Source organism: Micromonospora zhanjiangensis, assembly GCF_042650605.1.
In the GTDB taxonomy this organism is placed as follows: Bacteria; Actinomycetota; Actinomycetes; order Mycobacteriales; family Micromonosporaceae; genus Micromonospora_J; species Micromonospora_J zhanjiangensis.
This window is the reverse complement of record NZ_JBHSBN010000021.1, coordinates 56,021-113,059: the sequence shown is the minus strand read 5'-3', so window position 1 is coordinate 113,059 and position 57,039 is coordinate 56,021. Positions and strand designations below refer to the sequence as shown.

The window sequence follows — 57,039 nt, the reverse complement described above, 5'->3', positions numbered from 1 at the left end:
GACGTCGGCCCGCACGCGCTGTCCATGCTGATCCCGGTGCTCGGCGCGGTGACCGAGGTCGCCGCGATGGACGCGCCCCGGGACACCGTGCATCTGCTGCTGCGGCACGCCGGCGGGCCGACCAGCACGGTGGCACTGACCCTGGACGCGCCGGCCGAGGCGACGACCTTCGAGGTGGTCTTCCACGGCGAGGACGGCTTCGACCCGGTGCCCCGCAGCTCGGGTACGGCCGTCGAGGCGCTCGTCGTCGCGCTGGACCAACTGGTCGAGGAGGTGGCCTCCGGCACCCGGGACGGCATCTGCGACGTGCGGTTCGGCCGGGACGTGGTGGCCGTGCTCGACGCCGCCGAGACGGCCCGCGCCGAGGGCCGGACCGTGCCGGTGTCGGCCCGGTAAATCGGTTGGCCCGCCCGGTGGACGGCGTTACCGTGGCCACCATGATCACGCATGCCCTGATCGAGGCGGTCGGTACGCCGGCCGCCCGGGGCCCGCAGCGCGCGCCCCGGCCGTGGACCCGGCGTACCGCCCTGGCCGCCCAGGACGTGCCCGCCGCCCGATAGGTCTTCCTTCCTCGCGCGCCGCACTCTCCGCCCGCGCCGCCAGGGCCCGACGAGTCCAGATCCGCTCGGACAGGCCCCGCTCCGTCGTGCCCGTGAGCCGTCGGCCCCGCGCGCCCCGCGCCGGTCGACCGCCGTTTCCCGGGTACGCCCGCGACGCGCCGAGCCTGTCCGTACCGCCGCCCACCCGACCGGGTCGGGCGGCAGACGGGACACCGGCCGTGGCACACCGAAACCACTCGCACCACCCTGCCCACCGAAAAAACGACGCGACCCGGCGCACCGAGCGGGACCGGTCCCGCCGGGTGCTGTCGCAGAACCTGATCGTCGACCGGCGCGCGGTCGACCGGATCGTCGGCGTGGCCCGCCCCGGGCCGGACGACCTGATCGTCGAGGTCGGCGCCGGCCGGGGACAGCTCACCCGGGCGCTGGCCGCGACGGCCGGCCGGGTGCTGGCGTACGAGATCGACCCGCACCTGGCGGCGGACCTCGCCGCGGCCTGTGCCCGGCTCGGCAACGTCGACTGCCGGCCGGCGGACTTCCTCGGCGCGGTACCGCCCGCGGAGCCGTTCGCGCTGGTCGGCAACATCCCCTGGGCGCTGACCGCGCGGGTGGTCGACCGCTGCCTGGCGGCGCCCACGCTGACCTCGGCGACGCTGCTCACCCAACTGGAGTACGCCCGCAAGCGGTCCGGCGACTACGGCCGATGGACCCGGCTGACCGTGCTGAGCTGGCCGGAGATCCACTGGCGGCTCTCCGGGCGGGTGCCCCGGACGGCGTTCCGGCCAGTGCCCGGGGTGGACGCGGGCATCCTGCGACTGGACCGTCGGGGTGTCCCGCTGCTGCCGGCCGGGTCGCTGCCCGGCTACCGGTCCCTGGTCGAACTCGGCTTCACCGGCCTCGGCGGCTCGCTGCACGCCTCGCTGCGCCGGCGGTACCCGCGCCGCCGGTTGGACGCCGCCTTCCGGGCCACCCGGCTCGACCTGGACACCCCGGTCGGCCTCGTCTGGCCGGAGCAGTGGCTCGCCCTGTTCCGGTTGGTCGGCCCGCCGACGTGACGCGGGCAGCTCGGTCGGTCCCGGATCCGGTCGGTCGGCTCGCCGCCGGTCGGGCGGGCCGTTCCGCCGGCTGCGGACCGCGGGCGTCCTGCGGTCCGAACCGGCCCGGCAATCCGGCGGTCGCCTACGCCAGTTCGCTGAGCGACTCACCGATCTGGGTCGGCGAGCCGAACTGGTCGGCGGGCAGCGAGCGCAGCAGTTGGATGACCGCGGTGCCCGCCCCGTTCTCCTGGGCCTGCCGGATCAGATCCTCCTTGGAGACCGGATAGTCGAGCCCGCTGAGATACTCCTGAAGCTGCGTCACGTTGACGGCCATGCCGCGCCGGATACCCGCGACCGGGGCCGGTACACCCCGACCGGGACCGCGGGTCGCCCCCCGACCGGGCGGGTGCCCGGCCGGGCGGGTGCCCGGCCGGGCCCGGTTTGCCCGGCGGCCCGCCGGGTAGCCGCGGGCATGCTGGTGCACCGGCTGGACGGGGGACCGGGTGACTTCGACCCGCTGCTGAGGCGGATCGGCGCGGCTCGGGTGGTGATGCTGGGCGAGGCCAGCCACGGCACGTACGACTACTACCGGCTGCGCGAGCAGCTGACCCGGCGGCTGGTCACCGAGTTGGGCTTCTCGTTCGTGGCGGTGGAGGGGGACTGGCCGGACTGCGACCGGGTGCACCGGTCGGTGACCGCGACCGCCGGGGCGGACCCCGAGCCGCGGGTGGCGTTGGAGTCCTTCCGGCGCTGGCCGACCTGGATGTGGGCGAACGCCGAGGTGGCTCGGTTCTGCCGCTGGTTGCGGGCCTGGAACGTGGACCGGCCGGAGCCGGAGCGGGTCGGCTTCCACGGGCTGGACGTCTACAGCCTGTGGGAGTCGCTGGAGGCGATCTTCGGTTACCTGGGCACCGAACACCCGGACGAACTGGCCGCGGCCCGGGAGGCGTACCGGTGTTTCGAGCCGTACGGCAGGCGGGTCGAGGAGTACGCCTCGGCCAGCCGGTTCGTCTCGGCCCGGTGCGAGGAGGAGGTGATCCGGCTGCTGACCCGGATCCGCGCGGGGGTCGGACGGGACGGCCCGAGTGCCTTCGCCGCCTGGCAGAACGCCGAGGTGGTGGCCCAGGGGGAGCGCTACTACCGGGCGATGGTCGGCGGCGGGCCGCAGTCCTGGAACGTGCGGGATACCCACATGGCGGACACCCTGGACCGGTTGCTGGACCATTACGGCCCGGCCGCCAAGGCGGTGGTCTGGGCGCACAACACGCACGTCGGGGATGCCCGGGCGACCGACATGGCCGACGCCGGAATGGTCAACATCGGGCAGCTCGCCCGCGAACGGCGGGGCGCCGACGACGTCGTGCTGGTCGGGTTCGGCAGCCATCACGGCACGGTCATCGCGGCGCCGCGCTGGGGCGCGCCGGCCGAGGTGATGACCGTGCCACCGGCCCGACCCGGTTCGCTGGAACACCGGCTGCACGAACTGCTGCCCGAGCGGGCCATGCTGGTGTTCGACCCGACCGTACCGACGGCACCGCCGGCACCGGGCGAGCCGGCCGTACCAGCCGAGCCGGGCGGACCGGGCGTCGGGGTGCCGGACTGGTTGGCCGGGCCGGTCGACCACCGGGCCGTCGGGGTGGTCTACGACCCGTCGTTCGAGGAGTGGGGCAACTACGTGCCGACCCGGACGGCGGACCGGTACGACGCGTTCGTCTGGTGCGACCGGACCAGTGCCCTGCACCCGCTCGCCGCGAAGTCGGTCACCGGCGAGTTGGAGACCTACCCGGCCGGCATGTGACCGGCCGCTGGAACGGGCCGGCGTGCGAGCGGCCGGAACGGCTGGCCCGTGCGAGCGGCCGGGACCGGCCGGCGGCCACCGACAACGAGGTCGGTGGCCGCCGGTTCGTCCGTGCCGCGGGGCGGTCCGCCTCAGCAGGCCGCGTCGTTGCCGGCCACGTTGACGGCGGTCCAGGCGGCCTGGACGGCCTTGTACTCGGTGCCGCAGGAGCCGTACAGGTCGGCGGCGGCGCGCAGGCTGTAGGCGCGGGCGGTGTTGCCCGGGTTGCTGGTGTTCACGTACGAGGTGTTGGAGGTGAAGTAGACGTCCAGCGCCCGGAACCAGATCTTCTCGGCCTTGGCCCGGCCGATGCCGGTGACCGCCTTGGCGGAGCCGCAGATCGGCGAGGTGCCGTAGGCGGTGGCGCCGGTGCCCTCGGCCAGGTTGAAGAAGAAGTGGTTCGCCACACCGGACGAGTAGTGCACGTTCTTGCTCTTGGTGCTGGTGGACCAGCAGCTGTCCGAGGAGCCGTCCAGCGAGGGGTTGTACATGTAGCGCAGCGGGGTCCCGTTGCCGTTGATGTTGATCTTCTCGCCGATCTGGTAGTCACCCGGGTCGGCGGAGGTGTTGGCGTAGAACTCGACCATCGATCCGAAGATGTCGCTGGTGGCCTCGTTCAGGCCGCCGGGCTCGCCGGAGTAGGTGAGGCCGCCGGACACCACGTTCTCGGTGACGCCGTGGCTCATCTCGTGGCCGGCCACGTCCAGCGCGACCAGCGGCCGGGAGTTGCCGGAGCCGTCGCCGTAGGTCATCTGGGCGCCGTCCCAGAAGGCGTTGACGTAGTTGTTGCCGTAGTGGACCCGGCTCGGCACGCCCTTTCCGGTGCCGAAGATGCCGTTGCGGCCGTGCACGTTCTTGTAGTAGTCGAACGTCTTCGCCGCGCCGAAGTGCGCGTCGACGGCCGCCGACGCCCGGTCGGAGTTGCTGCCGGTGCCCCAGACGTTGTCCGCGTCGGTGAACGTGGTGCAGCTCGACGTGCCGTTCTTCATGTCGCAGGTCTTGCCGCTACCGCGGACCGGGTCGACCAGGGAGTACGACGAGCCGCTCCCGGTGGTGTCGATGCCGACCGTGCCGGAGTAGATGCTCTTGCCGCTGCCGGTCACGGTCTCGATCTCGTCGAACGAGCCGATCACCGCGCCGCTGGCCGCGTCGCTGACGACGTGCAGCCGGGACGGGGTCTGTCCGTCCGGCGCCCAGCCCCTGACGACGGTCTCCCAGGCCAGCCGGCCCTGGCCGGAGCTGGCGTCGACGAACAGCTCGGGGCTGTCGGTCGACGTGATCGTGCCGGTGAAGTGCGCCTTCGCGGTCCTGGTCGCAGCGTTCCGGTCGACCGCCGGCGTGGTGGCCAGGGTCAGCGGGCTGGCCAGCCCGAGGGAGGTGCCGGCGTAGCTGCCGTCGGCGGCGGTGTGGATGACGAAGTCACCGCCGTACACCCGCAGGCCGTGGTAGGTGCGGGTGTAACGGACGTGCGACGCGCCGGAGGTGTCCCGGGTGGAGCGGTAGACCGCGTACGACTCGCCGTCGGCGGCCCGTACCGCGTCCGGGTGGGCGGTCAGCGCCGAGTTGGCGCGGGCGACCGGGTCCGGCGCGGGCGTGGGGGGTGCCGCCTGGGCGGACTGTGCGACGTAGGACAGGACGCCGCCGGCGAGCAGCGCAGCACTGACCGCCGCGAGGGATTTCTTCACGTGCCCTCCTGGGGACTACGGGTGGCGGGGGTAGCCACACATGTAGATATAGCGATGGGTAAGGGAAAAAGAAAGACGTGAAGTTTCCCGCGGCAACCGGTATGACGGACCGGCGGCCACCGACGGAAGGATCGGTGGCCGCCGGGTTCAGCGAGGCGTGGTCAGGACACGTCGATCGCCGTGTCGTCGATCACGAACGAGGTCTGCAGCGAGGAGTCCTCCGCACCGAGGAACTTCACCGAGACCGTCTGGCCGGCGTACGCGGCCAGGGAGAAGGACTTCTGGCTGTAGCCGGCGGCCTTGTTCAGGTTCGAGTAGGTCGCCAGCGTGGCCAGCACCGTGCCGCCCGAGTTGAGCACCTGCACCTTGAGCGTGTCGTACGCGGTGCTGCTGGTCGACTCGGCCGAGTCGATGTGCAGCCAGAACGAGAACGTGTAGGCGGCACAGCCGGCCGGCAGGCTCACCGACTGGGCGATGCTCTCGCTGGCGCTGTAGCCGTAGCCGTTCAGGTAGGACACCCGGCTGCCCGAGTGCGCGGGCTGGCCGCTGAACGAGCCGATCGTGCCCGTGCTGCCGGTCCACGGCGAGGTGCCGGACTCGAAGCCGGGGTTGCCGAGCTTCTGACCCGGGCTGGTGCAGCCGCCGCCCGTACCGGTGACGGTCAGGGTGTAGCTGGCGGTGTGCGTGGCCGAGGCGCCGGTGCCGGTGACCGTCACGGTGTACGTACCGGTCGGGGTGGACGCCGCGGTGGTGATGGTGAGCGTGGCCGAGCCGCCCGCGGTCACCGAGGTGGGGTTGAAGGTGGCGGTGGCGCCGGCCGGCAGGCCGCCGGCCGAGAGGGTCACGGTCTGCGCGGTGCCGCTGGTGACGGCGGTGGCCACGGTCGTGGAGACCGAGCCGCCCTGGCTGGTCGAGCCCGAGGTCGGCGAGGCCGAGACCGAGAAGTCGTTGCCGGTCGAGCCGCAGGGCGCGTCGTTGCCGGCCACGTTGACGGCGGTCCAGGCGGCCTGGACGGCCTTGTACTCGGTGCCGCAGGAGCCGTACAGGTCGGCGGCGGCGCGCAGGCTGTAGGCGCGGGCGGTGTTGCCCGGGTTGCTGGTGTTCACGTACGAGGTGTTGGAGGTGAAGTAGACGTCCAGCGCCCGGAACCAGATCTTCTCGGCCTTGGCCCGGCCGATGCCGGTGACCGCCGGAGCCGAGCCGCAGACCGGCGAGGTGCCGTACGCGGTGGCGCCGGTGCCCTCGGCCAGGTTGAAGAAGAAGTGGTTCGCCACACCGGACGAGTAGTGCACGTCCTTGTTCTTCGTGCTGGTGGACCAGCAGCTGTCCGAGGAGCCATCCAGCGAGGGGTTGTACATGTAGCGCAGCGGGGTCCCGTTGCCGTTGATGTTGATCTTCTCGCCGACCTGGTAGTCGCCCGGGTCCGACGGGGCGTTGGCGTAGAACTCCACCATGTTGCCGAAGATGTCGCTGGTGGCCTCGTTCAGGCCGCCGGACTCACCGGAGTAGGTCAGGTCGCCCGGCACCACGTTCTCGGTGACGCCGTGGCTCATCTCGTGCCCCGCGACGTCCAGCGAGACCAACGGCCGGGAGTTGCCCGAACCGTCGCCGTACGTCATCTGGGCACCGTCCCAGTAGGCGTTGACGTAGTTTTTGCCGTAGTGCACCCGGCTCGGCACGCCGGTGCCGTTGCCGAAGATGCCGTTGCGGCCGTGCACGTTCTTGTAGTAGTCGAAGGTCATGGCCGCGCCGAAGTGCGCGTCCACGCCGGCCGACGCCCGGTCGGAGTTGCTGCCGTTGCCCCAGACGTTGTCCGCGTCGGTGAAGGTGGTGCAGGTCGACGTGCCGTTGTTCAGGTCGCAGGTGCGGCCGTTGCCCCGGACCGGGTCGACCATGGAGTACGACGAGCCGGACCCGGTGGTGTCGATGCTGACCGTGCCGGTGTAGATGCCGTTACCGGTGCCGGTCACGGTCTCGATCTCGTCGAACGACCCGATGACCGCGCCGGTGGTCGCGTCGCTGACGACGTGCAGCCGGGACGGGGTCTGCCCGTCCGGCGCCCAGCCCCGGACGACGGTCTCCCAGGCCAGCCGGCCCTGGCCGGAGCTGGCCTCGACGAACAGCTCGGGGCTGTCGGTCGAGGTGATCTTGCCGGCGAAGCGCTGCTGCGCCGTCTTCGTCGCCGCGGCGGCGCCGATCCGGGCCGCGGTACCCAGGGTCAACGGGCTGGCCAGGCCGACCGAGGTGCCGGCGTAGCCACCGTTGGCGGCGGTGTGGATGACGAAGTCACCGCCGCGGACCCGCAGGCCGTGGTAGGTGCGGGTGTAGCGCACGTGCGAGGCGCCGGACGCGTCCACCTTGGAGCTGTAGACCGCGTACGACTCGCCGTCGGCGGCCTGCACCGCACCGGGATGGGCGTTCAGCGCCGAGGTGGCGCGGGCGACCGGATCCGGGGCCGGTGCGGGGGGTGCCGCCTGGGCGGACTGTGCGACGCAGGTCAGAACGCCGCTTGTGAGCAGCGCAGCACTGACCGCCGCGAGGGATCTTTTCACGTGCCCTCCTGAGGACAAGGTGTGGCGGGGGTAGCCACCTATGTAGATATAGCGATAGTTCAACCAAAAGATAAGTCGTGAAGTTTTCTCGTCGGCGTGGCATTCTGACCTTTCCTATGCCTGGTCACGGCAGCTACGCGAAACCGGACGTCCGGCGCTTTTCCGCCCGCCGGCCCACCGCCCGGAAAGCCCGTCGCGGACCGGCGGGACCCGGGGTGGAAGACGCCCGACGGGAACCGGCCGGTCCCGGGCGGGGTCGAAGTGGCATGACGAATGCTCAGCCGGGCCGGTGGGTCCCGGCGGCCGGTCTGACGCTGCTGCTCCTGCTCACCGCGACCGGGTGCGCGGCGGACCGCCCCGGGCCGGCCGCCGGCGGTGGCTCGTCGACCGTCGCGCCGACCTCGGCGCCGGCGACCACGCCGGTCACCCCCGACGCCCCGGCCACGCCCACGGCGGCGCCGACCTCCCGGCCGGCGGGCAACCCGAAGCCGGCGCCGGTCGCCGTACCGGTGGTGGTGACCCGGTCCGGCGGCTTCGCCGGCACCCGGGACACGGTGACCGTCGACCCGGACGGGCGATGGACCCGGACCGACCGGACCGCCGAACAACGGCGCGGCCGGCTGACCGACGGCCAGCAGACCCGGCTGCGCGCGTTGCTGGCCGACCCCGCCCTGGCCGGCGAGTCCGGCCCGGCGCCCAACCCGCGCTGCGCGGACGCGTACGCCTACACGGTCACCGCGGGCCGGCACCAGGTGAGCTACCAGGACTGCCCGGCCGGCGCCGCGCCGAAGGTCGGTGCCGCCATCGCGGCCCTGCTGCTCGACGCGACCGGCTGACCCCGCCACCGGCACGCGCCGCGCGCGGCGCCCGGGATGTTCCGACCGCGCCCGGCAACCTCCCCGATCGGGTACGCCATACCGGTGGGCCCGGGCACCGCCCGGGTGACCGGCCACGGCGGAGGGAGCACGGATCGCCGAGCTACGGCAGCGGATCCAGGACGTCGTGGACGAACTGGTGGAGTCGGGAGCCGAACGCGGGCTCCAGGTGGCGGTGTACCGGTTGGACGGGGTTCCAACCCGGCAGGCCGGCCGCATGACATGTCGAAGGGTGGACGGGGTCGGCGGCTGGTCAGGAGCGCTAGCGGCCGTCGGCTCGTCGGGCGGCACGTCGCCTGCTCGCGTGCCGGCGTCGGTCCCGCCACCAGACGACCCGGTCGGACGAATCCTGCGGCAGCGACAATTGAGCCACGCCCAGGATCGTGACGCTGAGCACGAGAGCGCCGGTGACCCCCGCGACCACCTGCCACGGGGCTCCGGCGTCGGCCAAGGCGATCGCCACGGAAGCCACGGTCAGTACCCCGCCGCCCATCACGCCTGCCCGGCCGGCGGCCGTCGTGGCTGGGCGACGACTCGCTCGTCGGTCGTTGTCGTTCATCGTCGTCCCACGATCTGTCGGGGGAGCGGTTGCGGAAATCCCGCCGGCGCGCTCCCGGACCGTCGCCGGTGCCGACGGCACCGGACAGAGAAGATCGAATCACCGGACTCCGCACCTGGTGAACACCGGAAAGAGCCATTGGAACGCCAGGTGTCCGCGATGCAATGACCAGGGCCCCGCGAGGTTGACGGATTTGTCGAGACTTGGCTACGTACCGGTCGTGACGAGAGCGGAAAGTTGACCGGTTCGCGGGCCTTGCGGCCGTCTACACGTGCGTGGCGGACGGCTGACCCGGCGCGGAATGTGGCGTGAACGGCGCGGTGTCCAAAAGGTTGGGCGGATGGTCCTTTTTGTACTCGCGGAGATTTGTCGGCACCGGCAGGTTGCCCGTTTTCTCTTGCCGCCGTACGGAAAGATGTTCCGGCATGAGAGGTGTTGCCGACGCCCTGCGTGAATTGATAGAGAGCTGGCACGGGCGCAAATACGCGTCCGTCGCCACCCTCGCCGCCGAGATCAAGAAGCAGACGGGCCAGGACGTCCGCAATCGCCTCTACCGTGAACTTCACGGCCGCCCGTCCTGGCAGTGCGTCGAGTGGATCGTCGAGTACTGCGCACCCGTGGACGCTCCGCACGAGTGGCGGCGGCAACGGTTCGAGGAGCTTGCCGGCCGGTGGAGCGTCGAGCGGGCGGAGATGCCGCCGGGTTACGCCGGACGGGTCGTCCTGGACGGTGAGGAACTCCGACCACCGGTGTTGTCTTCGATGGACGCGGACGATCTACTCACCCAGGTGAGGCTGCTCAAACGCGAGCGGGAGGACGCCGAGAAGGCAATCGCCCAGCAGGAAACTCAGGTACAACTGCTCCGCGACGAGGTCGCCTCGCTCCGGGCCGAGGCGGAGCAGATCAGCCAGGAGTCCGTCAACCAGTTGCGACGCTTCTCGGACAACGCCGACACCCTGCTCGAACAGCTCCGACTGGTGCAGGGACAGCTGGACGACAGCGCGCGAGCCAGTGCGAACCTGGTCCAGGAGAACCAGCGCTACCAGGAACAGGCCGAGGCGCTGCGCCGGGAGCGGGACCAGGCACGGGAGGAGGCCGACCGTCGGTACCGGGCCTTGGCGGAACTCCGGACTTCGGAGGAGGCGGCCCGTTATCGGCTCAACCGGACCATCGACGAGCTGGAGAACCGGGTCTCCGGACTCCGACGTGAGCTCGACCGGGCCCGGCGTGGCGTCCGGGATGAGGCCCAGGCCCCGACGGTGTCGGACGACGACGCGCCGCCGCCCTTGAGCCGGAGCCCTCTGAGTCTGGGGCGGGACGGTGTGCTCGGGCGGAAAAGGCGGTAACCGGGGCTCGACACCCACCATGGGTTCGGTGTCGAGCCCCGCAGACGAATCGTGGCTCAGCCGGTCGCGCCGGCCTGCTCGCTGGGCGCGTCGGCGAGGAACATCGGGCGCCAGTCCGCCATCTCGTGGTAGCGGCGCAGCTCGGCCAGGCCCGCGACCGACCCGCACCAGGCCGCGTACGGCGGGTGCTGCTCGTCGAAGCCGCTCTGCACGAAAGTGAGCCGGGTCTTCCCGCCGGACTCGGCCAGCTCCCAGGTCTGCGTGCCGACCGGGCCCCAGTCGACCGCGAGCTTCCGGTCGGGCTCCAGCTCGACCACCTTGGCCGCGTAGCCGGCCTCGAAGCCGCCCATCGCGTACCGGCCGCCGACCCAGGGCTCGATGCCGATCGGGTAGCCGAACCACCGGCTGGCCTGCTCGGAGTCGGTCAACGAGGTGAACACCCGGTCGACCGGCGCGGCGATGAGGAACTCGCCACGCAGGTCGGCCGAGGTGAAGTCGACCCGCGGGACGAGCGGGTGGCCCTCGACGTGCGCGACCAGGTTGGCCAACGACAGACACCAGTACGTCTGCAGTACGCCCCGGATGGTGCTGCCGCTCATCGCCTCGGCCATGTCGAAGTGGCTCTGCGTCACCGCGATCACCGTCGACTCCGGACCCTCCTCGGTCAGGCTGATCTCGCTGGTCGTCTCCACCCCGTCGAGCAGCCAGGTGAACCGCAGGGTGTCCGCGTCGGCGTGCAGCAGGCGCTGGTGCGGCACGTCGCCCTCGGGCGTGTGGCGGCCCCAGAACTCGTACCGGTGGGGCAGCTCGACCTCGGCGTGCTCGGCGAACCACTCGCGCAGCTCGCCGGGGTCGGTCAGCGCGTGCCGTACCTGCTTGATCGGCACCTCGGCCCGGACCCGGACCACCAGTGGCTCAGTCATCGTCGTCTTCTCCCTTGGGATAGCAGGCCACGGCGAGCTTGAAGGCGTCCCCCTCGGCGCCCCCGTAGCGGGTGAACAGGTCCTGCAGCGTGCGCTGCAGGTCGGTCAGGAACTGCTGGCGGTGCTCGGCCGGCACCCGGATCTCGCCGGACACGCCGATCGACGGCAGCTCCGGTCGGCTCCGGTCGAGCGCGGCGACGTCGGCCTGTACCTCCTCCATCAGGTCGAGCAGGTAGCCCAGGCTCAGCTCGTCCCGGGCCCGGCGCAGGCCACCGATCCGGCCGACCAGCCGGGGTGACAGCCAGTAGGACCGGGCGCTGGCCTGGTAGATCCCCTCGCTGATGCCGCGCACCCGGCGCTCGGAGACCCGCTCCACCAGGCCGGCGTCGACCAGGCGTTTCACGTGGTAGTAGACCCGCTGCGGGGTCTGGTCGAGCCGGGCGCCGACCTCGGTGCAGGTGCGGGGCTCGGCGAGTTGCCGCAACACCTCGACGCGTTGCGGCTTGAGCAGGGCTTCGGCCTGCTCGATCTGCTCCAGGTACAGGACGTCTCTCATGACAAAAACAATCCTGTACGTAAAAACTCTCTTTGTCAATGGTGGGCATAAGCTTGGCGACCGGTCCGGCAACCACCCGGTACGGCCGGCGACCACGCGGTACGGAGGGAGCGGGTGACCGTGTCCGAATCGGCAGCACGACGGGACGACCTGCGGGCCGACTGTGCCCGCTGCTTCGGCCTGTGCTGCGTCGCGCCGGCCTTCACCGCCTCGGCCGACTTCGCCCTCGACAAGCCGGCCGGGCAGGCCTGCCCCAACCTCCGGTCGGACTTCGGCTGCGGCATCCACGACCACCTGCGGGAGCGCGGCTTCCCCGGGTGCACCGTCTTCGACTGCTTCGGCGCCGGCCAGAAGATCGCCCAGATCACCTACCGGGGCCGGGACTGGCGAACCGCGCCGGAGACCGCCGAGCCGATGTTCCGGGCGTTCGCGGTGATGCGGCAGCTCCACGAACTGCTCTGGTATCTGACCGAGGCGCTCGACCTGCGGGCGGCCGGCCCGCTGCACGCCGACCTGCGCCGGGTCCGGGACGGGATCGAACGACTCACCCTGGGCGGCCCGACCGAGGTGGCGGCGGTGGACGTCCCGGCCCACCAACGCGAGGCCAACGAACTGCTGCTGCGCGCCAGCGACCTGGTACGCGGCCGGGGCGGCCCGGACCGGCGGGGTGCCGACCTGATCGGCGCCGACCTGCGGCGTACCGACCTGCGGTCGGCCAGCCTGCGCGGGGCGTACCTGATCGGGGCGGACCTGCGCGGGGCCGACCTGCGCGGCGCGGACCTGACCGGCGCGGACCTGCGCGGGGCCGACCTGCGCGGCGCGGACCTGCGCGGCAGCCTGTTCCTGACCCAGGCCCAGCTCGACGCGGCCCGCGGCGACCTGACCACCCGGCTGCCCCGGACGCTGCGCCGCCCCACGCATTGGCAGCTCGCGGTCCGTCCGACCCCCCGGTCGACCGGCGGGGGAGCGGCCCGCCGGCCGAACCGCCCGGCGGAGCACCGGCGGGCACCGCGTCCCTGATCCGGGTGCGCGGCGTCACCCACCCGGACGGACCGCGCCGGCGCTTCGACCCGGCCGACAGGGTCCACAGTGGTCTGTTTCGGTGCGGCCCGCGCAGCCGTTGCCGAATCCTGGCCCGGCCCTGACGTTCCTCGAACACTCGCGGGCGACAACCGTCGTATGAGTTTTCGCAACCCTCCAGGACCCGTCCGGATCGCCGGAGCGCGCCGGCCGGCCGCGATGCTCGCGCTGCTGGTCGGGCTGACCGCGCCCGCCGCGTGCACCACGGATCCGGCCGGCGGCCGGTCCGCCCCCACACCGTCCGTCGGCACCTCGGAACACACCCTCAGCGTGGATGGGCGGGACCGCACCTACCGGCTGTACCGGCCCGCCTCGGCGGACCCCGTGCGACCGGTACCGCTCGTGGTGGTGCTGCACGGCGCGGCCGGCACCGGCGAGCAGGCCGAGGAGGCGTACGGCTGGACCGGCGCGGCGGACCGGGACGGCTTCCTGGTGGCCTTCCCGAACGGGCTCAACCGGGCCTGGGCCGTCGGTCCGGACTGCTGCGGCGCGCCCGCCCGGGACGGCGTCGACGACGTGCACTTCGTCACCGAACTCGTCGCCGGCCTCGGCCGGAACCTGCCGGTCGACCCGACCCGCCGCTACGTCACCGGCATCTCCAACGGCGGGCTGCTGGCGTACCGGCTGGTCTGCGACACCACCCTGTTCGCCGCGATCGGCGCGGTGGCGACCACCTCGCTGGGGCAGTGCCCGTCCCCCGCCCCGACGTCGGTGCTGCACATTCACGGCCGGCAGGACCAGACCATGCCGTACGACGGCGGGCCCGGCCGCCGGGACAACGGCGGCACCGGTCGTAACCCGGTGAAGATCGACGGACCGCCGACGCCGGAGCTGGTGGCCCGGTGGCGGACCGTCGACGGGTGTGCCGCGCCGACGGTCACCACCGCCGGAACGGCGACCCGGACGGCGGCGGCCTGCGCCCAGGGCCGGCACGTCGAGCTGATCACCATCGCCGACGCCGGCCACCAGTGGCCGGGGAGCCGGCCCAACCCGCCGGTGGCGCAGAAGCTGCTCCACCTGGACCCGCCGTCCACCGCGCTGAAAGCCACCGACACCATCTGGCGGTTCTTCCAGGCGAACCCCAAGCCCGCCGGCGGCTGACCGCGCGGGCGGGCTCGGTGACGGCCGCTGCTCGGTCCGTCGCGGCGGTTCGCCTCCGCCGCAGCCGATCCTCCCGGCCGGCGGGGCGGCTGGCATCATGGCCGGGTGCCCGCACCTGTCTCGCTCCAACCGATCGGTGACGACCAGCGGCCGGTGCTCGAATCGCTGTGGCAGCTCTACCGGCACGACCTGTCCGAGTTCCGCGGCTACCTGCCGGACCAGCACGGCCGGTACGGGCCGGGCGGGCTGCCCCGCTACTTCACCGATCCGGGCCGGTCCGGAGACCTGATCCGCGTGGGTGCCGACCCGGCCGGGTTCGCACTGCTATGCACCCTGCCGGACGGGACCAGAATGGTCGGTGAGTTCTTCGTGGTCCGGGCGGCCCGCCGGCAGCGGGTCGGCTACGCCGCCGCGCGGCAACTGCTCGACCGGCATCCCGGCCCGTGGGCCATCCCGTTTCAGGAGGAGAACCCGGGTGCGGCCCGGTTCTGGCGCCGGGTGGTCGGGGAAGTCGCCGGGACGGCCTACCGGGAGGAGCGCCGGCCGGTACCGGGAAAGCCGGAGATCCCGCCCGACGTCTGGCTGTTCCTGACCGCCTGATCCCGATCCGCGCCGGCGGCGGACCGCCACTGCTCGACGCGCGTGCGCGCATCGCTCGCGCTGACTGCTTTAGTCAACGTCAATCCGTCCGCCCAAGGCTTGCAGGAAGGCCCGCCAGGTCGAAGCCGTGATCAACAAGACCGGGCCGCCGGCGTTCTTGCTGTCGCGGAGGGCCACAACGTCGTCGAGTTGTGCGACCTCGACGCAGTTGCCGTTCGCTCCGCTACGGGTGCTCCTGCGCCACTCGACAGGGCCCAGATCAGGCGCATTCACCGCCGTGTCTCCTCTTCCGTCATCGCCCTGAGGCGATCTTCTCGATCAGCTCTCGTGAGTCAGTCGGGCTCAGCGCCGCCGCACGGAGCTGATCGAACATCTCGGCGTACCGACGTACGTCCGCTTCCTTCTCCAGGAAGAGCGCGCCGGCCATGTTCTCGACGTACACCAGGTCGGAATCGGCCGCATCGGGGAAGTCCATGATGGCGAACGCACCGTGCATGCCGGGATGGGCGCCGACGCCATACGGCAGCACCTGGAGGGTGATGTGCGGTTGCTCGGTGGCCTCGACGAGATGTGCGAGCTGGTCTGCCATCGTCTCGTCGCCACCCACCTGCCGGTGCAGTGCGGCCTCGTCGACGATCGCCCAGAGCTTGAGCGGTTCCTCCCTGCTGACCGACTGCTGGCGCCGCGCGCGGGTGTCGACGCGCTGTTGGACCTCGGCGGCAGTGGCGTACGGCAAGCTGGCCGTGACCACGGCCCGGGTGTAGCCCTCGATCTGAAGCAGACCTGGAACGAACGACGATTCGTAGTTGCGGACGCTGCGAGCCTCCGACTCGAAGCTGATGTAGGTCGTGTACTCCTCCGGCAGTTCGGACTCGTACGCCTGGAGCCATCCGAGCTGCGTCGATTGCTTGGCGAGGTCGAGCAGCGAGGCGCGCCGTGCCTCGTCGGTCACGCCGTAGTGATCGAGCAATGCCAGCAATGTGCGCTTCTGCGGCCGGGCTTTTGCGGTCTCGATGCGGTAGAGCGTCGCGCTGTTGATGTTGGTCTGCTCGGCGGCGTCCTCGCGCGTCAACTTCGCTGCCTGACGGAGCTTGCGCAGTTCGTTGGCCAACCGGCGGAGCCGGACGGTCGGTGGTTGGCGGCGTGCTGACAAGTCCGTGGCCCCTCGATTCGCTCTTGGAACGAGTCTGCCCGCCGGTGTTCGACCATGACGATGGGGGTCCGACGAAATATTGAAACGCAAGACTTGCGTTCGCATGCCCGGCGAGCAAGATGGCGGAGGGCGGCACACCGAAACCCGATTAGTGGTGCTGGGATTCCTGGCCGCTTTGTTCGCCTTCCGGGTCAAGGCGAGGTGGTGCCCGTGTTGCGGCGTCACCACGACGACTCTGGAAGAGCAGCACCGTCACACTGGCACCGACTCGTGACTGTCGCACCGGTCCGGACGCGGGAGATGGTCCACCTGCGGGAAGCGGACTACCTCTACGGCTCAGGGGACCTGACGTTGCGCGTTACCCAGACCTCCGCGCGGTTGGACGATCCCGAGTGGGTCGACCTCACGGGGATCAGAATCCTGTGGAACGGTGATCGCGCCGGAGAGATGATGGTCCGCGTACGGGTGTCGGCGCTCGCAAAGCGGTGAACATGGCTCTACCCGCAACCCTCCGCCGAGCAGAAGGCCACCTCGGGGTAGCGCGGCGACGGTCCGTCCAGCAGCGGCTGCGGGCGGTGCCGCAGATGCCTGTCGAAGAAGGCCCGGACGTACCCCCGGACGATCTCCAGCCCGCGCACGCCGGGCAGGGCGGCGCCGACGTCCACACCCACCTGGTCGGCCAGCACCGCGAGGTCGGTGAAGGACAGGTGCACGGCGCCGGACACGACGAGCCAGCGCTTCCAGCCGGTCAGCAGTTCCCAGTCGCGCTGCCAGCTCGCGGCGGCCGGGTTGGCCGGGTCCGGGGTGTACTGCCCGGCCCGACCGAGGAACAGGAACGGCCGGGACAGGCCACCGGCCGGGATCGACGCGTACGTGGTGCCGTCCATGTCGATGCCGGCGCGGACCCGGGGGTCCGACAACAGGGTGGTGATGGAACTCGCCCCGCCCAGCGACTGGCCGGCCATCGCGATCCGGGACCGGTCGATCAACGCCGACCCGGTCCACGCCGGACGCGGCCCGGTCAACTCGTCGAGGACGAACGAGACGTCGGCCGCCCGGCCCTCGGTGATTGCGCGCCAGCCGTCTGGTCCCCGGTCCACGTCGCAGGCGAGGCAGCCGGTGACCCGGCCGTCCGGGAAGGTGGTGGCGACGCTCTCGTACGTGTGCTCGACCCCGGCCACGACGTAGCCGTGGCTCGCCAGCTCCTCGGCGAGGGCGGTGAGTTCGCTGCGCGGCTTGCTGAAGCCGGGGGAGAGCACCACCAGCGGCAGGCCGCCACGCCGGCCGGCCGGCACGGCGTCGACGTACGAGTTGGTCCGGGTCCGGCTCAGGATGTCCAGCGGTACGCCGGTGATCCCGCCGTCGGTCAGCAGCGCCTCGGACTCGGCCGGAGTCATGTACCGCGCCCGTGGGCCGGTCGGCCGCTGGGCCGGATACCACAGCGACACCATCAGCTCCCGGTGCCGTTCCGGGACCCAGGGATCCTGGCGTGCCGTGTCCACCAGGTGCAGCGAGGTGCTGCCGACCGGTTCGCGGCCGGTCGGCGGTGGCAGGAACGGCGTACCGGTCGAGGTGCCGGACCGGTCGACGGCCGTGCGGGTGGTCGTGGACGCGGTGGCCGACGGAGAACCGAGGCCGACCGCGACCGCGGTGACCAGCACGCCGACGGCGACCGGCGCGCCACGCGGCCTCCGCCGCCGCGGCCCGAGTGGATGACGCATGCGGTTGTCCCTTCTGCTGCGGCGGGGCTGCCCGCCGGTGATCGTCGGTTGTCGACGGCAACGACGGTAGGGATGCCGGGGCTCCGGCCGCGTCGGCCGGCGGAGGCATCTCCGGTACCGAATCGGGATGAGGACCGGCCACGTCATCCCCGGGAGGTAGGCGAGCGGTGTACGACCGGGCGGCGGCCACCGGCGACCCGGCGGTGAGAATGGGCCGATGCTGAGCGGTGCGGTGCGGGACCGGTTGCGGGGCGGGTTCCGGTTGGTGATCCGGCCGACCGGGCCGCCGCCCCGGCCCACCCGCCGCAACCTGGCCTTCGACGCGGCGCTGGCGTTGACGCTGGGCGTCGTGCTGGTGCAGTGGGCCGTCCACGGCGCGTACGCGCACCCGGTGGACGAGATGGCCCGCCTGGTCCCGCCGCTGCCCCCGGTCCCGCCGGACCCGGCCGATCCCGGCGTCGACCCGGTGGACCGGGCGGGGCCCGGCGACTGGCTCGGTCCCGCGCTGGTGGCGGCGGTGGCCGCGGCGGCCCTGGCGTTCCGTCGCCGGTACCCGCTGGCGGCGCTGTGGGTGGTGATCGGCGCGACGGCGGTCGCGCAGCACCCGCGGCTGACCTTCTACGCCTGCGTCGTCGCGGCCTACAGCGCGGCCGCCTACAGCCCGTACCGGGTGCCCGCGATGGCCAGCCTGTCGGCGGCGGCGCTGGCGGTCGGGCTGACCTCGGACACCAGCCTGCCCACCGTCCCGGACCAGTACGCCCCGCTGCTGATCCTGGCGCCGATCGTGGTGGTGGCCAACGGACGCCGGGCCTGGCGGCGCCGGGCCGACGAGGAGCGCGCCCGGTTGGCCGCCCTGGAACGGGAACAGACCGAGGCGCTGCGCCGGGCCGCCGGACAGGAACGGGCGCGCATCGCCCGGGAGCTGCACGACGTGGTGACGCACAACGTGAGCATGATGGTCATCCAGGCGGGCGCGGCCCGCAAGGTGCTGGACACCGGCCCGGACCAGGCCCGGGAGGCACTGCTCGCGGTCGAGGCCGGCGGTCGTACGGCGCTGTCCGAGCTGCGGCACGTGATGGGGCTGCTCACCATGAACACCGACGAGATGGACACCGGCGAGCCCGGGGATCTGGTCCCGCAGCCCGGTCTGGATCGGCTGGCGGCGCTGGTCGCCGGGGTGCGCGACACCGGCCTGCCGGTCGAGTTGACGGTGACCGGGCGGTCCCGGCCGGTGTCGGCCGGGGTGGGACTGGCCGGTTACCGGGTGGTGCAGGAGGCGCTGACCAACACGGTCCGGCACGCGCCCGGTGCGTCCGCGACGGTGACCGTCGAGTACGCCGCCGACCACCTCCGGATCGAGGTCACCGACACCGGCGGTACGCCGGCCGGGCCGGTCGTCGGGTCACCGCTCGGGTCCGCCGTGGATCGGTCGGCGGTTCCCCGGTCCGCCGTGAGCCGGTCGGCCGTTCCCAGGGCCGACCCGGCGGGCGCCGCCGCCCGTACCGCCGGGAGCGGACGCGGGCTGGCCGGGTTGCGTGAGCGGATCGCCGTCTACCAGGGCCAGCTGCACGCCGGGCCGCGCCCGGGCGGGGGTTGGCGGGTCGTCGCCCGGGTCCCGCTCGCGACGTCGTGACCGCAGCGCGGCGGGTTGTCGAGGACCGGTGCCCCCGGCGCCGATGTCCTGGATGGAGGGATGTCCCGGATAAAGGAATGTCCCGAATGGAGGGATGGCGCGGCTGGGCGGGTGTCCCGGGTGGACGGTCCTGGCCGGAAGCCGAGCAGCAGGTCCTGCGAACTCGGGTCCAAAGTCCCGGGTGGATGCCCGGTCCGGCACGCGAGACTGGCGGTGAGGCGCTCCCCGCGAAGGGTGCGGACCGCGCCGGCCGGGCCCGCCGACGCGGGCGACGACCCGACAAGTGGAGCACCCGATGAACACAGCGCGACCCGGGCCGGCGCCCGGCTCGACGGCGACACCGACGACGGTTCTCGCCGTGGCCACGATCGGCTTCGCGGTCAACTTCTGGGCCTGGGCGTTGCTCAGCCCGCTGGCGGTGCGGTTCCAGGCGGCTCTGCACCTCAGCGCGTTCCAGCAGGCGCTGATCGTCGCGGTGCCGGTGGTGGTCGGCGCGCTCGGCCGGATCCCGGTGGGCGCGCTGACCGACCGGTTCGGTGGCCGGGTGATGTTCCCGCTGGTCTCCCTGGCCACCATCGTCCCGGTGCTGTATCTCGGGCTGCTCGGGCACGGTTCGCTGGTCGGGCTGCTGGTCGGTGGGTTCTTCCTCGGCATCGGCGGGACCGCCTTCGCGGTGGGGGTGCCGCTGGTCAACGCCTGGTTCCCGGTGGGCCGTCGCGGGATGGCCGTCGGCGTGTTCGGCGTCGGCATGGGCGGCACGGCGGTCAGCGCGTTGACCACGGTGAAACTGGTGGACGCGTACGGCACGGCGGCGCCGTTCGTCCTCACGGCGGTGGTGCTGGCCGGTTACGCGGGGGTGGCCGCGCTGCTGTTGCGGGACGCCCCGGACCGGCCGGTGCCGGTCGCACCGCTCGCCGCCCGCCTGGCCGCGACAGTCCGACTGCGGGTCACCTGGCAGGCGTCGGCGTTGTACGCGGTGGCGTTCGGCGGTTATGTCGCGTTCTCGGTCTATCTTCCGGCCTACCTGAAGACCGCGTACGGGCTGACCCAGGCCGACGCGGCGAACCGGATGGCCGGGTTCGTGCTGCTCGCGGTGCTGATGCGTCCGGTCGGCGGTTGGCTGTCCGACCGGATACCCGCCACCCGGGTGCTGTCCGGCGCGCTGGCCGTCGTCGTCGGCGGTGCGCTCACGCAGTCGTTCACGCCGTCGCTGGCGCCGCTCGGCACGGTCGCCTTCCTGGCCATGGCGGCCGCGCTGGGCGCCGGAAGCGGGGCGACGTTCGCCCTGGTCGCCCAGCTGGCACCGGCGAACCAGGTCGGCTCGGTCACCGGTGTGGTGGGTGCCGCCGGCGGGCTGGGCGGATTCCTGCCGCCGCTGGTGATGGGCGCCGTCTACGGCCGGTTCGGCTCGTACACGGTGGGTCTGGTGCTGCTGGCCGCCGTCGCGCTCGCCGCGTTGCTGCTCGACGTCGGCCCGGTCGCCCGTACCGCGAACCGGGCCACCGCCACGGCGCCGGACGCGGAGGCCGCCCGTGTGTGAGTACTGCGGCTGCCAGGCCGTGACCGCCATCGCCGAACTGACCCGGGAACACGACCGGGTGGTCGGCATGATGGCCGACGTCCGGGCCGCCCACGCCGCGCGGGACTTCGTCCGGATGGCCGGGCTGGCGCGGCGGATGGCCGAGATCCTCGCCCCGCACACCGAGGTTGAGGAAGAGGGCCTGTTTCCCCTGTTGGCCGACGAGTTCCCGGCACACGTGGCCACGCTGCGGGACGAGCACCGTCGGGTCGAGACGGTCCTCGGTGCGGCCGCCGCCGCGACGCCCACCGACCCGCGCTGGCCGGACGAGCTGGTCGCCGTGCTGGACCTGCTGCGGGAGCACATCCTCAAGGAACAGGACGGCGTCTTCCCGGCGGCGTTGACGTCGCTGAGCGGCGCCGACTGGGACGCCGTGGACGCGGTCCGGGCCCGCACCCGCAACCGGGCCGACCAACCTCCGGCGGCCCGCGAGTGACTGCACAGCCGACCGATCCGACGTTAATGTGACGATCGTCAACGATGTCGATGAAGGCGCCTTCGCGGCGCACCGGAAGGACGTCTCGATGACCAAGCGGTCCCGCCGGCAGCCGGCCGACCCCACCGCCCACGCGGCCCTGGACGACCCGTTGACCGAGGCGCTGGTGGGCACCCGCCGGTTCTTCACCCGGGGCGAGGTGTCCCCGGACCGACGGACGCTGTACCAGATCGGCGGCCGGCAGGCGGACACGTTCTACCGGGACCGGTGGTCGCACGACAAGGTGGTGCGCTCCACCCATGGGGTGAACTGCACCGGATCCTGCTCCTGGAAGGTGTACGTCAAGGACGGGATCATCACCTGGGAGGCGCAGCAGACCGACTATCCCAGCGTCGGGCCGGACCGGCCGGAGTACGAGCCGCGCGGCTGCCCGCGCGGGGCCGCGTTCTCCTGGTACACCTACTCGCCGACCCGGGTGCGCTACCCGTACGTGCGGGGGGTGCTGCTGGAGATGTACCGGGAGGCGCGGCAACGCCTCGGTGACCCGGTGGCCGCGTGGGCCGACGTCACCGGCGACCCGGAACGGGCGCGGCGCTACAAGTCGGCCCGCGGCCGGGGCGGCCTGGTGCGGGCGAGCTGGGACGAGGCGGTCGAGATGATCGCCGCGGCGCACGTGCACACCATCAAGGCGTACGGTCCGGACCGGCTCGCCGGGTTCTCGCCGATCCCGGCCATGTCGATGGTGTCGCACGCGGCCGGGGCCAGGTTCTACAACCTGCTCGGCGGGGCGATGCTGTCCTTCTACGACTGGTACGCCGACCTGCCGGTGGCCTCGCCGCAGGTGTTCGGCGACCAGACCGACGTACCGGAGTCGGGCGACTGGTGGGACGCCGGTTACCTGATCATGTGGGGCTCGAACCTGCCGGTGACCCGTACCCCGGACGCGCACTGGATGGCGGAGGCGCGTTACCGCGGGCAGAAGGTGATCGCGGTGGCGCCCGACTACGCCGACAACGTCAAGTTCGCCGACGAGTGGCTGGCACCCGCGCCGGGCACCGACGGCGCGCTGGCCATGGCGATGGGGCACGTCCTGCTGAAGGAGTTCTTCGTCGACCGGCGGACGCCGTACTTCGCCGACTACGTCGCGACCTACACGGACCTGCCGTTCCTGGTGACGCTGACCGACGCCGGGGACGGCACGTACCGGCCGGGCAAGATGCTCACCGCGGCCCAACTGCCCGGCGCGCTCGCCGACGGCGAGCACGCCGACTTCAAGACCGTGCTGCTCGACCGGGACGGCACGCCGGTCGTGCCCAACGGCTCGCTCGGCTTCCGCTACGGTGACGCGGGCGCCGGCCGGTGGAACCTCGACCTCGGTGAGGTCCGCCCGCTGCTGTCGGTCGAGGGCGGCGGCGCGGACCCGGTGCCGGTCGTCCTGCCCCGCTTCGACACCGGGTCGGGCGCGGCCCGCCCGATGCGGCGTGGCGTCCCGGTACGCCGGATCGGCGACCACCTGGTGACCACCGTGTACGACCTGCTGCTCGCCCAGTACGGCGTGGCCCGCCCCGGCCTGCCCGGCGACTGGCCCACCGGGTACGACGACGCCGACCAGCCGTACACGCCGGCCTGGCAGGAGACGATCACCGGCGTACCGGGGCCGGCCGCCGCCCGGATCGCCCGCGAGTTCGCGGCGAATGCCGAGGAGTCCCGCGGCCGCTCGATGATCATCATGGGAGCCGGCACCAACCACTGGTTCCACTCCGACACCATCTACCGCGCGTTCCTGACCCTGACCACGCTCACCGGCTGCCAGGGGGTCAACGGCGGCGGCTGGGCGCACTACGTCGGCCAGGAGAAGGTGCGGCCGATCACCGGCTACAGCGTGCTCGGCACGGCGGCCGACTGGTCCCGGCCGGGCCGGCAGATGATCCAGACCGCGTACTGGTACCTGCACACCGACCAGTACCGGTACGACCCGTTCTCCGCCGCCACGCTCTCGGCCACCGACGGCGGTGGCGCGTTCGGCGGTCGGTCGACGGCGGACCTCATCGCGTCCTCGGCCCGGATGGGCTGGATGCCCTCGGTGCCGCACTTCAACCGCAACCCGTTGACGCTGGCCGACGAGGCGCGGGCGGCCGGCAGGCCGGTCGACGAGCACGTCGTCGACCGGCTCACCGCGGGCGACCTGCGGTTCGCCTGCGAGGATCCGGACGCGCCGGAGAACTTCCCCCGGGTGCTCACCGTCTGGCGGGCCAACCTGCTGGGCTCCTCGGCCAAGGGCAACGAGTACTTCCTGCGCCACCTGCTCGGCACCGACCACGCCGTACGCGCGACGGAGGCGCCGCCCGACGCCCGCCCCACCGACCTGGTGTGGCACGAGCAGGCGCCCACCGGGAAGCTCGACCTGCTGCTCACGCTCGACTTCCGGATGACCTCGACCACCGTCTACTCGGACATCGTGCTGCCCGCCGCGACCTGGTACGAGAAGCACGACCTGAACACCACCGACATGCACCCGTTCGTGCACTCCTTCAACCCGGCGATCGCGCCGCCCTGGCAGACCCGAACGGACTGGGACGCCTTCATGACGATCGCGAAGGCGTTCAGCGCCCTGGCGAAGGACCACCTGGGCACCCGGACCGACGTGGTGGCCGCCCCGCTGCTGCACGACACCCCGGACGAGCTGGCCAACCCGTACGGTCGGGTGGCCGACTGGAAACGCGGCGAGTGCGAACCGGTCCCCGGCCGGACCATGCCGAGGCTGGTCCCGGTCGAACGGGACTACCCGGCGGTGGCCGAGAAGATGGCGTCGCTGGGTCCGTTGCTGGACACCCTCGGCGCCACCACCAAGGGCGTCACCTTCCAGGTCGGCGAGGAGCTGGAATACCTCCGGCACAAGAACGGGGTGGCCGCCAACGGTCGACCCTCGATCGCCCGGGACGTGCAGGCCTGCGAGGCGATCCTCGCGCTCTCCGGCACCACCAACGGCCACCTGGCCACCCAGGGCTTCCGCGAACTGGAGAAGCGGACCGGGGTGCGGCTGGCCGACCTGTCGGCCGAGCACGAGGGCAAGCGGATCACCTTCGCCGACACCCAGTCCCGACCCACCCCCGTGATCACCTCGCCGGAGTGGTCCGGGTCGGAGTCCGGCGGGCGCCGCTACTCCCCGTTCGTGATCAACGTGGAACGGCTCAAGCCCTGGCACACGCTGACCGGCCGGCAGAGCTTCTTCCTCGACCACGACTGGATCGCCGAACTCGGCGAGTGGCTGCCCACCTACCGTCCGCCGCTGAACATGCACGCCCTGTTCGGCGAGCCGGCCGTGGGGGACAGGGGAGAGCTCGGCATCGCCGTGCGCTACCTGACGCCGCACAACAAGTGGTCCATCCACTCCGAGTACCAGGACAACCTGTTCATGCTGTCGCTGTCCCGCGGCGGCCAGACCATCTGGATGTCCACCCGGGACGCCGCGAAGATCGGGGTACGTGACAACGACTGGATCGAGGCGGTCAACCGCAACGGCGTCGTGGTGGCCCGCGCGGTCGTCTCGCACCGGATGCCGGAGGGCACCGTCTACATGCACCACGCCCAGGACCGCCTCATCGACGTGCCGCGTACCGAGACCACCGGCCGGCGCGGCGGCATCCACAACTCGCTCACCCGACTCCTGATCAAGCCGAGCCATCTGATCGGCGGCTACGCCCAGCTGTCGTTCGCCTTCAACTATCTCGGCCCGACCGGCAACCAGCGCGACGAGGTCACGGTCATCCGGCGGCGGGCGCAGGAGGTGACGTACTGATGCGGGTCATGGCGCAGATGGCGATGGTGATGAACCTCGACAAGTGCATCGGCTGCCACACCTGCTCGGTCACCTGCAAGCAGGCGTGGACCAACCGCTCAGGCGTCGAGTACGTGTGGTTCAACAACGTCGAGACCCGGCCCGGGCAGGGCTACCCGCGCCGCTACGAGGACCAGGAGACCTGGCGCGGCGGCTGGACGTTGAACCGGCGCGGCCGGCTGGCCCTGCGCGGCGGCGGTCGGCTCCGGAAGCTGTTCGGCATCTTCTCCAATCCCAAGCTGCCCGCCATCGGCGACTACTACGAGCCGTGGACGTACGACTACGAGACGCTCACCAACGCGCCGTTGCAGGAGCACACCCCGGTGGCTCGGCCCAAGTCGCTGCTGAGCGGCGAGGACATGAAGATCACCTGGTCGGCGAACTGGGACGACAACCTCGGCGGCTCGGCCGAGCACGGCGACAAGGACGTGCTGCTGAAGTCGATCGCGGACAAGGTCAAGCTGGAGTTCGAGCAGACCTTCATGTTCTACCTGCCGCGCATCTGCGAGCACTGCCTCAACCCGTCCTGCGCCGCCTCCTGCCCGTCCGGCGCCATCTACAAGCGGACCGAGGACGGGATCGTGCTGGTCGACCAGGACCGCTGCCGCGGCTGGCGGATGTGCGTGTCGGGCTGCCCGTACAAGAAGGTCTACTTCAACCACCGCACCGGCAAGGCCGAGAAGTGCACCTTCTGCTTCCCGCGGATCGAGGTCGGCCTGCCGACCGTCTGTTCGGAGACCTGCGTGGGCCGGCTGCGCTACCTCGGGCTCATGCTGTACGACGCCGACGCGGTGCTCGACGCCGCGGCCACCCCCGACGAGCACGACCTGTACGAGGCGCAGCGGCGGGTCTTTCTCGACCCGAACGACCCAGCCGTGGTCGCCGGCGCGGATCGGGCGGGCATCCCGCGGGACTGGATCGAGGCGGCCCAGCGGTCACCGGTGTACGCCCTGATCAACACGTACCGGGTGGCGCTGCCGCTGCACCCGGAGTACCGCACCATGCCGATGGTCTGGTACATCCCGCCGCTGTCGCCGGTGGTCGACGTGGTCCGGGACACCGGCTACGACGCGGAGGACCGGGGCAACCTGTTCGCCGCGATCGAGGCGCTGCGCATCCCGGTCGATTACCTCGCCCAGCTCTTCACCGCCGGCGACCCGGCACCGGTCGATGCGGTGCTGCGCAAGCTCGCCGCGATGCGGTCCTATATGCGCGACATCAACCTGGGCCGGGACACCGACGAGAGCATCCCCGCGGCCGTCGGCATGACGGGGGAGCAGTTGTACGACATGTACCGGCTGCTCGCCCTCGCCAAGTACGACGAGCGCTATGTCATCCCGCCGGCGCACGCCGAGCAGGCGCACCAACTGGAGGAACTCGCCACCGAATGCAGCCTCGACTACGCGGGCGGGCCCGGCATGGGCGGTTCCGGACCCTTCGGCGAGGCGTCCGGCGGCACGACTCCGGTCGCGGTGGAGAACTTCCACATGCTCGTCCAGCGGCAGACCAGCGACGACGTGGTGGACCCGGGCGACAAGGAGCTGCGGGTCAACCTGCTGAACTGGGACGGCCGGGGCCGCCCCGCCGGGCTGTTCCCACCCCGCGCCCGCGGTTCGGAACGACCACCCGGCGGCGTGGACCCGCAGGCGGATCCGGTCGCGGAAGTCGAGCCGAAGCCGTGACCGGCGACCGTACCGGGCTCGTCCGGGCCTGGCAGTGTCAGTCCCTGCTGCTCGGCTACCCCGACGAGGCGTTCTTCGCCCGGCTCGACCTGCTGGACGCGGCGGCCGCCGGCCTGGACGACAGGGTCGGCGCACCGCTGCGGCGCTTCGTCGCCCACGTCCGCGACACGCCCCCCGGTGAACTGGCCGCCGACTACGTCGCCACGTTCGACCAGCGCAGGCGCTGTTGCCTGTTCCTCACCTACTACGCGCACGGGGACACCCGTAACCGGGGGATGGCGCTGCTGCGGTTGAAACAGACCTACGCGTCGGCCGGGTTGAACCTGGTCGGCCACGAGCTGCCCGACCACCTCGCGGTCGTTCTCGAATTCGCCGCCGCGGCGCCCGACCAGGGGCGCGCCCTGCTCATCGCGCACCGCGCCGGGCTGGAACTGCTCCGGCTGGCGCTGCACGACGCGGACTCGCCCTGGGCGGACGTCCTCGACTCGGTGTCCGCGACGCTGCCGCCGCTGGTCGGGGATCAACGGCAGGCCGTCGCACGACTCGCCGCCGAGGGACCACCGGCCGAGCAGGTCGGGCTCGCCCCGTACGCCTCGCCGGACCACCTGCCGCAGCCGCAAGGAGCCCCACGGTGACAGACATCCTGCTGTTCGTCGTCGTCCCGTACGTCTCGCTGGCGGTCTTCGTCGGCGGGCACGTCTGGCGCTACCGCTACGACAAGTTCGGCTGGACCACCCGCTCCTCCCAACTGTACGAACGGCGACTGTTGCGGGTCGGGAGCCCCCTGTTCCACTTCGGCGTTCTGCTGGTGGCGCTCGGTCACGTCGGTGGGCTGCTCGTGCCCGAGGCGTGGACCGAGGCCCTCGGGGTCAGCGAGACCGCGTACCACGCCGTCGCGTTCGGCCTCGGTACCCTCGCCGGCTTCTGCACGTTGGCGGGCGCCGCGATCCTCATCTACCGCAGGCGCACCGTCGGCCCGGTCTTCTCGGCCACCACCGGCAATGACAAGATCATGTACGTGTTGCTGATCGGCACGATCCTGCTCGGACTCGGCACCACGGTCCTGGGCAACGCCACCGGTCACCCGCACGACTACCGGCAGACCGTGTCGCCGTGGTTCCGGTCCGTCTTCTACCTGCACCCGCGGACCGACCTCATCCTCGCGGCACCGGTCGGGTTCCGGCTGCACGCGCTCTCCGCCTGGCTGCTCTTCGCGTTCTGGCCGTTCAGCCGGCTCGTGCACGTCTTCTCCGCGCCACTGGGCTACCTCACCCGGCCGTACATCGTCTACCGCAGCCGCGACGCGGGGCTGGGCAACCGGCCGGCCCGGCGCGGCTGGGAACGCGTTCAATAGCATGACCGTGACAGAGGTCCGAGACGGTGCGTTGCGGGTGCTGGTCGCCGACGACCAGGCCCTGGTCCGGACCGGCTTCCGGATGATCCTGACCGCCGAGGGCATCGACGTGGTGGCCGAGGCGGCCGACGGCGTCCAGGCCGTCGACGCGGTCCGACGCACCCGGCCGGACGTGGTGCTGATGGACGTCCGGATGCCCGAACTCGACGGACTGGAGGCGACCCGCCGGATCCTGACCGGCGCGCCGGGCGAACCACGGGTGATCATGCTGACCACCTTCGACCTGGACCGGTACGTCTACGCGGCGCTGTCCGCCGGGGCCAGCGGCTTCCTGCTCAAGGACGTCACCCCCGAGCACCTGGCGGCCGCGGTACGGCTGGTCCGCTCCGGTGACGCGCTGCTCGCGCCGTCCATCACCCGCCGCCTGGTCGAGCGGTACGCCCGACCGGATCCGGCGCCCGGGCTGGTCCATCGTCAATTGGCCGTGCTGACCCCGCGGGAGCGGGAGGTGCTCCGACTGTTGGCCCAGGGCCTCAGCAACGGCGAACTCGCCGGACAACTGCACCTGTCCGGGGCGACCGTCAAGACCCATGTCGCCCGCATCCTCGCCAAGCTCGGCCTCCGTGACCGGGTCCAGGCGGTCGTGGTCGCGTACGAGACGGGCCTGGTCACCCCGGGCGGCGGGGTGACCAGGCCGGACGGCCCGGGCTGACCTGGTCGGGTCGGTCGGCCTGGGATCAGCCGAGGCCGCAGGGTGAGCCGTTGAGCAGGAAGAGGGTGGGTGGCGGGTTGCTGGTGGTCCAGCGGCCGTAGATGCCGAACGTGGTGCTGGCGCCCGGTGGGACGGTGGCGTTCCAGGTGAGGTTTCGGGCGGTGACGGTGGTGCCGGACTGGGTGACGGTGGCGCTCCAGGAGCCGGTGACCTGTTGGCCGCCGTTGAGGTTGAAGGTCAGCGTCCAGCCGTTGTAGGGGGTGGGTCCGATGTTGCGCAGGGTGACGTCGGCGAGAAAGCCGCCGGGCCATTCGGACTGGTTGCGGTAGGTCACCCGGCAGACCTGCTCGGGCGGCGGCGCGGTGGTCGGGGGAGTCGACGGGTTCACCCTGACCGAGTTGGACGCGATCGACACGTTGCCCACCGCGTCCCGGGCCCGCACGTAGAACTGGTTCCTGACCCCGTTGAGCAGCGGGACGGTGTAGCTGGTCGTGGGCACGGTGGCCAGCAACGTCGAGACGAAGACGCCGTCGAACCGGTAGACGTTGTAGCCGGTGACCGCCGTGTTGTCGGTGCCCGGCGACCAGGTCAGGGTGGCGGTGGTGGCGGTGACGTTGCTGGCGGTCAGGTTCGTCGGGGCGGACGGTGGGACGGTGTCCGGCCCGGTGTCCGTCACCGGGGTGACGACGGTGACCGACTCCGACGACGCGGAGACATGACCGACCGAGTCCCGGGCGGTCACCCAGAAGCGGTACTCGCGACCCGGTCCGATACCGAGGGTGATTTTGGCGGTGGTCACGTTCCCGACGACGACGGGGGTGTTCCCCACGTCGTTGAACGCCTCCCAGTAGTTGACGGTGTAGCCCTCGATGGCACAGCAGCCCATCTTCGAGGCGGTCCAGGTCAGGGTGACCGAGGTGGTGGTGGCCGTGGCGGCGAGGTCGGTCGGTGGGCTCGGTGGGAACGGTGAGATGTTCGGCATGCTGAGCGTCGGCGTCGGCGTCGGCGTTGGTGACGGCGGCGGCGGAACGGGATCGGTGGTCGCCGCCGGTCCCGCTATCACGGGTACGGGGGCCAGCCCGAGCGGCGCCGCGGGTGTGGTGCCGGCGACCGCGTCGGGGGTGGTACCCAGGCCGACGGCCAGGGCTGCGGTCACGAGGAGAGCGGCGGCCAGCAGACCCGGCCAGCCACGCCGAAACAATGAGGTCCGATACACACCTGACATATTTCGACGATGCGCCTACCTATCGACAAGCGTCAAGGTCAGATCACTACGTGGAACACGGCCGTGGGGCACGGAAACTCCCTCCATAAACCAGGAGAACCCAATCTTCTGCTTGTGCGACCGTACTATGGATATGCGCATGGAGGTCGCGTCCGACAATTCATGACCTGTCCTCGCACGGGCCGTCGTGGCCGTCACGGCGGTCGCAGTTGCCGGGCGCTGCCGGACAGCGGCAGCCCGCACCACACCCGCCGGCGCAGCAACTGGGTGTCCTCCGCGGACAGCGTGATCTCGGCCAGGTCGAGCACCGACACGTGGCCCAACGAAACGCGCATCGTCACCGCCAACTCCTCCGCGGCCTCGGGTGAGGTGAGCGCGGTCGGCAGGTGCAGGATCCACCGCGGCCCGGTCACCCGCGACCCCGGTTGCTGACCGTCGGCCACGGGTCGGTGAACCGGCACCCGATGTGCCGCTCCTTCCACTGCCGCACCCGCACCAGCTCGGCCCGTGACGTCGTCGCCTCCCGCTCCAACCGGGCGATCTCGTCCGCCACCTCACCCAGGAACGCGTACACCTGCTGCGGATCCAGGCCCCGCCAGCGGGTGTCGAGCACCCGCGACCGCACCTGGTACGGCGCCAACCGGTCCGACCACGACTTGTAGATCACCCCACGCTCCTCCTTGTCCAGTCGCCCCAGGGCGGGCGAGGGGCGGCCACCATTGCCGCGACCGACCGATGCCCGACACCCGCCCCAAGGCGTGATCCCACCTTCGCGGCCGGTCCGGCTTGGGACCACAGCGTTCGGGCGGCCGAGCTGCCGCAGAATTGAGGCGTACGCGTGCCTGTCCGATCGACGGAGAGTCACTAGAGTGGCCGGCAGGCGAGGGGAGGACCACCGTGGCCCTGAAGCGGTACCGGCTGTCCCAGCGACGCAAGGCGCTCGGCTACAGCCAGGAACGGTTCGCCGAAAGGCTTGGGGTTGACCGGTCGACCGTTACCCGTTGGGAGAGCGCGGAGACAGATCCGCAGCCCTGGCACCGGACCACGATCGCAGCGGCGCTGAGCGTCAGCCTCGATCAGCTTGACGAGATACTCTCCGACGTGTCCGTAGCCACCCGCCGAGGACACCTCATGGGAGACGACACCGAACGTCCACCATCGGTCGCGACCCGCACCGAACTGCTCACCCCACTGCGCTCCTTCCTGAATACCCACCTGTCCGTGACGTCTTCGAAGACGATGGCCCGCACTCCGGTTGAGGTGCGCCGAAGCGTCGGCCGGGTACACGGCCTTTACCAGCGCGCCAGTTACAGCTCCGCGGCACGGCTGGTGCCAGACGTACTCCGTGAGGCGACCGAGCTCAGCGGAAAGAGCTCGGCAACGCACCGGGACAGCGCCTTCAAGCTCCTCGCCGCAGCGTACATTGCGGCCTCGAAGCTGGCATGCAAGATCGGGGACGGCGATGCAGCGCTGCTGACTGCCGACCGGGCTTCGACCGCCGCTCGGCTGGCCGAGGACCGAGCGCTGACCGCGGTCGCCGCGTACCAGGCCGCCTGCGCGTTGCTGCGGCTGCCGAGCCGGGCCGCCGAAGCCGCGCAGGTGACGAACTCAAGCATCGAGCAGTTGGCTCGCGACAGGCAGTCGATCGATCCCGACCTGCTGTCGGCGCAGGGCTCACTGCTACTGCTGGCCGCCATCATCGCCGCCCGGCAGGGACTGGCCCGGGAAGCATGCCTGCGACTCACCGAAGCGCAGCGACTGGCCGAACAGTTGGGATCGGACCGGAACAGGCTGTGGACGGCCTTCGGCCCGACGAACGTCGTCATTCACACCCTCTCGGCCGCCGTTCAGCGCGGAAACCCCGACCAGGCGCTGGACATCGCGACGCGAGTCGACACGTCACGGCTGCCGAGCGCGCTGGTCGGCCGGCGTGCGCAGGTACACCTTGACCTGGCCGCGGCCACCGCGATGACGGCGGACGGCGGCTCGCTCGCGGTGCTGCACCTGCTGGAGGCCGAGCGGATCGCTCCCGAGACGGTGTACGCCAACGTTCAGGCCAGGTCGCTGCTGCTCGATCTGATGGGCAAGGAGCGCCGGACGGTCACGCCGGGCCTGCGGCCGCTTGCGGCCCGGGCGGGACTGTTGGCATGACCGGACGCCCGGTCCTCTATCTCGTGGTCTGCGCCGCCCCACCGGCATTGCGGATCGGTGACCTCGTCGAGCTGCTGAGGACGGACGGCTGGACCGTCTGTGTGATCGCCACCCCGACGGCGGCGACCTGGATCGACACGGAAGGGCTGGAGGCACGGACCGGCTATCCGGTGCGCGCCCAGTGGCGACGGCCCGGTGAGTCGGACGTACTGCCGAAGGCGGACGCCGTACTGGTCGCGCCGGCCACCTTCAACACCCTCAACAAGTGGGCAGTCGGCATCAACGACAACCTGGCGTTGGGGATCCTCAACGAGATGCTCGGGTCGGGGCTGCCCATCCTTGCCTGTCCGCACGCCAAGTCCGCCCTGACCACCCATCCCGCACACGCGACGCACGTGCGGCTGCTCACCGAGGCGGGCGTGCGGATGCTGCCCGACAACACGCTGCCGGTGAACGACGGGCCGTCGCGCTGGGCCGCCGTGCGGGACGCGGTACGAGCGAACCGGACCACGCACACGATCGAGCCGATCCCTCACTAGGAGCATCGTGACCCAGATCCACCGGCAGCCGGTCCTCTACGTCATCGCCTGCGGTGGCCGGCCGGCCGCCGACCTACCGGGCTTCGTCGAGGACTGCCAGGCCCGTGGCTGGGACGTCTGCGTGATCGCCACCCCCTCCGCCCTGAAGTTCATCGACCGGGAACGGCTGGCGACGCTGACCGGCCACCCGGTCCGGCACGACTACAAGCAGCCCGACGAGCCCGACGTGCTGCCGCCCGCGGATGCGATGGTGGTGGCGCCGGCCACCTTCAACACCATCAACAAGTGGGCGTACGGGGTCAGCGACACCCTCGCCCTGGGCCTGCTCAACGAGGCGGTCGGCCTCGGCCTCCCGATCGTCGCCCTGCCCAATCCCAACGTCGCCCTGGCCCGGCATCCCGCCTTCGCGGAGAGCGTCACCCGCCTGCGGGCCTGGGGCGTCACCGTCCTCTTCGATCCCGGGACCCTTCCGCTTCCCGCACCGGATTCGGGACCACAGGCGGGAGCGGTCTTTCCGTGGCAGGCGCTGGCGTCGGCGCTCCCGCCACCTCGCACCCTCCGAGAGGACGGGTAGGCGCTCAGTTCGACACGGCCAGCCGGACGCCGAATCCGATCAGGACGGTGCCGGCGACGGCGTCGATCGCGCGCCGGACCCGTGCCCGGCTGAACACCCGGCGCAGCTTGTCGACGGCCAGGCTGTAGAGCGCGAGCCAGGCGAAGGTCAGCGTGCTGAAGATCGCGCCCAGCCCGAGCATGGTCGGCAGGGCGTGGCCCGAGGCCGGCGCGAACTGCGGCAACAGGCTCACGAAGAACGCGGCCATCTTCGGGTTGGCGAGGTCGTTGAGCAGTCCCTGGCGCAGCGAACGCACCGCACCCGTACGCGGTGCCGGTCCGGTCGCTCCCGGCTCGGTGCCGGCCCGCCGGGCGGCGAGCAGCGACTGGATGCCGAGATACACCAGGTAGCCGGCGCCGAGCAGCTTCATCGTCACGAAGACCGGCTCCGAGGCCCGGATGACTCCGGCGATGCCGAGGCTCGCGGCGACCGTCCACACCAGTTGCCCGATCGCGACGCCGGCCGCCGTCCACACCCCGCTGCGGCGCCCGCCGGCGAACGCGTTGCGGACGGTCAGCGCGGTGTCCGGGCCGGGCGTGCAGATCACGACCAGCGAGACGCCGACGTAGACGATCAGCTTGACGACCATGACACGGTCACCTCCCACCGGAAGCCGGGGCGTAAGAGCCGGGGCTAAAGAGCCGGGGCGTAAGAGCCGGGGCATAGGAGCCGGGGCGTAGGCGCTCAACATAACCGCGCCGGTGCCGTCACCCGGCGCGTTTCCCGGTCAGTGGGCGGCGCAGCAGGGGGTCGGGTTCGGGACCTCGAACGGGGCGATCAGGCCGCCCGGTGCCGGGGTGGCGGTCAGCACGAGCCGGCCGTCACAGTACTGGGGACGGACGAAGTCGCGGGTGTCGAGCAGCGTGTCCGGGCCGGCCGGTGGCCCGCCCAGCACGGCGACCTGGTCGATGGCGCTCACCGCCAGCAGGGTCGCGACGGGCAGGACGCCGGTCAGCTCCCGTACCCCGGGGAACCAGACCGCCCGCCCGGCGTGGCCGGCGGCGTGGTGGGCCGCGGCAGCCGCGGCGGCGTCGGTGGTGCTGGCCGGCGGCAGGGCGTCGGGGTCGGCGCCGGCGACGGTGACCACGACCCGGGGGCGGTGGCCGTGCACCAGGTGGGTGCAGGCGACCAGCGCGGCCGGCGGGCCGGGCACCGGCGACCACCCCGCGCGCAGGGCGGTCAGCCAGTGCTCGGCCTCGGCGGTGCCGCGGTGTCCCAGGTCGTAGCCCAGAACAGCGCCGGTCATCGGTTCGGGACCACCCAGATCGGGTTGGTGTAGAACCACAGGTCGGTCCACGGGTCGGCGGCCCCGAGCACGTCCATGGCGGGACCGACCGGGTCGACCGACGCGCCCAGGAAACCGGGAGCGGTGCGGTTGCCGTCGGTGCCGCGCAGGCGTACGTAGAACGGGCCGTCGACGCGACCCAGGTCATAGGTGAGCGTCACCTGACCGGCCGCCCGGTTCACCTGGAACGAGGTGACGACCTTGGTGTTCGGCGCGGTGAAGGCGTCCCGGTCGCGGACCGGGCCGGTGACCGCGCCGCGGATGACGTCCACGCGGGCGAGCTTCGGCACGAACTGCGCCCAGTTCGGCTGGTTGGCCAGGTCGATCGTGACGGTCAGCCGTACCGGGGTGCCGCGACGCACCACCAGCGTGTCGCCGAGGGTCACCCACGAACCGCCCGCCTGGACGCGCGCGTCGATGCCGCTGATCAGGCCGCCGTGGTCGACCCAGACGCGGCCCGCGCGCAGCCCGGCCATGACCGACGCGTACGAGAAGTCGGTCGAGCCGACGTGCGTGCGGCTGTAGTAGCCGGGCCAGAAGTCGCTGTTGCCGGTCGCGACCGCGCCACCGGCGTGGACCGGGTCTTCGTACCGGCCGTTGGCGTCGAAGTCGCCGCCGCCGGGCTTGGACGTGTCCAGGTGGATGCGGTGCGAGTCGGAGTTCGCGGTGATCCACCACGGCTTGCCCTCGGCGAGCAGGCTGTCCCACAGGCCGCCGACGGTGGCGGTCATCCAGTCGAAGCCGCCCCAGGTGCGGTAGCTCTCCAGCGGGTAGGCCGGGAACGACGCGGCGGACGGGCTGTTGTCGTACCCGCCGCGGCCGGAACCGGGGCCGTTCGGGGCCGGGATGCCGCCCGCCTGGTGGCCCGGCGCGCCTTCGAAGCCGACCGCGATGTGCGGTTTGGCGTCGCGCCAGGCGCGGATCTCGTGCGGCGAGTCGATGCCCTTGCGGGCCGGGTGGTTGGCGAGGAACAGCGCGTCCGGCACGCGGCGCCGGGCGACCGCGTCGGCGAGGAAGTTGATGCCGCTGATCGCGAGCGCCTCGTTGGCCGGGGTGGGCTCGGTGGCGTTCTGCACGGCACCGTCGAACCCGTTCTCGAACTCCTTGAGGACCGCCACCTCGTTCCGGCCCGGGTGCACGAAGACGGTGCCGTGCTCGGCGGCCGGGATGTTCCACTCCAGACCCTGGAAGACCAGCGTGTCGTCGACCTGCTGACGGGCCGCGACGATGTCGGGGTTGACCCGGTCCACTCCGATCTTGGCGTGGGTGACGCTGCCGTGGTCGGTGATGACCATCCAGTCCAGGCCGTACGCGTTCGCGTGCCGGACCTGGTCGATCACCCGGTACTGCCCGTCGGAGCTGTGCTGGGTGTGGATGTGGTGGTCGCCGGCCAGCCAGAGCAGGCCGCCGCGCCGCGACCGGCCGGCCCAGGAGCGGCCCAGCGGCGCGTCGTCGTGCGCCATCGCCACCTCCGGTACGGCGAACGCGCCCGCGGCGGCCGCGGCGGTGCCCGCTCCGAGCAGCCCGGCGCCACGCAGGAAACCGCGCCGCGACACGTCCGCCGGGGACAATTCGCTGTCCGGGATGGTCGGGTCGAGCACCGGCCGGACCTCGCCGTGCCCGTGGTCCGCGTCCGCGTGGTCGTGCCCGTGCCCGTGATCCTGCCCGTGATGATGGCCGTGGTCGTGCAGGTGGCCCATCTCGACTCCTCGTGTCCGCCGAACCGTGACGTGTGGCAGCGCCAATATCAACGGCCGTGGAGAACACCCGTTGGCGTGCCCGCCAACATCCGACGAACAGGCCGTACGTCTTCAGGACGACCGGCACTTGTCAGGACATCCGTCCGTACCGGGTGGCGATCATGGCGGCGCGTCGCCGTCGCGGCCCTGGCGCTCGCGGGCACCGTGATCCCCGCCAGGTTCACCCTGCGACGCGCCGGGAAGTGACGGGGCCTGTCTCACCAACCGTGCTGTCGACCCATACCGGAAGGGTTCGCGGTCCGTTGGTTCTTGTGTGGAGTGTACGGATTTGCCGCGCTGTCATCGTGTGCTGACCGCGGCGGGAGGCACGGTCGGTGTGTGTCGGTCGGGGTGTGCCACCCGTCACGGTCTGCCGGTGGTCGGAATTAGTTGATGGTTGTCGAGGTTCGCGCTGACATGACGACGATCGGACTTATCGGCAGTGGCAACATCGGCAGCACGGTAGCGCGGCTGGCGGTCGCCGCCGGTCATGACGTGGTGTTGAGCAACTCCCGTGGCCCGCAGACCCTCCAAAATCTGGTGTCCGAGCTGGGACCGAAGGCGCGCGCCGCGACGCCTGCGGAGGCGGCCGCGGCCGGCGACATCGTGGTGGTGACCGTGCCGCTGAGGGCGTACCGGGATGTTCCGGCGCAGCCGCTCGCGGGCAAGGTGGTCATCGACACCAACAACTACTACCCGGAGCGCGACGGCGTCTTCGACGCGTTGGAGGACGGCTCCACCACCACCGGTGAGCTGCTGCAGAAGCATCTCCCAGCGGCGCGTGTGGTGAAGGGTTTCAACAACATCTGGTTCGAACACCTGCGGTCCCTGGCGCGTCCGGCGGGCAGTGCGGACCGGTCTGCGCTGCCGATCGCCGGTGACGACGCGGCTGCCAAGCAGGCGGTCACCGATCTCTTCGACAGCCTCGGTTTCGACACCGTGGACGCCGGTCCACTTGCCGAAAACTGGCGCACTCAGCGGGACACCCCGGTCTATGTGACTCCCTACGGTGAGTTTGGGGTGCTTCCGGGTACGCCGGCCAGCGCGCAGGTCGTCCGTGCGGCGCTTGTCGCGGCGAAGCCCACCGTGGCCTGAGGCCCGCCTCTGGCTGGGAGCCGCCGCCGAGGCGATCGGCGGCGGGTCCAGCTCACCGGCCGAGTGGGTGGGACAATAATGAAGGCCCCCGACCGGTTTTCGCCTGGTCAGGGGCCTTTTTGTGCTGGTCAACTTTGGTGCCCCCGGCAGGATTCGAACCTGCGCCCCCGCCTCCGGAGGGCGGTGCTCTATCCCCTGAGCTACGGGGGCTCAGCGACGGGAAAACCATAGCAGGCGACCCGGCCGAGGGCCGAATCGGTATCCGGTGGGCCGCCGAGGCGTGTCGTCCGTCACGCTCCGCGACCGCAGCTGGGCAGCGCGTACAGCGTGATGTGTGCCGGTAGCCGGCGCGGCCAGTCGGTACGGGACCAGGACCCGTCCACCACGACGTGGACGGCTCGACCGTCCGGGCCGCTGAGCCGGAGCAGGAAGTCCCGGGTCGGCGGGGTGTCCACCGTCGGCGAGGTGATCAGGAACTGGGTACGGCCCCGGTCCGACGTGGCGGACAGGACGTCGGCCGACGGGGCGGCCCCGTACAGCCGGGTGCGGCCGACCCAGTGGACCTCGGCGTGGTGGTCCCGGGCCGACCGGTCGATCGCCGGGAAGTCCTCCCGCAGCCATCGGCCGACCGCCTCGACGCAGAGCCCGCAGGCCCGGTCGGTGGGCTCGCGCGGCCCGAGGCCCCAGGCGCGCAGGTACTCGCCGACGTCGGTGGCGTCCAGTGGCAGGTCGAAGCGGCGCTGGATCAGGACGGTCAGGTTCTGCCGGTGCCACAGGCCGTCGGACAGCCCGAGCTGTTCCGGGTACCGCCCGCGGAGCAGGTCGACCAGCTCCAGTTCCTGATCGCGGCGCAGGGCCGCTCGTTCGCCGGGTTGGCGGGCCCGGCGAACGGCGGCCACCGCCCCGTCGCCGCCGAGCGTGTGCCGCCGGCACCAGCTGGCCGCCGAACCTCGCGAGTCTCTTGCTAGCAGTACCCCCACGTCTGGGACAACGAGCCCAGATCATGACTGGTGGCGTTATGTCAGGAGAAAAGTGTCCTCAAACTGCACATCCGGCTATATCGTCTCTAGTCCGGATAAGCCGGACAGGATGGGCCGACAAAAAACCGGCCGCCGAATCATTTTCGTGATTCGGCGGCCGGTCGGTCAACCGGGTCCGGAACCGCGCCCGCCCGCGGGCGAGGCCCGTCCGGGGTCAGCCCTTCTTCGCGTCCGCGAGCAGGCTGCGCAGGTTGTTCAGCTCGGTCTGCTGGACGTTCTTCATGGTCGAGGCGACCTTCACCACCTCGGCGTTGTCGCTCTCGGCGAGGATCGCGTCGGCCATGTGGATGCCACCGATGTGGTGCTGGATCATCAGGTCGCAGAACAGGGCGTCGAGCTGCTTGCCCTGGGCCTGGCGGAGCTGCTCCATCTGCGCCGGGGTGGCCATCCCGGGCATCAGGCCGTCCTTGAGGCTGGCCGCGCCGTCCGGCATCCAGGCCATCGCCGGCTGCGAGCCGGTCGGGCCGAGGCCCCAGTTCCGCAGCCAGGTCTGCATGGTGCCGATCTCACCCTGCTGCTGGGTGGCGATGTCCACCCCGATCTGCCGGATCCCCGGGGTCGTCGACGACCGGTAGACGATCAGCCCCATGTCCACCGCCTGGGCGTGGTGGGTGCTCATGTCCCGGGCGAAGCCGGCCTCGGCCGAGGTGTCCCCGGGGCGGGTCAGCTGCGGGGTCAGCCAGCCGCCGGCGTACCCGAGCAGGAGGCCGACCACGACGGCCAGCGCCAGGGCCGCGACCCCGTACCGAGGGGCGGTGCCCGCGGCGGGGTCGGCGGTCGTCGCGGCGGACTCGTCGGCTGCGGTCTCGTCGGTCAGGACGGTCTCGGCCATCGCGGCAGGTTCCTCACTGGGTCACGTGCTCGGTCGGGGTGGGTGGCGCCACCGCCGGTGGTTACTGCGGCTGGCCGGGCATGCCGCCGCCCGAGTCGCCGCCCTGCGGCAGGTCACGCGGGGTGGTGCCGGTCGCCGTGATGCCCTGCGAGCAGTTCGCCGTCGGGCCCTCGACCGAGGCGTTCACCCGCAGCGCCGAGATGAAGTCGTCGATCCGGCTGTCGTCGGCGTTCTGCACCTTGAGCTGGTAGCCCCAGGCCTGCAGCGAGATCGGCGCGTCGAGCTTGTCGTACGGGCTCATCAGCGTCTTCTCCTTGCCGCGCACCTTGGCGGCCAGCTTCTCCACCTGGTCCTTCGGCAGGTCGGGGCGGTAGGTCACCCAGACCGCGCCGTGCTCCAGGCTGTGCACCGCGTGCTCGTTGGCGATCGGGGCGTCGTAGACGTCGCCCATGCAGTTCTGCCAGCTGTCGTTGTGCACGCCGCCGACCGGCGGGGTGTACTTGGCGTACTGGATCGGGCCGGACTTGTGCTTTTCGTACTTCAGGCTGTCCGGGTCCGACTTGCGGATGTTCTGGATCCCGGGGATGTCGGCCGCCTTGTCCTCCCAGGACTTGTTGCCCTGGATCACCGCGTACGCCCCGTAGCCGACGATCGCCGCGGCCAGCACCCCGACCGCGACGAAGAGCGCCATCGGGCCCCAGGCACGGCCCTGCTTGACCTTGACCGGGGTGATCGGCTTGCGGGGGCCCTTGCCGCCGCCCGCCGCCGGGCGGGCGCCGCCGGGCCGACCGCCGGTGGCGGTCTTGCCCGCGGCCGGCTTCGCGCCCGCCGCCGGCTTCTTGCCGGTGCTGACCACGGTCGGACGGCGTTGGTCGCCACTCGGGGTGCTGATGCTCATCGTGCCTCGTCTGGTCGGTCGGTCACGGGGGTGTGGCGGGTCACGAATTGCACGGGGTGGCCGCCGGGTGACCGAGTCTACCCCCGCTAGCATTGATCGGTGACTCCTGCCAAGCTCGCCGAGGTCGTCCTCGCCGCCGCCCGCGCCGTCTTCTCCGAGCGTGACCTCGATCACGCCGCGCTGCCCGAGGCCGCCACCGTCGAGCGACCCCGCAACCCGGAGCACGGCGACTACGCCTCGACGCTGGCCCTGCAACTGGCCAAGCGGGTCGGGCTGCCGCCGCGGGAGCTGGCGACCGCCCTGGCCGACCAGCTGGGCCGGACCCCGGGGATCAAGTCGGTGGAGATCGCCGGTCCGGGCTTCCTGAACATCCGGCTGGACGCCGCCGCCGCCGGGCAGCTGGCCCGCGTCGTGGTCCAGGCCGGCCGGGAGTACGGCCGCGGCGACCGGCTCGCCGGCGACCGGATGAACCTGGAGTTCGTCTCGGCCAACCCGACCGGCCCGGTGCACATCGGTGGGGTCCGCTGGGCCGCCGTCGGTGACGCGCTGAGCCGGGTGCTGCGGGCCGCCGGCGCCGAGGTCGGCACCGAGTACTACTTCAACGACGCCGGCTCGCAGATCGACCGGTTCGCCCGGTCGCTGCTGGCCGCCGCCCGGGGCGAGCCGGCGCCGGAGAACGGCTACGTCGGGGCGTACATCGAGGAGATCGCCGCCGAGGTGGTGGCCCGGCGGCCGGAGGTGCTCGGGCTGGACGACGCGGCGGCCCGGGAGGTGTTCCGGGTCGAGGGCGTGGCGTTGATGTTCGACCAGATCCGCTCCTCGCTGAGCCGGTTCGGGGTGCGGTTCGACACCTACTTCAACGAGAAGGACCTGCACGACCGGGGCGAGCTGGACCTGGCCCTGGCCCGGCTGCGCCAGGAGGGTCACGTCTTCGAGACCGAGGGCGCCACCTGGCTGCGCACCACCGACTTCGGCGACGACAAGGACCGGGTGCTGCGCAAGTCCGACGGTGAGTGGACCTACTTCGCCGCCGACTGCGCCTACTACCTGGACAAGCGCGAGCGCGGCTTCGACCGGATCGTGATCATGCTGGGCGCCGACCACCACGGCTACATCGGCCGGATGAAGGCCATGGCGGCCTGCTTCGGCGACGACCCGGACCGCAACCTGGAGATCCTGATCGGGCAGCTGGTGAACCTGGTCCGGGACGGTCAGCCGGTCCGGATGTCCAAGCGGGCCGGCACCGTGGTCACCCTGGAGGACCTGGTCGAGGCGATCGGCGTGGACGCGGCCCGGTACGCGCTGGCCCGCTACTCCAGCGACTCGCCGATCGACATCGACGTGGAGCTGTGGACCCGGGCCACCCGCGACAACCCGGTCTACTACGTGCAGTACGTCGCCGCCCGGACCGCCAGTGTCTCCCGCAACGCCGCCGAGGTCGGCCTGACCCGGGGCGAGCCCGACGCGTTCCGCCCCGAGCTGCTCGACCACGAGAAGGAGAACGAGCTGCTCAAGGCGCTCGGCGAGTACCCGGCGGTGGTGGCCTCGGCGGCCGAGCTGCGCGAGCCGCACCGGATCGCCCGCTACCTGGAGGAGAGCGTCGCTCAGGCGTACCACCGGTTCTACGACAACTGCCGGGTGCTGCCGCTGGGCGACGAGGAGGTCACCGACCTGCACCGGGCCCGGCTCTGGCTCAACGACGCCACCCGGACGGTGATCGCCAACGGGCTGGACCTGCTGGGGGTGTCCGCCCCGGAGCGGATGTAGCACCGGCGGCGTTTCCCGAAGTGCGGGCCGGGGACACCGGAGTCCCCGGCCGGTCGGGTCGGTGCGCGAGGATCCCCCTCGGCGAAGAGTCCTGGAACCGCGAGATCCGGAGGTAACCGATGCGGGCGCATGAGGCGGGGGCGCTGCACGGGGAGCTGGGCACCAACGGCCCGGCCTGGCTGCGTGCCCCGGCGGACGTCAACGAGCTGGTGCCGCCGCTGTGGGCGCGCGGCGTCCGGCGCGGCGCCGACGGCGCGCTCACCGTCGCCGGGCTCGACGTGCGCGAGCTGGCCCGGCGGTACGGCACGCCGGCGTACGTGCTCGACGAGGACGACCTGCGGGCCCGGTGCCGGGACTTTCGGGCCGCCTTCCCGGACGAGGACGTCTACTACGCGGGCAAGGCGTTCCTCTGCCGCGCCGTGGTGCGGATCGTCGCCGAGGAGGGCCTGCACCTGGACGTCTGCTCGGGCGGTGAGCTGGCGGTGGCGCTGTCCGCCGGGATGCCGGCCGAGCGGATCGGCTTCCACGGCAACAACAAGTCGGTGGCCGAGCTGACCCGGGCGGTCGACGCCGGGGTGGGCCGGATCATCGTCGACTCGGACGACGAGATCACCCGGTTGACCGAGCTGGCCCGCCGGCGCGGGGTACGCCCCCGGGTGCTGGTCCGGGTCACCGTCGGCGTCGAGGCGCACACCCACGAGTTCATCGCCACCGCGCACGAGGACCAGAAGTTCGGCTTCTCGCTGGCCGGCGGGGCGGCCGCCGCGGCGGCGTTCCGGATCCTCGACGAGGACGTGCTGGAGCTGCGCGGCCTGCACTCGCACATCGGCTCGCAGATCTTTGACACCAGCGGCTTCGAGGTCTCCGCCCGCCGGGTGCTGGCCCTGCAGGCGCAGATCCGCGACGCCCGCGGCGTCGAGCTGCCCGAGCTGGACCTGGGTGGTGGCTTCGGCATCGCGTACACCACCCAGGACGACCCGGCCAGCCCGGCCGACCTGGCCAAGCGGCTCCGCAAGATCGTCGACGGCGAGTGCGACGTCGAGCGGCTCGCCGTACCCCGGCTGTCGATCGAGCCCGGCCGGGCCCTGGTCGGTCCGGCGGTGTTCACCCTGTACGAGGTCGGCACGGTCAAGGACGTGGACGGCATCCGGACCTACGTCTCGGTCGACGGCGGGATGAGCGACAACATCCGGACCGCCCTGTACGACGCGTCGTACTCGGCCACCGTGGCGTCCAGGGCCTCCACCGCGGCGCCGATTCTTGCCCGCGTGGTGGGAAAGCACTGTGAGTCGGGGGACATCGTGGTGAAGGATGAATTCCTGCCCGCCGACGTCCAGCCCGGAGATCTTCTCGCCGTGCCCGGCACGGGTGCCTACTGCCGCAGCATGGCCAGCAACTACAACCATGTCCCCCGGCCGCCCGTGGTGGCGGTGCGCGGCGGTGAGGCCCGCCTGATCGTCCGGCGGGAGACCGAAGACGATCTGCTGGCATTGGATGTGGGCTGAGATGAAACCTGTCCGGCTGGCCCTGCTGGGCTGCGGAACCGTCGGTACCGAGGTGGTCCGGCTGCTGCACGAGCAGGCCGCCGACCTGGCCGCCCGGATCGGCGCCCCGCTGGAACTGGCCGGCATCGCGGTCCGCCGGATGGGCCGCGACCGCGGCCCGCTGCCGGTGAACCCGGAGCTGTTCACCACCGACCCGCTCAGCCTGATCAAACGGGACGACGTCGACGTGGTGGTCGAGATGGTCGGCGGCATCGAACCGGCACGCGGCTGGCTGGTCGAGGCGCTGCGGAGCGGCAAGAGCGTGGTCACCGCCAACAAGGCGCTGCTGGCCGAGGACGGTGCGGCGCTGCACGACGCGGCCGTCGAGGGCCGCGCCGACCTGTACTACGAGGCGGCGGTGGCGGGCGCCATCCCGTTGCTGCGGCCGCTGCGCGAGTCGCTGCACGGCGACACCGTCACCCAGGTCACCGGCATCGTCAACGGCACCACCAACTACATCCTCTCGGCCATGGACGCCACCGGGGCCGGCTTCGCCGAGGCGCTGGACCAGGCCACCGAGCTGGGGTACGCCGAGGCCGACCCGACCGCCGACGTGGAGGGCTTCGACGCCGCGGCCAAGGCGGCGATCCTGGCCTCGCTGGCCTTCCACACCCGGGTCACCGCCGCCGACGTGCACCGGGAGGGCATCACCGAGGTCACCGCCGCCGACGTGGCCAGCGCCCGGGCGATGGGCTGCACGATCAAGCTGCTCTGCATCGCCTCCCGCGGCCCGGACTCCACCGGTGCCGACTCGGTGAGCGTCCGGGTGCACCCCGCCATGATCCCGTTGAGTCATCCGCTGGCCCGGGTCGGCGACGCGTTCAACGCGGTCTTCGTCGAGGCGGTCGCCGCCGGCCAGTTGATGTTCTACGGCCGGGGTGCCGGCGGGGCGCCGACCGCCAGCGCGGTGCTCGGTGACCTGGTCACGGTGGCCCGCAACCGGCTGGTCGGGGTACGGGCGGCCAGCGAGTCGGCGTACGCGGCGCTGCCGATCCGGCCGATGGGCGAGGCGCGTACCCGCTACCACATCAGCCTGGACGTGGCCGACCGGCCGGGCGTACTGGCGGCGGTGGCCGGCGTCTTCGCCGGGCACGACGTCTCCATCGCCACGGTCCGGCAGGGCCCGGCCGGTGGTACGGACCGACCGGTCGGCCGCGGCGGGGACGCCGTGCTGGTCATCGTCACCCACGAGGCCACCGACGCGGCCCTGGCCGCCACCGTCGAGGACCTGCGCCGGTTGGACATCGTCCGGTCCATCGCCAGCGTGCTGCGGGTGGAGGGCGGCGACCGGTAGCGCGCACGGCGGGCGTCAGCGCCGCGCGCAACCCGGCGGGCGCGGCGCTGACCTGCGGCTTCGCCGCCCGGCCGGGCCGCCCGGAATCCCGGCAGGTGGTTATTCGGCGGTGCGGTCGCGCCCGCCGGCCGATGCTGGTGCACGCTGTTATTCCCTACCGCACCCGCGGGAGCGGGCACGGCCACGAGGAGGGCGCGATGTGGCGGGGTCTGATCGAGGCGTACCGGGACCGGCTCCCGGTGTCCGACTCGACGCCGGTGGTGACGCTGCACGAGGGGAACACCCCGCTGGTGCCGGCGCCGGTGCTGTCCGCCCGGACGGGCTGCGACGTGCACCTCAAGGTGGAGGGCGCCAACCCGACCGGCTCGTTCAAGGACCGCGGGATGACCATGGCCGTCTCCAAGGCGGTCGAGGCCGGTAGCAAGGCGATCATCTGCGCCTCGACCGGCAACACCAGCGCCTCGGCGGCAGCCTACGCGGCCCGCGCCGGGATCACCTGTGCGGTGCTGGTCCCGCAGGGCAAGATCGCGCTGGGCAAGTTGGGCCAGGCGCTGGTGCACGGCGCGAAACTGCTCCAGGTCAACGGCAACTTCGACGACTGCCTGGCGCTGGCCGGCAAGCTGGCCCAGGACTACCCGGTAGCGTTGGTCAACTCGGTGAACCCGGACCGGCTGGAGGGGCAGAAGACGGCCGCCTTCGAGATCGTCGAGGCGCTCGGCGACGCCCCGGACATCCACTGCCTGCCGGTCGGCAACGCCGGCAACATCAGCGCCTACTGGCTCGGCTACCAGCAGGACGCGCAGGCCGGCAACGCCACCCGTACGCCCCGGATGTTCGGCTTCCAGGCGGCCGGCGCCGCGCCCATCGTCACCGGCGCGGTGGTGCACGAGCCGTCCACCATCGCCACCGCCATCCGGATCGGCAACCCGGCCAGTTGGACCAGGGCCGTGGACGCCCGGGACGCCTCCGGCGGTCTGATCGCCGCGGTCTCCGACCGGGAGATCCTGTCCGCGTACCGGCTGCTGGCCCGGGAGGTCGGTGTCTTCGTCGAGCTGGGCAGCGCGGCCAGCGTGGCCGGCCTGTTGCAGCAGGCCGAGGCCGGTGCGGTGCCGCCGGGCGCGACGGTGGTCTGCACGGTCACCGGGCACGGGCTGAAGGACCCGGAGTGGGCGATCTCCACCGCGCCGGCGCCGAGCACCATTCGCAACGACGTCCTGGCCGCGGCCCGGGCCCTCGACCTGGCCTGAGAGCCCCGCCGGAGGTTACCGCCCGGTCCGGCGCCCCCACGCCGGACCGGTGGCGCACGTCGGGCAGAATTCGAACCGTCGAGCTCATCGCAACAATCATCGGGGAGTGGGCCCGCCCATGTCGTTGCTCGCCAGACTCAGCCTCGCCAACCGAGGGCTGGTAGCCCTCATCGCGATCGTGATCACCGGCTTCGGTGTCTACGCGGTGCCGTCGCTCAAGCAGCAGCTGCTGCCGTCGCTGGAGTTCCCGGGCGCCTTCGTCGTCGCGCCGTACCCGGGTGCCTCGCCCGAGATCGTCGAGTCCCAGGTCACCGAGCCGCTGGAAAACAGCATCAAGGGGATCAGCGGGCTGAAAAAGATCACCTCGACCTCCCGCGACGGCGCCGCCACCCTGCAGGTGGAGTACGAGTTCGGCACGAACCTCGACGACGCCGTCAGCAAGATGCAGAACCAGATCAACCGGATCCGTACCCAGCTGCCCGACGGCGTCGACCCGCAGGTCGTCGCCGGCAGCACGGACGACCTGCCGGCGGTGGTGCTCGCCGCGTCCGGCGGCGGCGACGAGCGGGCGCTGGCCGACAAGCTGAACGCCTCGGTGGTGCCCGAGCTGGAGGCGCTGCCGGGGGTCCGCACCGTCGCGCTGACCGGTACCCGCAACCCGGTCGTGGTGATCAGCCCGGAGCCGGCGAAGCTGGCCGCCGCCAAGGTGCAGCCGACCGCCATCGGGCAGACGCTGCAGGCCAACGGGATATCCATCCCGGCCGGCACGGTGGCCGAGGGGGACAAGAGCCTGCCGGTGCAGATCGGTGGACGGATCACCTCCGTGGACGACCTGCGCAATCTCTACCTGTCCGGTGGCGGGGCCGCCCCGGTCCGGCTCGGTGACGTCGCCACGGTCACCGAACAGCTCGCCCCGGCCACCTCGTTCGCCCGGACGAACGGCAAGGACAGCCTCGGCATCGCGATCACCGCCGCGCCGGACGGCAACGCGGTGACCATCTCGCACGAGATCCAGGACAAGCTGGCCGCCCTGCGGGACGCCTCCGGCGCCGACCTGACCGTCGTGTTCGACCAGGCGCCGTTCGTCGAGCGGTCGATCGACAGTCTCACCACCGAGGGCCTGCTCGGCCTGGTCATGGCCGTGCTGGTGATCCTGGTCTTCCTGCTGTCGATCCGGTCCACCCTGGTCACCGCGGTCTCCATCCCGCTGTCCGTGGTGGTGGCCCTGATCGCGCTCTGGATCGGCGACTACTCGCTCAATCTGCTCACCCTCGGCGCGCTGACCATCGCCGTCGGCCGGGTGGTCGACGACTCGATCGTCGTGCTGGAGAACATCAAGCGGCACCTCGGCTACGGCGAGGCCAAACGGACCGCCATCCTGAACGGCGTACGGGAGGTGGCCGGCGCGGTCACCGCCTCCACCCTGACCACGGTGGCGGTGTTCGCCCCGATCGCCCTGGTCGGCGGGTTCGTCGGCCAGCTGTTCGCACCGTTCGCGATCACCGTCACGGTGGCGCTGCTGGCCTCGTTGCTGGTCTCGCTGACGGTCATCCCGGTGCTCGCCTACTGGTTCCTGCCCCGGGCGGGCGACACCGAGGACGACGCCGCGGTGCGCCGGGCCGCGCAGGAGAAGGAGCTGCGCAGCCCGCTGCAGCGGTCGTACCTGCCGGTGGTCCGGTTCGCCACCACCCGGCGGTGGACCACCGTGGCGATCGGACTGGTGGTGCTCCTCGGCACGTTCGCGCTGTCCACCAGGCTGAAGACCAACTTCCTGGACGACTCCGGTCAGGACACCATCGCGATCAGCCAGGAGCTGCCGGTGGGCAGCAGCCTGGCGGCCACCGACGCGGCGGCGCGGAAGGTGGAGAACGTGCTGGCCGCCACCGCGGGTGTCAAGACGTACCAGGTGACGGCCGGCGGCAGCGGGCTGCCGTGGGAGGGCGGTGGTGGCAACACCAAGGCGTCGTACAACGTGGCCCTGGCCGCCGACGCCGACGCCGCCCGGGTCAAGGACGACCTGCGGGCGAAGCTGGACGCGCTGACCGGCGTCGGTGAGATCCGGTTCGGCGCGGCCGACTCCGGCGCCTCCGGCGACAAGCTCGAGGTGGTCGTGCAGGCGGCCGATCCGGAGGTGTTGAGCCGGGCGACGGAGCGGGTCCGCGCGGCGATGGCCGAGACGCCGAAGGTGGTCGACGTGACCACCAGCCTGGCGGAGAGCACGCCGCGGGTCGACATCGCGGTGGACCGGGCGGCCGCCGCCCGGTACGGGCTCTCCGAGGCGACGATCGGGCAGATCGTGGCCCAGTCCTTCCGCGGCAGCCCGCTCGGCAAGGTCAACCTGGACGGTCGGCAGCTGGACGTGGTGCTGCGCGCCCCGGGCCAGGCACCGGCCACCGTGGACGAGTTGAAGACCCTGCCGATCGGCCCGGTCCGGCTGGGTGACGTCGCCAAGGTCACCCAGGGCCAGGGACCGGTCCAGGTGACCCGGATCGACGGTGACCGCAGCGCCACGGTCAGCGGCACCGCGACCGGCGCGAACCTCGGCCAGACCACCGCCGACCTGCAGAAGCGGCTCGACGCGATCGACATCCCGGGGGCCACCGTCACGGTGGGCGGGGCCAGCGCCGACCAGGCCGAGGCGTTCGGCGATCTCGGCCTGGCCGTGCTGGCCGCGATCGCGATCGTCTTCGTGATCATGGTGGCGACGTTCCGCAGCCTGATCCAGCCGCTGATCCTGCTGGTCTCCATCCCGTTCGCGGCGACCGGTGCGATCGGGCTGCTGCTCGCCACCGGTACGCCGCTCGGCGTACCGGCGCTGATCGGTGTGCTGATGCTGGTCGGCATCGTGGTCACCAACGCGATCGTGCTGATGGACCTGATCAACCAGTACCGGGCGCAGGGGATGGGCGTCCGGGAGGCGGTGATCGAGGGCGGCCGGCGCCGGCTGCGGCCGATCCTGATGACCGCCATCGCGACGATCTTCGCTCTGCTCCCGATGGCGCTCGGGCTCACCGGGCAGGGCGGCTTCATCTCGCAGCCGCTCGCGGTGGTGGTGATCGGCGGCCTGATCTCCTCGACGCTGCTGACCCTGGTGCTGGTGCCGACGCTCTACACCATGGTGGAGAACACCAAGGAACGGTTCCGTCGCCGCCGGGCCGCGGCCGACGGCGACGCTGGTACGGCCGACGGCGGTGGTGCGGGCACGGCCGGCGGCGCGGACCGGCCCGCCGACGTTTCGGCGGACCGGGTCGGCCGGCACGCCGCGCCGGATCGGACGGCGACGGCGACCGGCGTGGCCACCTCGGACGGGCAGCGGTCGGCCGAGCAGCCACCCGTCCGGCCGGCGCCGTCCGGCGCGCTGATCGACGGCACCGACCAGTTCGAGGTGCTCCGCCTGCCGAAGAGCCGCCGGTCCCCGCTGCCACCGCAGGACGACTGACCGCCGGGTCGCGTCGATCGCCTGTTCCGCCGCCACCCCGGCGGCGGAACGGGCCGCGGCGCTGGCCACCGCCCGGCCGACGGTTCCGCCTCCGATCGGCGGAGTAACCTTCCGGTACGTGTCATCACCGCTTTCGGTCCTTACCCGGAACCGCGACTTCCGGAATCTCTTCCTCGCCGAACTCGTCGTCTTCGGTGCCGACTGGTTCGTCATGGTGCCGCTGCTGGTGCTGCTGCCCAAGCTGACCGGGGGCGGGGTGCTCGGCGCCCTGGTGCTGGCGGTGGACACCGGCATCGTGGCGCTGCTGCTGCCGTTCACCGGGGCGCTCGCCGACCGGGTGGACCGGAAGAGAATTATGATGGTGGCCAACGGGACCGCCCTGCTCGGCGTGCTGCTGCTGCTCGGGGTGCGGACCTCGGGCACCGCCTGGCTGGCGCCGGTGGCGGTCGGGGTGATCGCGCTGGCCAAGGCCTGTTACTCCCCGGCCGCCCAGGCCGCGCTGCCCAACGTGCTGGATCCCGCCGACCTCGCCGCCGGAAACGCGGTCGCCGGTTCGGCCTGGGGCACGATGACCGTCGTGGGCGCCTCGCTCGGCGGGGTGCTCAGCGCGGCCTTCGGCCCGTACGCCTGCTTCTGGGTGGCCGTGGTGGCGCTGGCCGCCGCGGCCGGGCTGGCCAGTCTGATCCGGCGGCCGTTGCAGGCGCCGCGCGAGCGGCACCTGCCGCCGCAGCGCACCTGGACCGCGATCGGCGAGGCATTGCGCTACATCGCGCACCGTCCCCGGGTGCTCGGCCTGGTCACGGTGAAGTCGGCGGTCGGCCTCGGCAACGGGGTGCTCACGGTCTTTCCGCTGCTGGCCGGGCTGTTCGGCGTGGGCGCGGTGGGCGCCGGCCTGCTCTTCGCGGTACGCGGCGCCGGCGCGTTGGTCGGTCCGATACTGACCCGCCGGATCCTCGGCCACCGGTCCTGGCTGCTGCCCGGGCTGGCGCTGTCCATGGCCACCTACGGGCTGGCCTACGTCGGCGTGTCACTGGTGCGGTGGTTCCCGCTGGTGCTGGTGCTGGTCTTCGTGGCGCACCTGGGCGGCGGCAGCAACTGGGTGCTGTCCAACTACGCGCTGCAGGGTGAGGTGCCGGACCGGTTGCGCGGCCGGGTCTTCGCCAGCGACATGATGCTGGCGACCCTGGCGATCTCGCTGAGTCAGCTGATGGTCGCCGCCGTCGTCGACCACGTCGACGAGCGGATCGTGGTGGCCGGCTGCGGCCTGATCACCGTGGTCTACGCGGTCGGCTGGCGGCTCGCCACCCGCCGGTTGTCGCTCACCGACCCGGACCCGGACCCGGTCCCGGCCCGGTAGCCGGCCAGCCGCCGGGGGCGCCCGGCGCGGAGGTCGGGTGGGCCGGTGCGCCGGGGGCGCCGGGCGCGCCGGTGGGCGTGCCGTAGCCCGCCGCGGGCTGGTTCGGCACCGGCGGGTACGGGTGGCCGCCGAACCCGCCCGGTCCGCCGGGTCCGACCGGCGGCGTCGGTGCCGCGCGGCTGACCGTGGACGCGATCACCAGCGCCAGCCCACCGGCGCCGACGAGGTTGAGCAGCACGCCCACCGCGATCGAGAGGCCGGTGGCGTAGCCGAGCGCCCGCGCCCCGAAGGAGTACCAGGCCACGCTCAGCACGCTCTCGAAGAGCAGCACCCCGAGGCCGACGAGCGCCAGCGCCCGGGCCTTGCCGGGCATCCGCGAGCCCCGGACCACGACCACGATCAGGCCGCCCAGCAGCACCAGGAGGTTCGGTGCCATGGCCACGAGTTGTCCGGCCACCAGTCCGACGTTCGTCACTGCGCCAGTCCTCCTCCGCATCGATGGTCCGGGGCATCGTATCGGCGGGCACGACAGCGCTGCGCCCGGGAACGGGGCACGACAGTGCGCCGCCGGGAACGGAGTGTGTGGCCGGCTTCCCGAGACCTCCGGCCGAGGTGCCCGGCGACCGGACCCGGCCGGAGCCGCCGGGCCGGTCGACTGTCCGCCGCCGTCCCAGCTTGCGGACGGCGCCGGGACCGGCCGGGCTCCCCGCCTAGCATGAGCCCATGGGGCTGTCCTTCCGGGCCGGGTCGGCAAGCGTGCGTACCCCGGCCACCAGTGCCAATCTCGGGCCGGGCTTCGACGCGCTGGGCCTGGCCCTGGCGCTGTACGACGACGTCACCGCCCGGGTGGTCCCGACCGGCTGCCGGGTCGGGGTGACCGGCGAGGGCGCGGGGGAGTTGCCGACCGACGAGACCCACCTGGTCGTCCGGGCCATGCGGGCCGCCTTCGACGTACTGGGTGGTCAGCCCGCCGGGCTGGCGGTCGACTGCGTCAACCGGATCCCACAGGCGCGCGGCCTCGGTTCGTCGTCGGCCGCGATCGTGGCGGGGGTGCAGCTCGCCCGGGCCCTGGTGGTCGACGGCCGGGAACGGATGGACGACGAGGCGGCGTTGCGGCTGGCGGCCGAGTTGGAGGGGCACCCCGACAACGTCGCGCCGTGTCTGCTCGGCGGCTTCACCATCGCCTGGACCGAGGATCCGGCCGGGGCGCGGGCGGTGTCGCTCGGGCCGGCCGCGGCCGTGCGGCCGACCGTGTACGTCCCCGGGCTGCGGGGGCTGACCTCGGTGGCCCGGGCGGCGTTGCCGGCGACCGTGCCGCACTCGGACGCGGCCCGCAACGCGGCGCGAGCGGCCCTGCTGGTGCACGCGTTGACCGCCGATCCGACCATGCTGTACGCGGCAACCGAGGATTACCTGCATCAACGTTACCGATCATCCGGTATGCCGGATTCCGCCCGGTTGCTCGGCGAGCTGCGCGCCCTCGGCGTGCCCGCCGTGATCAGTGGGGCGGGACCGAGCATATTGGCGCTGACCAGCCCACCTGACGGGTTCGACCCGGGAATGGACTGGGTCGCACACCGGTTGCCGATAGACGTCACCGGCGCCCGGCTGGATGTTGGTACACTGGGACACGCCGAGCGGGACCCTGTTGCCGCAGGTCGGAAGAGTTGATTACGCTCTAGACTTAGCACAGCCGCGAAGCAACGCGATCTCCTGCGGGTCGGCGCACCCCGAAGCTATCGGCGGTCAGTCCGTCTCACCCCTGCCTAGGCTCACGCCGTACTCGCAGTCTCCACCGGTCGCCGCAGACGGCGAGACCCGCGTACCGATGTTGGTGCGTCGGGAGCCCGACCGGCTGCTGTGTTACAGACTCCCGCGACGTGTCACGCGAGGCGGGTGCACCGAGGCCGCCCGGCCACCTGGCACGCCGATCCCGGGCAGCCCCGGCCTTATCGAGGGAAGGAATCCATTGAGCGACACCACCGACGTGACGTCGGATGTTTCCAACGTCGCTGGCGAAGCCACCGCAGGTCCCGCCCGTCGTCGGCGGTCCGGCACCGGGCTGTCGGCGATGCTGCTGCCGGAGCTGCAGAGCCTGGCCGCGTCGCTCGGCATCTCCGGTACGGCCCGGATGCGCAAGGGCGAACTGATCGCTGCCATCTCCGAGCGGCAGGCCGGTTCGGGCGCCGGGAACGCGCCCCGTCCGCGGGCCGAGGTCGCGGCCGCCGCCGCACCGCCTCGCGAGGAGGTGCGCGCCGAGGTCCGGGAGACCGCGGAGCGGCCGGAGGCGCAGCGGCCGGCGACCGACACCGACACCGAGACCGGTGCCGGCGGCGAGCCCCGGACCAGGGAACGCACCGCTCGTCGTTCCCGAGCCACGGCGGCCGCCGAGCAGCGCGCCGAGGAGACCGCGACCGAGCAGCCGGGCGACCGGGGCGGGTCGGCCGACCAGACCGACCAGGCCGAGCGCGGCGACGGGCGTACCGGCAAGGGCGATCGCGCGGAGCGCACCGACCGCGGTGACCGCAACGAACGCGCCGACCGGGGCGACCGCGCCGAGCGGGGCGAGCGGGGCGAGCGCAACGACCGGGGCGAGCGCGCGGAGCGCACCGACCGCGGCGAGCGTGCTGACCGGAGCGAGCGCGGTGAGCGCACCGACCGGGGCGACCGCAACGAGCGCGGTGACCGCAACGATCGGGGCGACCGCAACGACCGGGGCGGCCAGCGGGCGGCCGACCGGGACAACGACGGTGACGACGACGGCGAGGGCGGGGGTCGCCGCAGCCGGCGCAGCAGGTTCCGGGACCGGCGGCGTGGTCGCGGCGAGCGGGGCGACACGGGTGCCGATACGGGTCGCGAGCCGCAGGTCAGCGAGGACGACGTGCTCGTCCCGGTGGCCGGCATCATCGACGTGCTGGACAACTACGCGTTCGTCCGGACCACCGGTTACCTGGCCGGCCCGAATGACGTCTACGTCTCGATGTCCCAGGTCAAGAAGTACGGCCTGCGCCGCGGTGACGCGGTGACCGGTGCGGTGCGCGCGAACCGGGACGGCGAGCAGCGGCGGGACAAGTACAACCCGCTGGTCCGGCTGGACACGATCAACGGGATGGAGCCGGACGAGGCCAAGCGCCGGCCGGAGTTCTACAAGCTCACCCCGCTCTACCCGCAGGACCGCCTGCGGTTGGAGACCGAGCCGCACATCCTGACCACGCGGGTCATCGACCTGGTGATGCCGATCGGCAAGGGTCAGCGGGCGCTCATCGTCTCGCCGCCCAAGGCCGGTAAGACGATGGTGTTGCAGGCGATCGCCAACGCGATCACCCACAACAACCCCGAGGTGCATCTGATGGTGGTGCTGGTCGACGAGCGGCCCGAAGAGGTCACCGACATGCAGCGCACGGTCAAGGGCGAGGTCATCGCGGCCACGTTCGACCGGCCGCCGCAGGACCACACCACGGTCGCCGAGTTGGCGATCGAGCGGGCCAAGCGCCTGGTCGAGCTGGGCCACGACGTGGTCGTGCTGCTCGACTCGGTGACCCGGCTCGGCCGGTCGTACAACCTGGCGGCGCCGGCCAGCGGCCGGATCATGTCGGGCGGTATCGACTCGACCGCGCTCTACCCGCCGAAGCGCTTCCTCGGCGCGGCCCGCAACATCGAGAACGGCGGGTCGCTGACCATCCTCGCCACCGCCCTGGTGGAGACCGGGTCCATGATGGACACGGTGATCTTCGAGGAGTTCAAGGGCACCGGCAACGCGGAGCTGAAGCTGGACCGGAAGATCGCCGACAAGCGGGTCTTCCCGGCCGTCGACGTCAGCGCCTCCAGCACGCGTAAGGAGGAGATCCTGCTGGCTCCCGAGGAGTTGGCCATCACGCACAAGCTGCGCAAGGTGCTGCACTCGTTGGACTCGCAGGCCGGACTGGACCTGCTGTTGGACCGGCTCAAGCAGAGCCGGACCAACATCGAGTTCCTGATGCAGATCGCCAAGTCGACTCCGGGCGAGTGACGCGGTAACCACCGGCGCGCACGGCGCGTGCACGACGGCGTGAGCCCCGACCACGGTCTGTGGTCGGGGCTCACGCCGTCGGCGCTCACGACTGCTGTACGACCAGCCAGTTGTTGCCGTCCGGATCGTCGAAGCCGAACCACCGTCCCCACGGCGCGTCCTCGACGGCGCTGTGCACCGGCACGCCGACGGCGTTCAACTGCGCCCAGGTGGCGTCCACGTCGTCGCAGGTGATCGAGAGTTTCGCCGAGCCGGGCCGCGCCTTGTCGCCGCCGAACCAGCTGGCGAGGGTGATGTCCGGACCGCCGTTCGGTGGGGTCAACATCACCCACCGGCTGCCGCCGCCCGCGCCGGCCGCCGCCATGACGTAGTCGAATTTCTCCTCGAAGCCGAGCGTTTCCACGTAGAACTTCTTGGCCCGGTCCTGGTCGGTCACCGGCACGGTGACCAGGTTTATCGCTCCCAGTGCCATGGTTCTCCTCCTCGCGCTGAGACGTCGTCTTTCCGGAGGATCAGATGGTAACGCGACGATTACCCATTCATTCGGACAGACTGCGTTGAACTTTATTTACGTCATGATTCACGTATTGAAAGGAGTATTCCGGACATCGACCGGCCGGGTGGGCCGATCCGGGTGCGGTCGCCCGGGTGTGCGCCTGCCGGCGGCGGGAAACCGGATGAAGGAGGAGGGACCGGGGCAGGAATGTCCGGCGGCGGTTTCGCGTTACCTCACCCGGACCGCGCGTGTGCCGCCCGGTTTCACCGGCGGTGATCCGGGATGGCACACTGGTCAATCGGCCACCGGTTCCGGTTCACGCCCAGCTCGTCCCGCACCTCGGGGCGGGCCACGACGGCGACCCGGCGACCACCTGACGAAAGGACCGAGGCGACATGAAGCCCAACATCCACCCCGAGTACGTCTCCACCGAGGTCACGTGCTCGTGCGGCAACACGTTCACGACCCGTAGCACCGCCAAGGGCGGCACGATCCACGTCGAGACCTGCAGCGCCTGCCACCCGTTCTACACCGGTAAGCAGCGCGTCCTCGACACCGCCGGCCGGGTCGCGAAGTTCCAGCAGAAGTACGCCAAGGTTCAGGCCAAGAAGGCCAAGTAGCCACGTCGACGGCGTCCGTGCCCGGTCCAGCACCGGGCACGGGCGCCGTTCTTCGTACGGTCCCGTTCTTTGTGGCAGTCGCGGCTCGTCGTGGTGGGGGTTGGCGGCCGGGTGACCCGCTCTGGGCGGTCAGGCTTGATCCCGACGCGGGTCACCCGGCCGCCAACCCCGGACTCTGGTCGCGGTCCGTCCGGAGCGAGGTGTAATCCGTTCATAGGTCGGCGAGGGAGTGGGCAGTGAGTAGTGAGCGGTTGGCGGCGCTGCTGGACGAGTACGCGGACCTGGAGAAGCGGCTCGCCGATCCGGCGATCCACGCCGACCAGAACACGGCCCGGCGGGTCGGCCGGCGGTTCGCCGAGTTGGCGCCGATCCACAAGGCGGCCGGCGAGTTGACCGAGGCACGACAGGATCTCGCCGCCGCCCGCGAGCTGGCCGCCGAGGACGCGTCGTTCGCGGCCGAGGCGGAGACCATCGCCGGCCGGCTCCCCGAGCTGGAGGAGCGGCTGGCCGAGCTGCTCATCCCGCGCGACCCGCACGACGCCAAGGACGTGATCGTCGAGATCAAGGCCGGCGAGGGTGGGGAGGAGTCCGCCCTGTTCGCGGCCGACCTGCTGCGGATGTACACCCGGTACGCGGAGCGGCGCGGCTGGGTCACCGAGGTGATCGACGCGCAGGACTCGGACCTGGGCGGGGTGAAGGACGTCTCGCTCGCGGTGAAGACCAAGGGCGTACCCGAGGGTGGCAACGGGGTCTGGTCCCGGCTCAAGTGGGAGGGCGGCGTGCACCGCGTGCAGCGGGTGCCGGTCACCGAGTCGCAGGGCCGGATCCACACCAGCGCCGCCGGCGTACTCGTGCTGCCCGAGGCGGAGGACGTGGACGTCACCATCGATCCGAACGAGCTGCGGATCGACGTCTTCCGCTCGTCCGGGCCGGGTGGCCAGTCGGTCAACACCACCGACTCGGCGGTGCGGATCACCCACGTACCGACCGGGATCGTGGTCTCCTGCCAGAACGAGAAGAGCCAGCTGCA

General features: G+C 71.9%; 52 protein-coding genes and 1 tRNA gene (2 of these 53 only partly in view). 32 read left to right on the top strand and 21 right to left on the bottom strand.

Translation table 11 applies throughout. From position 1 onward, the window contains the following. From ACFOX0_RS25050 to erm, 3 genes are all read left to right on the top strand, one after another. On the top strand, positions 1–396 hold the 3' portion of the coding sequence (locus ACFOX0_RS25050) for a Gfo/Idh/MocA family protein (protein ID WP_377550288.1). Its footprint begins 513 nt before the window's first position; the window shows 396 of its 909 coding nt (coding positions 514–909); its start codon lies beyond the left edge, outside the window; it ends in the stop codon at positions 394–396. A 41-nt stretch (positions 397–437) separates the two neighbouring features. Continuing rightward, positions 438–560 carry a hypothetical protein gene (locus ACFOX0_RS25045; RefSeq protein ID WP_377550286.1) on the top strand — a complete coding sequence of 41 codons (123 nt, stop codon included), beginning with the start codon at positions 438–440 and terminating at the stop codon, positions 558–560. 302 nt (positions 561–862) lie between these two features. Next, positions 863–1,615 carry an ErmE/ErmH/ErmO/ErmR family 23S rRNA (adenine(2058)-N(6))-methyltransferase gene (erm, locus tag ACFOX0_RS25040; RefSeq protein ID WP_377550308.1) on the top strand — a complete coding sequence of 251 codons (753 nt, stop codon included), beginning with the start codon at positions 863–865 and terminating at the stop codon, positions 1,613–1,615. Positions 1,616–1,739: 124 nt separating this feature from the next. Here erm and ACFOX0_RS25035 read toward each other — a convergent pair whose 3' ends face one another. After that, positions 1,740–1,931, bottom strand: coding sequence for a DUF2795 domain-containing protein (locus ACFOX0_RS25035; protein WP_377550284.1), 192 nt, complete (start codon positions 1,929–1,931; stop codon positions 1,740–1,742). Positions 1,932–2,069: 138 nt separating this feature from the next. Here ACFOX0_RS25035 and ACFOX0_RS25030 point away from each other — a divergent pair, with 138 nt between their 5' ends. Beyond that, entirely contained in the window at positions 2,070–3,395 is a 1,326-nt protein-coding gene (locus tag ACFOX0_RS25030; RefSeq protein ID WP_377550282.1) for an erythromycin esterase family protein, read from the top strand. Positions 3,396–3,526: 131 nt separating this feature from the next. Here the strand turns inward: ACFOX0_RS25030 and ACFOX0_RS25025 are convergent, their stop codons facing one another. After that, on the bottom strand, positions 3,527–5,119 hold the full coding sequence (locus ACFOX0_RS25025; RefSeq protein ID WP_377550280.1) for a M4 family metallopeptidase: 1,593 nt from the start codon (positions 5,117–5,119) through the stop codon (positions 3,527–3,529). A gap of 161 nt (positions 5,120–5,280) precedes the next feature. After that, a complete protein-coding gene (locus ACFOX0_RS25020; protein ID WP_377550278.1) occupies positions 5,281–7,671 on the bottom strand; it encodes a M4 family metallopeptidase in 2,391 nt (796 codons plus the stop codon). Positions 7,672–7,937: 266 nt separating this feature from the next. On the opposite strand from ACFOX0_RS25020, the gene ACFOX0_RS25015 reads away from it, so the two are divergent. Further along, entirely contained in the window at positions 7,938–8,507 is a 570-nt protein-coding gene (locus ACFOX0_RS25015) for a hypothetical protein (RefSeq protein WP_377550276.1), read from the top strand. A 301-nt stretch (positions 8,508–8,808) separates the two neighbouring features. Here the strand turns inward: ACFOX0_RS25015 and ACFOX0_RS25010 are convergent, their stop codons facing one another. Then, positions 8,809–9,009 carry a hypothetical protein gene (locus tag ACFOX0_RS25010; RefSeq protein ID WP_377550274.1) on the bottom strand — a complete coding sequence of 67 codons (201 nt, stop codon included), beginning with the start codon at positions 9,007–9,009 and terminating at the stop codon, positions 8,809–8,811. 521 nt (positions 9,010–9,530) lie between these two features. Here ACFOX0_RS25010 and ACFOX0_RS25005 point away from each other — a divergent pair. After that, entirely contained in the window at positions 9,531–10,451 is a 921-nt protein-coding gene (locus tag ACFOX0_RS25005) for a hypothetical protein (protein ID WP_377550272.1), read from the top strand. A gap of 56 nt (positions 10,452–10,507) precedes the next feature. Here ACFOX0_RS25005 and ACFOX0_RS25000 read toward each other — a convergent pair whose 3' ends face one another. Next, entirely contained in the window at positions 10,508–11,374 is an 867-nt protein-coding gene (locus tag ACFOX0_RS25000) for an SRPBCC family protein (protein WP_377550270.1), read from the bottom strand. Beyond that, the gene (locus tag ACFOX0_RS24995) at positions 11,367–11,930 is read right to left on the bottom strand and encodes a helix-turn-helix domain-containing protein (protein ID WP_377550268.1); all 564 of its coding nucleotides are present in this window, start codon (positions 11,928–11,930) and stop codon (positions 11,367–11,369) included. The genes ACFOX0_RS25000 and ACFOX0_RS24995 overlap by 8 nt, the downstream gene beginning before the upstream one ends. 120 nt (positions 11,931–12,050) lie before the next feature. Here ACFOX0_RS24995 and ACFOX0_RS24990 point away from each other — a divergent pair, with 120 nt between their 5' ends. The 3 genes from ACFOX0_RS24990 to ACFOX0_RS24980 all read left to right on the top strand — a co-directional run bounded on the left by ACFOX0_RS24990 (position 12,051) and on the right by ACFOX0_RS24980 (position 14,711). After that, the gene (locus ACFOX0_RS24990; protein WP_377550306.1) at positions 12,051–12,950 is read left to right on the top strand and encodes a pentapeptide repeat-containing protein; all 900 of its coding nucleotides are present in this window, start codon (positions 12,051–12,053) and stop codon (positions 12,948–12,950) included. 159 nt (positions 12,951–13,109) lie between these two features. Next, the gene (locus ACFOX0_RS24985; protein WP_377550266.1) at positions 13,110–14,111 is read left to right on the top strand and encodes an extracellular catalytic domain type 1 short-chain-length polyhydroxyalkanoate depolymerase; all 1,002 of its coding nucleotides are present in this window, start codon (positions 13,110–13,112) and stop codon (positions 14,109–14,111) included. Positions 14,112–14,216: 105 nt separating this feature from the next. After that, entirely contained in the window at positions 14,217–14,711 is a 495-nt protein-coding gene (locus tag ACFOX0_RS24980) for a GNAT family N-acetyltransferase (RefSeq protein ID WP_377550264.1), read from the top strand. 69 nt (positions 14,712–14,780) lie between these two features. Here ACFOX0_RS24980 and ACFOX0_RS24975 read toward each other — a convergent pair whose 3' ends face one another. Beyond that, positions 14,781–14,984: a DUF397 domain-containing protein gene (locus tag ACFOX0_RS24975; RefSeq protein WP_377550262.1), complete on the bottom strand. Its 204-nt coding sequence runs from the start codon at positions 14,982–14,984 to the stop codon at positions 14,781–14,783. Positions 14,985–15,003: 19 nt separating this feature from the next. Further along, a complete protein-coding gene (locus ACFOX0_RS24970; protein WP_377550260.1) occupies positions 15,004–15,822 on the bottom strand; it encodes a helix-turn-helix domain-containing protein in 819 nt (272 codons plus the stop codon). Between the two features lie 342 nt (positions 15,823–16,164). Here ACFOX0_RS24970 and ACFOX0_RS24965 point away from each other — a divergent pair, with 342 nt between their 5' ends. Then, positions 16,165–16,353, top strand: coding sequence for a hypothetical protein (locus ACFOX0_RS24965; RefSeq protein ID WP_377550258.1), 189 nt, complete (start codon positions 16,165–16,167; stop codon positions 16,351–16,353). A gap of 8 nt (positions 16,354–16,361) precedes the next feature. Here ACFOX0_RS24965 and ACFOX0_RS24960 read toward each other — a convergent pair whose 3' ends face one another. Further along, the gene (locus ACFOX0_RS24960; protein WP_377550256.1) at positions 16,362–17,585 is read right to left on the bottom strand and encodes an alpha/beta hydrolase family protein; all 1,224 of its coding nucleotides are present in this window, start codon (positions 17,583–17,585) and stop codon (positions 16,362–16,364) included. Positions 17,586–17,802: 217 nt separating this feature from the next. Between ACFOX0_RS24960 and ACFOX0_RS24955 the strand changes: the two genes are divergently transcribed. From ACFOX0_RS24955 to ACFOX0_RS24920, 8 genes are all read left to right on the top strand, one after another. Next, entirely contained in the window at positions 17,803–19,218 is a 1,416-nt protein-coding gene (locus tag ACFOX0_RS24955) for a sensor histidine kinase (protein ID WP_377550254.1), read from the top strand. A gap of 295 nt (positions 19,219–19,513) precedes the next feature. Next, a complete protein-coding gene (locus tag ACFOX0_RS24950) occupies positions 19,514–20,758 on the top strand; it encodes an MFS transporter (protein WP_377550252.1) in 1,245 nt (414 codons plus the stop codon). Next, entirely contained in the window at positions 20,751–21,233 is a 483-nt protein-coding gene (locus ACFOX0_RS24945; RefSeq protein ID WP_377550250.1) for a hemerythrin domain-containing protein, read from the top strand. Before ACFOX0_RS24950 ends, ACFOX0_RS24945 begins: the two co-directional genes overlap by 8 nt. Positions 21,234–21,321: 88 nt before the next feature. Next, positions 21,322–25,032 (top strand): nitrate reductase subunit alpha, encoded by a 3,711-nt coding sequence (locus ACFOX0_RS24940; RefSeq protein ID WP_377550248.1) that lies wholly within the window; start codon positions 21,322–21,324, stop codon positions 25,030–25,032. Beyond that, positions 25,032–26,753 carry a nitrate reductase subunit beta gene (gene narH / locus ACFOX0_RS24935; protein WP_377550246.1) on the top strand — a complete coding sequence of 574 codons (1,722 nt, stop codon included), beginning with the start codon at positions 25,032–25,034 and terminating at the stop codon, positions 26,751–26,753. Before ACFOX0_RS24940 ends, narH begins: the two co-directional genes overlap by 1 nt. Continuing rightward, entirely contained in the window at positions 26,750–27,388 is a 639-nt protein-coding gene (narJ, locus tag ACFOX0_RS24930; protein WP_377550244.1) for a nitrate reductase molybdenum cofactor assembly chaperone, read from the top strand. The genes narH and narJ overlap by 4 nt, the downstream gene beginning before the upstream one ends. Further along, a complete protein-coding gene (gene narI / locus ACFOX0_RS24925) occupies positions 27,385–28,107 on the top strand; it encodes a respiratory nitrate reductase subunit gamma (RefSeq protein WP_377550242.1) in 723 nt (240 codons plus the stop codon). Before narJ ends, narI begins: the two co-directional genes overlap by 4 nt. A gap of 1 nt (position 28,108) precedes the next feature. Then, entirely contained in the window at positions 28,109–28,819 is a 711-nt protein-coding gene (locus ACFOX0_RS24920) for a response regulator (RefSeq protein ID WP_377550240.1), read from the top strand. 25 nt (positions 28,820–28,844) lie between these two features. Here the strand turns inward: ACFOX0_RS24920 and ACFOX0_RS24915 are convergent, their stop codons facing one another. The 3 genes from ACFOX0_RS24915 to ACFOX0_RS24905 all read right to left on the bottom strand — a co-directional run bounded on the left by ACFOX0_RS24915 (position 28,845) and on the right by ACFOX0_RS24905 (position 30,711). Then, a complete protein-coding gene (locus tag ACFOX0_RS24915; RefSeq protein WP_377550238.1) occupies positions 28,845–30,044 on the bottom strand; it encodes a cellulose binding domain-containing protein in 1,200 nt (399 codons plus the stop codon). Positions 30,045–30,238: 194 nt separating this feature from the next. After that, positions 30,239–30,457 (bottom strand): hypothetical protein, encoded by a 219-nt coding sequence (locus tag ACFOX0_RS24910; protein ID WP_377550236.1) that lies wholly within the window; start codon positions 30,455–30,457, stop codon positions 30,239–30,241. Then, the gene (locus tag ACFOX0_RS24905; protein ID WP_377550234.1) at positions 30,454–30,711 is read right to left on the bottom strand and encodes a DivIVA domain-containing protein; all 258 of its coding nucleotides are present in this window, start codon (positions 30,709–30,711) and stop codon (positions 30,454–30,456) included. Before ACFOX0_RS24905 ends, ACFOX0_RS24910 begins: the two co-directional genes overlap by 4 nt. 230 nt (positions 30,712–30,941) lie before the next feature. On the opposite strand from ACFOX0_RS24905, the gene ACFOX0_RS24900 reads away from it, so the two are divergent. The 3 genes from ACFOX0_RS24900 to ACFOX0_RS24890 are packed head-to-tail and all read left to right on the top strand — an operon-like array spanning position 30,942 to position 33,308. Further along, positions 30,942–32,195, top strand: a complete 1,254-nt coding sequence (locus ACFOX0_RS24900; protein WP_377550232.1) for a helix-turn-helix transcriptional regulator — start codon at positions 30,942–30,944, stop codon at positions 32,193–32,195. Then, positions 32,192–32,734 carry a flavoprotein gene (locus ACFOX0_RS24895; RefSeq protein ID WP_377550230.1) on the top strand — a complete coding sequence of 181 codons (543 nt, stop codon included), beginning with the start codon at positions 32,192–32,194 and terminating at the stop codon, positions 32,732–32,734. Before ACFOX0_RS24900 ends, ACFOX0_RS24895 begins: the two co-directional genes overlap by 4 nt. A 7-nt stretch (positions 32,735–32,741) precedes the next feature. Then, positions 32,742–33,308, top strand: coding sequence for a flavoprotein (locus ACFOX0_RS24890; RefSeq protein ID WP_377550227.1), 567 nt, complete (start codon positions 32,742–32,744; stop codon positions 33,306–33,308). 4 nt (positions 33,309–33,312) lie between these two features. Here the strand turns inward: ACFOX0_RS24890 and ACFOX0_RS24885 are convergent, their stop codons facing one another. From ACFOX0_RS24885 to ACFOX0_RS24875, 3 genes are all read right to left on the bottom strand, one after another. Next, the gene (locus ACFOX0_RS24885) at positions 33,313–33,936 is read right to left on the bottom strand and encodes a LysE family translocator (protein WP_377550225.1); all 624 of its coding nucleotides are present in this window, start codon (positions 33,934–33,936) and stop codon (positions 33,313–33,315) included. Positions 33,937–34,074: 138 nt separating this feature from the next. Next, positions 34,075–34,593 (bottom strand): hypothetical protein, encoded by a 519-nt coding sequence (locus tag ACFOX0_RS24880; RefSeq protein WP_377550223.1) that lies wholly within the window; start codon positions 34,591–34,593, stop codon positions 34,075–34,077. Beyond that, positions 34,590–36,332, bottom strand: a complete 1,743-nt coding sequence (locus ACFOX0_RS24875) for a PHP domain-containing protein (protein WP_377550221.1) — start codon at positions 36,330–36,332, stop codon at positions 34,590–34,592. Before ACFOX0_RS24875 ends, ACFOX0_RS24880 begins: the two co-directional genes overlap by 4 nt. Before the next feature lie 456 nt (positions 36,333–36,788). Between ACFOX0_RS24875 and ACFOX0_RS24870 the strand changes: the two genes are divergently transcribed. Further along, positions 36,789–37,466, top strand: coding sequence for an NADPH-dependent F420 reductase (locus ACFOX0_RS24870; RefSeq protein WP_377550219.1), 678 nt, complete (start codon positions 36,789–36,791; stop codon positions 37,464–37,466). Between the two features lie 135 nt (positions 37,467–37,601). Here ACFOX0_RS24870 and ACFOX0_RS24865 read toward each other — a convergent pair. The 4 genes from ACFOX0_RS24865 to ACFOX0_RS24850 form a co-directional block, all read right to left on the bottom strand. Then, positions 37,602–37,676, bottom strand: a tRNA-Arg gene (locus ACFOX0_RS24865). Positions 37,677–37,756: 80 nt separating this feature from the next. Beyond that, positions 37,757–38,446 carry a winged helix-turn-helix domain-containing protein gene (locus tag ACFOX0_RS24860; RefSeq protein ID WP_377550217.1) on the bottom strand — a complete coding sequence of 230 codons (690 nt, stop codon included), beginning with the start codon at positions 38,444–38,446 and terminating at the stop codon, positions 37,757–37,759. Positions 38,447–38,660: 214 nt separating this feature from the next. Further along, positions 38,661–39,338 (bottom strand): DUF305 domain-containing protein, encoded by a 678-nt coding sequence (locus ACFOX0_RS24855; RefSeq protein WP_377550215.1) that lies wholly within the window; start codon positions 39,336–39,338, stop codon positions 38,661–38,663. Between the two features lie 61 nt (positions 39,339–39,399). Further along, the gene (locus ACFOX0_RS24850; protein ID WP_377550213.1) at positions 39,400–40,236 is read right to left on the bottom strand and encodes a DUF3105 domain-containing protein; all 837 of its coding nucleotides are present in this window, start codon (positions 40,234–40,236) and stop codon (positions 39,400–39,402) included. Between the two features lie 99 nt (positions 40,237–40,335). On the opposite strand from ACFOX0_RS24850, the gene argS reads away from it, so the two are divergent. From argS to ACFOX0_RS24820, 6 genes are all read left to right on the top strand, one after another. After that, positions 40,336–42,003: an arginine--tRNA ligase gene (argS, locus tag ACFOX0_RS24845; RefSeq protein WP_377550211.1), complete on the top strand. Its 1,668-nt coding sequence runs from the start codon at positions 40,336–40,338 to the stop codon at positions 42,001–42,003. A gap of 119 nt (positions 42,004–42,122) precedes the next feature. After that, complete coding sequence (lysA, locus tag ACFOX0_RS24840; protein ID WP_377550209.1) at positions 42,123–43,508, top strand: diaminopimelate decarboxylase; 1,386 nt, start codon at positions 42,123–42,125, stop codon at positions 43,506–43,508. Between the two features lies 1 nt (position 43,509). After that, entirely contained in the window at positions 43,510–44,841 is a 1,332-nt protein-coding gene (locus ACFOX0_RS24835; protein WP_377550207.1) for a homoserine dehydrogenase, read from the top strand. A gap of 197 nt (positions 44,842–45,038) precedes the next feature. Then, on the top strand, positions 45,039–46,088 hold the full coding sequence (thrC, locus tag ACFOX0_RS24830) for a threonine synthase (RefSeq protein ID WP_377550205.1): 1,050 nt from the start codon (positions 45,039–45,041) through the stop codon (positions 46,086–46,088). 118 nt (positions 46,089–46,206) lie between these two features. Further along, a complete protein-coding gene (locus tag ACFOX0_RS24825; RefSeq protein ID WP_377550203.1) occupies positions 46,207–49,527 on the top strand; it encodes an efflux RND transporter permease subunit in 3,321 nt (1,106 codons plus the stop codon). A gap of 118 nt (positions 49,528–49,645) precedes the next feature. Further along, positions 49,646–50,884 (top strand): MFS transporter, encoded by a 1,239-nt coding sequence (locus tag ACFOX0_RS24820; protein WP_377550201.1) that lies wholly within the window; start codon positions 49,646–49,648, stop codon positions 50,882–50,884. On the opposite strand, the gene ACFOX0_RS24815 is transcribed toward ACFOX0_RS24820, so the two are convergent. Next, positions 50,847–51,359 (bottom strand): hypothetical protein, encoded by a 513-nt coding sequence (locus ACFOX0_RS24815; protein ID WP_377550199.1) that lies wholly within the window; start codon positions 51,357–51,359, stop codon positions 50,847–50,849. The genes ACFOX0_RS24820 and ACFOX0_RS24815 overlap by 38 nt on opposite strands. 248 nt (positions 51,360–51,607) lie before the next feature. Between ACFOX0_RS24815 and thrB the strand changes: the two genes are divergently transcribed. Together thrB and rho are read left to right on the top strand one after the other, a co-directional pair. Continuing rightward, complete coding sequence (gene thrB, locus ACFOX0_RS24810; RefSeq protein ID WP_377550197.1) at positions 51,608–52,555, top strand: homoserine kinase; 948 nt, start codon at positions 51,608–51,610, stop codon at positions 52,553–52,555. 298 nt (positions 52,556–52,853) lie between these two features. Beyond that, positions 52,854–54,893, top strand: a complete 2,040-nt coding sequence (gene rho / locus ACFOX0_RS24805; RefSeq protein WP_377550195.1) for a transcription termination factor Rho — start codon at positions 52,854–52,856, stop codon at positions 54,891–54,893. A gap of 85 nt (positions 54,894–54,978) precedes the next feature. On the opposite strand, the gene ACFOX0_RS24800 is transcribed toward rho, so the two are convergent. Further along, the gene (locus tag ACFOX0_RS24800) at positions 54,979–55,365 is read right to left on the bottom strand and encodes a VOC family protein (RefSeq protein ID WP_377550193.1); all 387 of its coding nucleotides are present in this window, start codon (positions 55,363–55,365) and stop codon (positions 54,979–54,981) included. A 419-nt stretch (positions 55,366–55,784) separates the two neighbouring features. On the opposite strand from ACFOX0_RS24800, the gene rpmE reads away from it, so the two are divergent. Next, entirely contained in the window at positions 55,785–56,009 is a 225-nt protein-coding gene (rpmE, locus tag ACFOX0_RS24795) for a 50S ribosomal protein L31 (protein WP_377550191.1), read from the top strand. A gap of 236 nt (positions 56,010–56,245) precedes the next feature. Continuing rightward, on the top strand, positions 56,246–57,039 hold the 5' portion of the coding sequence (gene prfA / locus ACFOX0_RS24790; protein ID WP_377550189.1) for a peptide chain release factor 1. It continues 295 nt past the right edge of the window; the window shows 794 of its 1,089 coding nt (coding positions 1–794); its start codon is at positions 56,246–56,248; its stop codon lies beyond the right edge, outside the window.

Excerpts from the sequence above, each read along its gene's own strand:
- ACFOX0_RS25045 (WP_377550286.1), top strand. The coding sequence starts at position 438 with ATGATCACGCATGCCCTGATCGAGGCGGTCGGTACGCCGGCCGCCCGG.
- ACFOX0_RS25035 (WP_377550284.1), bottom strand. The coding sequence starts at position 1,931 with ATGGCCGTCAACGTGACGCAGCTTCAGGAGTATCTCAGCGGGCTCGAC.
- ACFOX0_RS25030 (WP_377550282.1), top strand. The coding sequence starts at position 2,070 with ATGCTGGTGCACCGGCTGGACGGGGGACCGGGTGACTTCGACCCGCTG.
- ACFOX0_RS25015 (WP_377550276.1), top strand. The coding sequence starts at position 7,938 with ATGACGAATGCTCAGCCGGGCCGGTGGGTCCCGGCGGCCGGTCTGACG.
- ACFOX0_RS25005 (WP_377550272.1), top strand. The coding sequence starts at position 9,531 with ATGAGAGGTGTTGCCGACGCCCTGCGTGAATTGATAGAGAGCTGGCAC.
- ACFOX0_RS25000 (WP_377550270.1), bottom strand. The coding sequence starts at position 11,374 with ATGACTGAGCCACTGGTGGTCCGGGTCCGGGCCGAGGTGCCGATCAAG.
- ACFOX0_RS24995 (WP_377550268.1), bottom strand. The coding sequence starts at position 11,930 with ATGAGAGACGTCCTGTACCTGGAGCAGATCGAGCAGGCCGAAGCCCTG.
- ACFOX0_RS24985 (WP_377550266.1), top strand. The coding sequence starts at position 13,110 with ATGAGTTTTCGCAACCCTCCAGGACCCGTCCGGATCGCCGGAGCGCGC.
- ACFOX0_RS24965 (WP_377550258.1), top strand. The coding sequence starts at position 16,165 with ATGGTCCACCTGCGGGAAGCGGACTACCTCTACGGCTCAGGGGACCTG.
- ACFOX0_RS24960 (WP_377550256.1), bottom strand. The coding sequence starts at position 17,585 with ATGCGTCATCCACTCGGGCCGCGGCGGCGGAGGCCGCGTGGCGCGCCG.
- ACFOX0_RS24955 (WP_377550254.1), top strand. The coding sequence starts at position 17,803 with ATGCTGAGCGGTGCGGTGCGGGACCGGTTGCGGGGCGGGTTCCGGTTG.
- ACFOX0_RS24950 (WP_377550252.1), top strand. The coding sequence starts at position 19,514 with ATGAACACAGCGCGACCCGGGCCGGCGCCCGGCTCGACGGCGACACCG.
- ACFOX0_RS24940 (WP_377550248.1), top strand. The coding sequence starts at position 21,322 with ATGACCAAGCGGTCCCGCCGGCAGCCGGCCGACCCCACCGCCCACGCG.
- narH (WP_377550246.1), top strand. The coding sequence starts at position 25,032 with ATGCGGGTCATGGCGCAGATGGCGATGGTGATGAACCTCGACAAGTGC.
- ACFOX0_RS24920 (WP_377550240.1), top strand. The coding sequence starts at position 28,109 with ATGACCGTGACAGAGGTCCGAGACGGTGCGTTGCGGGTGCTGGTCGCC.
- ACFOX0_RS24915 (WP_377550238.1), bottom strand. The coding sequence starts at position 30,044 with ATGTCAGGTGTGTATCGGACCTCATTGTTTCGGCGTGGCTGGCCGGGT.
- ACFOX0_RS24895 (WP_377550230.1), top strand. The coding sequence starts at position 32,192 with ATGACCGGACGCCCGGTCCTCTATCTCGTGGTCTGCGCCGCCCCACCG.
- ACFOX0_RS24885 (WP_377550225.1), bottom strand. The coding sequence starts at position 33,936 with ATGGTCGTCAAGCTGATCGTCTACGTCGGCGTCTCGCTGGTCGTGATC.
- ACFOX0_RS24880 (WP_377550223.1), bottom strand. The coding sequence starts at position 34,593 with ATGACCGGCGCTGTTCTGGGCTACGACCTGGGACACCGCGGCACCGCC.
- ACFOX0_RS24875 (WP_377550221.1), bottom strand. The coding sequence starts at position 36,332 with ATGGGCCACCTGCACGACCACGGCCATCATCACGGGCAGGATCACGGG.
- ACFOX0_RS24870 (WP_377550219.1), top strand. The coding sequence starts at position 36,789 with ATGACGACGATCGGACTTATCGGCAGTGGCAACATCGGCAGCACGGTA.
- ACFOX0_RS24855 (WP_377550215.1), bottom strand. The coding sequence starts at position 39,338 with ATGGCCGAGACCGTCCTGACCGACGAGACCGCAGCCGACGAGTCCGCC.
- ACFOX0_RS24850 (WP_377550213.1), bottom strand. The coding sequence starts at position 40,236 with ATGAGCATCAGCACCCCGAGTGGCGACCAACGCCGTCCGACCGTGGTC.
- lysA (WP_377550209.1), top strand. The coding sequence starts at position 42,123 with ATGCGGGCGCATGAGGCGGGGGCGCTGCACGGGGAGCTGGGCACCAAC.
- ACFOX0_RS24835 (WP_377550207.1), top strand. The coding sequence starts at position 43,510 with ATGAAACCTGTCCGGCTGGCCCTGCTGGGCTGCGGAACCGTCGGTACC.
- thrC (WP_377550205.1), top strand. The coding sequence starts at position 45,039 with ATGTGGCGGGGTCTGATCGAGGCGTACCGGGACCGGCTCCCGGTGTCC.
- ACFOX0_RS24825 (WP_377550203.1), top strand. The coding sequence starts at position 46,207 with ATGTCGTTGCTCGCCAGACTCAGCCTCGCCAACCGAGGGCTGGTAGCC.
- thrB (WP_377550197.1), top strand. The coding sequence starts at position 51,608 with ATGGGGCTGTCCTTCCGGGCCGGGTCGGCAAGCGTGCGTACCCCGGCC.
- ACFOX0_RS24800 (WP_377550193.1), bottom strand. The coding sequence starts at position 55,365 with ATGGCACTGGGAGCGATAAACCTGGTCACCGTGCCGGTGACCGACCAG.
- rpmE (WP_377550191.1), top strand. The coding sequence starts at position 55,785 with ATGAAGCCCAACATCCACCCCGAGTACGTCTCCACCGAGGTCACGTGC.